Source organism: uncultured Thiohalocapsa sp. (assembly GCF_913062725.1).
In the GTDB taxonomy this organism is placed as follows: Bacteria; Pseudomonadota; Gammaproteobacteria; order Chromatiales; family Chromatiaceae; genus Thiohalocapsa.
Genome location: NZ_CAJXWY010000001.1, coordinates 1 through 56,854, shown reverse-complemented (window position 1 = coordinate 56,854; position 56,854 = coordinate 1). Strand labels below are relative to the sequence as shown.

General features: G+C 67.5%; 50 protein-coding genes, 1 tRNA gene and 1 pseudogene. 21 read left to right on the top strand and 31 right to left on the bottom strand.

The window, feature by feature from the left end; genetic code table 11:
* Window positions 1-4 precede the first annotated feature (4 nt).
* The 6 genes from QZ588_RS00260 to QZ588_RS00235 all read right to left on the bottom strand — a co-directional run bounded on the left by QZ588_RS00260 (window position 5) and on the right by QZ588_RS00235 (window position 8,572).
* Entirely contained in the window at window positions 5-928 is a 924-nt protein-coding gene (locus QZ588_RS00260) for a 5'-nucleotidase (protein ID WP_295538344.1), read from the bottom strand.
* Window positions 929-1,018: 90 nt separating this feature from the next.
* A complete protein-coding gene (locus QZ588_RS00255; protein WP_295538498.1) occupies window positions 1,019-1,444 on the bottom strand; it encodes a hypothetical protein in 426 nt (141 codons plus the stop codon).
* 304 nt (window positions 1,445-1,748) lie between these two features.
* Window positions 1,749-2,381, bottom strand: a complete 633-nt coding sequence (locus tag QZ588_RS00250) for a ParA family protein (protein WP_295538495.1) — start codon at window positions 2,379-2,381, stop codon at window positions 1,749-1,751.
* A gap of 41 nt (window positions 2,382-2,422) precedes the next feature.
* Window positions 2,423-3,235, bottom strand: a complete 813-nt coding sequence (locus QZ588_RS00245) for a hypothetical protein (RefSeq protein ID WP_295538342.1) — start codon at window positions 3,233-3,235, stop codon at window positions 2,423-2,425.
* A gap of 119 nt (window positions 3,236-3,354) precedes the next feature.
* Complete coding sequence (locus QZ588_RS00240; protein WP_295538339.1) at window positions 3,355-7,323, bottom strand: efflux RND transporter permease subunit; 3,969 nt, start codon at window positions 7,321-7,323, stop codon at window positions 3,355-3,357.
* A gap of 139 nt (window positions 7,324-7,462) precedes the next feature.
* Window positions 7,463-8,572 (bottom strand): efflux RND transporter periplasmic adaptor subunit, encoded by a 1,110-nt coding sequence (locus QZ588_RS00235; protein WP_295538492.1) that lies wholly within the window; start codon window positions 8,570-8,572, stop codon window positions 7,463-7,465.
* 752 nt (window positions 8,573-9,324) lie between these two features.
* Between QZ588_RS00235 and QZ588_RS00230 the strand changes: the two genes are divergently transcribed.
* Together QZ588_RS00230 and QZ588_RS00225 are read left to right on the top strand one after the other, a co-directional pair.
* A complete protein-coding gene (locus QZ588_RS00230) occupies window positions 9,325-10,779 on the top strand; it encodes a dynamin family protein (RefSeq protein WP_295538337.1) in 1,455 nt (484 codons plus the stop codon).
* A 21-nt stretch (window positions 10,780-10,800) separates the two neighbouring features.
* Window positions 10,801-11,748, top strand: a complete 948-nt coding sequence (locus tag QZ588_RS00225; RefSeq protein ID WP_295538334.1) for an ROK family protein — start codon at window positions 10,801-10,803, stop codon at window positions 11,746-11,748.
* Window positions 11,749-11,814: 66 nt separating this feature from the next.
* Here QZ588_RS00225 and nagZ read toward each other — a convergent pair whose 3' ends face one another.
* A complete protein-coding gene (gene nagZ, locus QZ588_RS00220) occupies window positions 11,815-12,939 on the bottom strand; it encodes a beta-N-acetylhexosaminidase (RefSeq protein ID WP_295538333.1) in 1,125 nt (374 codons plus the stop codon).
* Window positions 12,940-13,207: 268 nt separating this feature from the next.
* Here nagZ and nadA point away from each other — a divergent pair, with 268 nt between their 5' ends.
* Complete coding sequence (gene nadA / locus QZ588_RS00215; RefSeq protein ID WP_295538330.1) at window positions 13,208-14,296, top strand: quinolinate synthase NadA; 1,089 nt, start codon at window positions 13,208-13,210, stop codon at window positions 14,294-14,296.
* A 133-nt stretch (window positions 14,297-14,429) separates the two neighbouring features.
* Here nadA and QZ588_RS00210 read toward each other — a convergent pair whose 3' ends face one another.
* The gene (locus tag QZ588_RS00210) at window positions 14,430-14,882 is read right to left on the bottom strand and encodes a DUF805 domain-containing protein (protein WP_295538328.1); all 453 of its coding nucleotides are present in this window, start codon (window positions 14,880-14,882) and stop codon (window positions 14,430-14,432) included.
* A gap of 199 nt (window positions 14,883-15,081) precedes the next feature.
* Here QZ588_RS00210 and QZ588_RS00205 point away from each other — a divergent pair, with 199 nt between their 5' ends.
* The 4 genes from QZ588_RS00205 (at window position 15,082) to QZ588_RS00190 (ending at window position 20,677) form a co-directional block, all read left to right on the top strand.
* Window positions 15,082-18,612 (top strand): acyl-[ACP]--phospholipid O-acyltransferase, encoded by a 3,531-nt coding sequence (locus tag QZ588_RS00205; RefSeq protein WP_295538325.1) that lies wholly within the window; start codon window positions 15,082-15,084, stop codon window positions 18,610-18,612.
* A 16-nt stretch (window positions 18,613-18,628) separates the two neighbouring features.
* Window positions 18,629-19,123, top strand: coding sequence for a hypothetical protein (locus QZ588_RS00200; protein WP_295538322.1), 495 nt, complete (start codon window positions 18,629-18,631; stop codon window positions 19,121-19,123).
* A 2-nt stretch (window positions 19,124-19,125) separates the two neighbouring features.
* Window positions 19,126-20,247: a cell division protein ZapE gene (gene zapE / locus QZ588_RS00195; RefSeq protein ID WP_295538319.1), complete on the top strand. Its 1,122-nt coding sequence runs from the start codon at window positions 19,126-19,128 to the stop codon at window positions 20,245-20,247.
* A gap of 223 nt (window positions 20,248-20,470) precedes the next feature.
* On the top strand, window positions 20,471-20,677 hold the full coding sequence (locus QZ588_RS00190) for a Trm112 family protein (RefSeq protein ID WP_295538491.1): 207 nt from the start codon (window positions 20,471-20,473) through the stop codon (window positions 20,675-20,677).
* 27 nt (window positions 20,678-20,704) lie between these two features.
* On the opposite strand, the gene hemN is transcribed toward QZ588_RS00190, so the two are convergent.
* From hemN to QZ588_RS00150, 8 genes are all read right to left on the bottom strand, one after another.
* Window positions 20,705-22,165, bottom strand: a complete 1,461-nt coding sequence (gene hemN, locus QZ588_RS00185) for an oxygen-independent coproporphyrinogen III oxidase (protein ID WP_295538318.1) — start codon at window positions 22,163-22,165, stop codon at window positions 20,705-20,707.
* Window positions 22,166-22,298: 133 nt separating this feature from the next.
* Complete coding sequence (gene prmB, locus QZ588_RS00180; RefSeq protein ID WP_295538316.1) at window positions 22,299-23,234, bottom strand: 50S ribosomal protein L3 N(5)-glutamine methyltransferase; 936 nt, start codon at window positions 23,232-23,234, stop codon at window positions 22,299-22,301.
* Window positions 23,235-23,547: 313 nt separating this feature from the next.
* Window positions 23,548-24,006, bottom strand: a complete 459-nt coding sequence (locus QZ588_RS00175; protein WP_295538313.1) for an Rrf2 family transcriptional regulator — start codon at window positions 24,004-24,006, stop codon at window positions 23,548-23,550.
* A 258-nt stretch (window positions 24,007-24,264) separates the two neighbouring features.
* A complete protein-coding gene (locus QZ588_RS00170; protein WP_295538310.1) occupies window positions 24,265-24,771 on the bottom strand; it encodes a DUF1249 domain-containing protein in 507 nt (168 codons plus the stop codon).
* A gap of 74 nt (window positions 24,772-24,845) precedes the next feature.
* The gene (gene trxA, locus QZ588_RS00165; protein WP_295538307.1) at window positions 24,846-25,217 is read right to left on the bottom strand and encodes a thioredoxin; all 372 of its coding nucleotides are present in this window, start codon (window positions 25,215-25,217) and stop codon (window positions 24,846-24,848) included.
* A 116-nt stretch (window positions 25,218-25,333) separates the two neighbouring features.
* Window positions 25,334-27,088, bottom strand: a complete 1,755-nt coding sequence (locus QZ588_RS00160; RefSeq protein ID WP_295538304.1) for a RyR domain-containing protein — start codon at window positions 27,086-27,088, stop codon at window positions 25,334-25,336.
* Window positions 27,089-27,114: 26 nt separating this feature from the next.
* The gene (locus QZ588_RS00155; protein ID WP_295538301.1) at window positions 27,115-27,576 is read right to left on the bottom strand and encodes an OsmC family protein; all 462 of its coding nucleotides are present in this window, start codon (window positions 27,574-27,576) and stop codon (window positions 27,115-27,117) included.
* Window positions 27,577-27,696: 120 nt separating this feature from the next.
* Window positions 27,697-28,650: an acetyltransferase gene (locus tag QZ588_RS00150; protein WP_295538298.1), complete on the bottom strand. Its 954-nt coding sequence runs from the start codon at window positions 28,648-28,650 to the stop codon at window positions 27,697-27,699.
* 255 nt (window positions 28,651-28,905) lie between these two features.
* On the opposite strand from QZ588_RS00150, the gene rlmN reads away from it, so the two are divergent.
* The 6 genes from rlmN to der all read left to right on the top strand — a co-directional run bounded on the left by rlmN (window position 28,906) and on the right by der (window position 35,706).
* A complete protein-coding gene (gene rlmN / locus QZ588_RS00145; protein WP_295538296.1) occupies window positions 28,906-30,006 on the top strand; it encodes a 23S rRNA (adenine(2503)-C(2))-methyltransferase RlmN in 1,101 nt (366 codons plus the stop codon).
* Entirely contained in the window at window positions 30,003-30,758 is a 756-nt protein-coding gene (pilW, locus tag QZ588_RS00140; RefSeq protein WP_295538294.1) for a type IV pilus biogenesis/stability protein PilW, read from the top strand. The genes rlmN and pilW overlap by 4 nt, the downstream gene beginning before the upstream one ends.
* 83 nt (window positions 30,759-30,841) lie before the next feature.
* Window positions 30,842-32,110 (top strand): histidine--tRNA ligase, encoded by a 1,269-nt coding sequence (gene hisS, locus QZ588_RS00135; RefSeq protein ID WP_295538292.1) that lies wholly within the window; start codon window positions 30,842-30,844, stop codon window positions 32,108-32,110.
* A 151-nt stretch (window positions 32,111-32,261) separates the two neighbouring features.
* Entirely contained in the window at window positions 32,262-32,897 is a 636-nt protein-coding gene (locus QZ588_RS00130) for a tetratricopeptide repeat protein (protein ID WP_295538289.1), read from the top strand.
* Entirely contained in the window at window positions 32,894-34,294 is a 1,401-nt protein-coding gene (bamB, locus tag QZ588_RS00125) for an outer membrane protein assembly factor BamB (RefSeq protein ID WP_295538287.1), read from the top strand. The genes QZ588_RS00130 and bamB overlap by 4 nt, the downstream gene beginning before the upstream one ends.
* 23 nt (window positions 34,295-34,317) lie before the next feature.
* On the top strand, window positions 34,318-35,706 hold the full coding sequence (gene der / locus QZ588_RS00120; RefSeq protein WP_295538284.1) for a ribosome biogenesis GTPase Der: 1,389 nt from the start codon (window positions 34,318-34,320) through the stop codon (window positions 35,704-35,706).
* Between the two features lie 57 nt (window positions 35,707-35,763).
* On the opposite strand, the gene QZ588_RS00115 is transcribed toward der, so the two are convergent.
* Window positions 35,764-36,531: a thiopurine S-methyltransferase gene (locus tag QZ588_RS00115; protein ID WP_295538282.1), complete on the bottom strand. Its 768-nt coding sequence runs from the start codon at window positions 36,529-36,531 to the stop codon at window positions 35,764-35,766.
* 188 nt (window positions 36,532-36,719) lie between these two features.
* On the opposite strand from QZ588_RS00115, the gene QZ588_RS00110 reads away from it, so the two are divergent.
* Window positions 36,720-37,262 carry a hypothetical protein gene (locus QZ588_RS00110; RefSeq protein WP_295538280.1) on the top strand — a complete coding sequence of 181 codons (543 nt, stop codon included), beginning with the start codon at window positions 36,720-36,722 and terminating at the stop codon, window positions 37,260-37,262.
* A gap of 160 nt (window positions 37,263-37,422) precedes the next feature.
* Here QZ588_RS00110 and QZ588_RS00105 read toward each other — a convergent pair whose 3' ends face one another.
* From QZ588_RS00105 to QZ588_RS00095, 3 genes are all read right to left on the bottom strand, one after another.
* A complete protein-coding gene (locus QZ588_RS00105) occupies window positions 37,423-38,079 on the bottom strand; it encodes a c-type cytochrome (RefSeq protein WP_295538278.1) in 657 nt (218 codons plus the stop codon).
* A gap of 240 nt (window positions 38,080-38,319) precedes the next feature.
* Window positions 38,320-38,979, bottom strand: coding sequence for an SCO family protein (locus QZ588_RS00100; protein WP_295538276.1), 660 nt, complete (start codon window positions 38,977-38,979; stop codon window positions 38,320-38,322).
* A gap of 47 nt (window positions 38,980-39,026) precedes the next feature.
* Entirely contained in the window at window positions 39,027-39,566 is a 540-nt protein-coding gene (locus QZ588_RS00095; protein WP_295538274.1) for a gamma carbonic anhydrase family protein, read from the bottom strand.
* A gap of 139 nt (window positions 39,567-39,705) precedes the next feature.
* Between QZ588_RS00095 and QZ588_RS00090 the strand changes: the two genes are divergently transcribed.
* From QZ588_RS00090 to QZ588_RS00080, 3 genes are all read left to right on the top strand, one after another.
* A complete protein-coding gene (locus tag QZ588_RS00090) occupies window positions 39,706-40,329 on the top strand; it encodes a CNP1-like family protein (protein ID WP_295538270.1) in 624 nt (207 codons plus the stop codon).
* Window positions 40,330-40,503: 174 nt separating this feature from the next.
* Entirely contained in the window at window positions 40,504-42,588 is a 2,085-nt protein-coding gene (locus QZ588_RS00085; RefSeq protein WP_295538268.1) for a M3 family metallopeptidase, read from the top strand.
* A gap of 146 nt (window positions 42,589-42,734) precedes the next feature.
* Window positions 42,735-42,824, top strand: a tRNA-Ser gene (locus QZ588_RS00080).
* Between the two features lie 242 nt (window positions 42,825-43,066).
* Here the strand turns inward: QZ588_RS00080 and QZ588_RS00075 are convergent.
* The 7 genes from QZ588_RS00075 to QZ588_RS00045 all read right to left on the bottom strand — a co-directional run bounded on the left by QZ588_RS00075 (window position 43,067) and on the right by QZ588_RS00045 (window position 47,530).
* Window positions 43,067-43,468 (bottom strand): hypothetical protein, encoded by a 402-nt coding sequence (locus QZ588_RS00075; RefSeq protein ID WP_295538266.1) that lies wholly within the window; start codon window positions 43,466-43,468, stop codon window positions 43,067-43,069.
* Window positions 43,469-43,802: 334 nt separating this feature from the next.
* Complete coding sequence (locus QZ588_RS00070; RefSeq protein ID WP_295538265.1) at window positions 43,803-44,132, bottom strand: hypothetical protein; 330 nt, start codon at window positions 44,130-44,132, stop codon at window positions 43,803-43,805.
* A gap of 276 nt (window positions 44,133-44,408) precedes the next feature.
* Window positions 44,409-44,975, bottom strand: coding sequence for a hypothetical protein (locus QZ588_RS00065; protein ID WP_295538263.1), 567 nt, complete (start codon window positions 44,973-44,975; stop codon window positions 44,409-44,411).
* Window positions 44,976-45,067: 92 nt separating this feature from the next.
* A complete protein-coding gene (locus QZ588_RS00060; RefSeq protein ID WP_295538260.1) occupies window positions 45,068-45,364 on the bottom strand; it encodes a helix-turn-helix domain-containing protein in 297 nt (98 codons plus the stop codon).
* Window positions 45,365-45,378: 14 nt separating this feature from the next.
* On the bottom strand, window positions 45,379-45,750 hold the full coding sequence (locus QZ588_RS00055) for an AlpA family transcriptional regulator (RefSeq protein WP_295538257.1): 372 nt from the start codon (window positions 45,748-45,750) through the stop codon (window positions 45,379-45,381).
* Window positions 45,751-46,029: 279 nt separating this feature from the next.
* Window positions 46,030-47,316, bottom strand: a complete 1,287-nt coding sequence (locus QZ588_RS00050; RefSeq protein WP_366929518.1) for an integrase arm-type DNA-binding domain-containing protein — start codon at window positions 47,314-47,316, stop codon at window positions 46,030-46,032.
* Between the two features lie 73 nt (window positions 47,317-47,389).
* Window positions 47,390-47,530: a hypothetical protein gene (locus QZ588_RS00045; RefSeq protein WP_295538255.1), complete on the bottom strand. Its 141-nt coding sequence runs from the start codon at window positions 47,528-47,530 to the stop codon at window positions 47,390-47,392.
* 111 nt (window positions 47,531-47,641) lie between these two features.
* Between QZ588_RS00045 and QZ588_RS00040 the strand changes: the two genes are divergently transcribed.
* The 3 genes and pseudogenes from QZ588_RS00040 to QZ588_RS00030 all read left to right on the top strand — a co-directional run bounded on the left by QZ588_RS00040 (window position 47,642) and on the right by QZ588_RS00030 (window position 50,127).
* A complete protein-coding gene (locus QZ588_RS00040) occupies window positions 47,642-47,878 on the top strand; it encodes a transposase (protein ID WP_295538253.1) in 237 nt (78 codons plus the stop codon).
* A gap of 91 nt (window positions 47,879-47,969) precedes the next feature.
* Window positions 47,970-49,634 (top strand): annotated as a pseudogene (locus QZ588_RS00035) (type I restriction endonuclease subunit R); the annotation flags it as partial.
* Window positions 49,635-49,794: 160 nt separating this feature from the next.
* Window positions 49,795-50,127 (top strand): type I restriction enzyme endonuclease domain-containing protein, encoded by a 333-nt coding sequence (locus QZ588_RS00030; RefSeq protein WP_295538486.1) that lies wholly within the window; start codon window positions 49,795-49,797, stop codon window positions 50,125-50,127.
* A 36-nt stretch (window positions 50,128-50,163) separates the two neighbouring features.
* Here QZ588_RS00030 and QZ588_RS00025 read toward each other — a convergent pair whose 3' ends face one another.
* The 4 genes from QZ588_RS00025 to QZ588_RS00010 all read right to left on the bottom strand — a co-directional run bounded on the left by QZ588_RS00025 (window position 50,164) and on the right by QZ588_RS00010 (window position 54,604).
* Window positions 50,164-50,766: an AraC family transcriptional regulator ligand-binding domain-containing protein gene (locus QZ588_RS00025; protein WP_295538251.1), complete on the bottom strand. Its 603-nt coding sequence runs from the start codon at window positions 50,764-50,766 to the stop codon at window positions 50,164-50,166.
* Window positions 50,767-50,867: 101 nt separating this feature from the next.
* On the bottom strand, window positions 50,868-51,962 hold the full coding sequence (locus tag QZ588_RS00020; RefSeq protein ID WP_295538247.1) for an AraC family transcriptional regulator: 1,095 nt from the start codon (window positions 51,960-51,962) through the stop codon (window positions 50,868-50,870).
* Between the two features lie 278 nt (window positions 51,963-52,240).
* Complete coding sequence (locus tag QZ588_RS00015) at window positions 52,241-53,431, bottom strand: IPTL-CTERM sorting domain-containing protein (protein WP_295538244.1); 1,191 nt, start codon at window positions 53,429-53,431, stop codon at window positions 52,241-52,243.
* Window positions 53,432-53,686: 255 nt separating this feature from the next.
* Window positions 53,687-54,604, bottom strand: coding sequence for a DUF1566 domain-containing protein (locus tag QZ588_RS00010; protein ID WP_295538242.1), 918 nt, complete (start codon window positions 54,602-54,604; stop codon window positions 53,687-53,689).
* A gap of 853 nt (window positions 54,605-55,457) precedes the next feature.
* Between QZ588_RS00010 and QZ588_RS00005 the strand changes: the two genes are divergently transcribed.
* A partial coding sequence (locus QZ588_RS00005; RefSeq protein ID WP_295538483.1) for an ISNCY family transposase occupies window positions 55,458-56,854 on the top strand: 1,397 nt, incomplete at its 3' end.

Here is a 56,854-nt window from a genome sequence, read left to right as displayed (position 1 = left end):
CGTCTCAGCCGGCATTGGCGATGCCGTGCGGCACATGGCCGGTGGCCACCCGCCCGCGGGCATCGGCACAGTGTCCCTCCTGATCATCGAAGTAGATATCCGCGTCGAAGGCCTCCAGGAACGCGCCCTTGGGCAGGCCGCCGAGAAACAGGGCCTCGTCGATGCGGATACCCCAGTCCCTGAGGGTGCGAATCACGCGCTCGTGGGACGGCGCCCCGCGGGCGGTGATGAGCGCCGTGCGCAGCGGGGCATCCCGGGGCGGGAACAGGGCCTGGATGCGGTGCAGCGCCAGCAGGAAGCCCTTGAAGGGTCCGGCGGACAGGGGTACGGCGGCGGCGGCCACCTCACGCGCATTGAACACGGCGAGGCCCTCACTGCGGTAGACGCGCTCGGCCTCGTCCGAAAACAACACGGCATCGCCGTCGAAGGCGATCCGAACCGGGGCGTCGGCGCCGCCGGCGGACTTGGCCGGGGCCGGCATCAGTGTGGCCGCGGCGCAGCCCGCCGCCAGCGCCTGGCGGACGTCGTCCGGGTCCGCCGACAAGAACAGGTGCGCATCGAAGGCGCTCACATAACGGTAGGGGCTGGCGCCATTGGTGAAGGCCGCGCGGGTGATCTCCAGGCCATGATGGCGGATGGAGTTGAACACCCTGAGCCCGGTATCGGAGCTGTTGCGGGACAACAGGATGATCTCGACCCGCCCGGCGTCGCCGATGCGCTCGTTCAGCGCCAGCAGCTTTTGCACCAGGGCGAAGGCCACGCCGGGCGCGAGCACCTCGTTTTCCCGCGCCACCTGATAGGCGTGGTAGGCGTCGACGCCCTCCTGCTCGAAGACGGCGTGGGACTCGTCGAGGTCGAACAGGGCCCGTGATGAGATGGCCACCGTCAAGCGGATGGCCCTGGCGTCGGCGCGGTGCTCGTCGTCCATGTCAGGCCCGTGCGCGCTGATGCGCGGGCGGCGCCCGGCGCTGGCGCGCGCTGCGGCGGGGGTTCTCGGGGCGGCAGCCTGATGCGGGGGTCACCAGGGCATGAAGCTGTTGATGAAGTGCATCGGCCGCCCGATGTTGCGGTTCATGCTGCCGAGATCATCCCGCATGTTGGCGGTCGTATAGGTCATGGACTGCATGGACTGCTCCATGCCCTGGATATTGGTCAACATCGGCTCCAGCACACTCACGTCTCGGGCCATGGAGTCGACGCCCACGGCCATGGTGCGCACATTGGAGCTGATCTGGCCCATATTGTCGGAGATGGACTGCATATTGCTCGCCAGCACCGTCATGTTGGAGTCGACGCTGATGGCGAGGTAGTGGACGTCTTTCGCCAGACTGAACACCAGATAGAAGCCATAGGCTGCGAGGATGATGAAGGCGAACAGCGATGGATAGACGATGAGCTCCCAGCGCCTGGCACTGTTCTCGAAGGCCTGGGACAGCCGGTCCATGGCGAAGGCGTTGGCCTGGGAATCCGTGGCTTCGGCCTGCAGTGCGTCCGGCGCATAACCGGATGCCTGCGGCGCGCCGGGGTCGGAGTCGGGTGTGGGATGCGCCATCGCCTTGGTTGCCTCAGTGCGGGTCTCTTTTGTTCTGCGACGATCACCGGGGGCGCCCCGCTCGAGCGAGGGGCGGCCCCTGCACGCGGGTCGGGGTGCGCGCTGGAGGCGCCGGCGGCGCGCGTCTTCGGGTGTTCGTCAATAGAGACTATCACAAAGCCCGGGAATTCCCACCGCACGACGGGTGTTCCGACGATCAGCTCAGCAGGTGTGGGAAAAGGGCTGCGGCGAGGGCATAGAACTCTTTGGCGCCCTTGCCACGCGGGTCCAGCTCGAACACGGCGAGCCCTTCGCTGAAGGAGCGCCGGAAGACCGTGCGCTGGGACAGGCGCGGCTTGATGTAGCGCACGTCGGGGAGGGATACCAGGGCGGCGGCCGCCTCGTTGGTCTCGCGCACGGCATGATGCGTATCCCCCCGATTGATGAAGCCGATGATCTCGGCGGGCTTGCTGCGCTCCGCCGACCGCACCAGACGCACGAACCGCTGTGTCGACCAGATGTCGGCCTGGGACGGGGGCACGGGCACCACCACCCGATCGCACAGCGTCAGCGCCGTGCGCACCGCATCCATGTCCGCCGTGCCGATGTCGATGATGCTTTCTTCGTGCTCGGCCAGGCCCTCGGGCGTGAGGGCGTCGCGGTCGCGCACCAGCAGCGTCGGCTCGAAGTCCTCTTCGGTGCGTACTTCGGTGACGTCGGTCAGTGTCGCCTGGGGGTCTGCGTCCAGGAGCTGGACGTCGACGTCGGCCATCGCCAGCCACACACCAAGATTGAAGGTCAGCGTGCTTTTGCCAGAGCCTCCCTTCAGGCTCCCTACCACCGTGATCATGCGGGTCTCGATCTCCTGAAGCAGCGACGATTGCGATCGGCTCAAGGACCGCTGCGATAGTAGCGCCGGTAAAAATCCTCCGGCGGACTGCCGACGGATTCCGGGGCATAGCCGAAGGCCGTTGCACCGCCGCCATTACGCCGGCGCTGCGGTGAGCGGTAGCGGCGCTCCGGATAGGGCTCGGCGAGCCAGGCTCCGCCCTCCGCCTCGCGCTGGCGTGCCCGCTCCCTGTCGGTGAGCGGGCGGAAGCGGTAACCGCCCAGGCGCTGCTCGCCCAGGCGCTGCTCCAGGTCCGGATCCTCCCGGAAGCGGTAACGGGGCCGTGCCGGCGGTAGCCGCCAGACATCCTGCCCCGCCGTGTCGTAGCCATCGTCAGCGAGCCAGGGCTGCTGCTCGAAGGTCCAGTCGTCGCGCCATCCCTGCGCAGCACCCGTCTGGCTCCGCGCCCGGGGCAGCGGCTGTTGCGCCCAATCCGGCGCGCCGTAGCCATCGGGCGAGCGCCGTTGCGGTGGTGGGTCGCCCGACACCGGGGGTGTCGCATAGCGCTCGGGCTGCCGGCCATCGCCGTCGCGCCAGCCGCTCGCGAATGCGCCGCCGCCCGGATTCCAGGCGGAGGGCGGTTCATCGCCGCCGTAGCGGAAGCCGCGATCTCTGCCGAAGGCATCGCCGCCATAACCACCGCCCTCGGCGTCACCGACACCGCCTCGCCGGCCCGGGCGCTCGTCGGGTAAGTAACCGCTGCCCTGTTGATACCAGCCCGGGTCCGGCGCACCGCCGAAGTCGGCGGCCAATAGCGGGCTCGCCACGAGCAGGGCCGATGCACAGCACAGGGTTGAAGCCAGAATTCTCAGCATGAGGAGCACCACCAGCGGCCAGGTCCATTCGCATCGACCGCAACGGACGCGGTCGTCGTCTTCAGTCTAGCCGCACTGGCACTGTTCCACTGCACGGCGGTATGGCGAGACGTGAGCGCCTACTCTGCGTCATCGTCCGTCTTGAGGCGAATCCCGCGCCGCGCAGTCTTCTTTTGTACCTTCGCCGTCTTGGGCTTGGCCGCCGTCGCGGGCCGCGAAGACGCCTTTTTCTTGGTGGCGCGCTGCGGCGCCTTGCCCTTGGCCGCGGCCTTCTTCGTGGGCGCAGCCGCCGGCGCCGTATCGGCTGCCCCGGTTGGGGTTGGTGCCGCCGCCGCGGGCGTCCCTGTGTCAGTCGTGCGCAGCGCGTTTTGCACCTCGGCCTCGGCGCTGCGTTGATGATGGGTCACATCGCCGGCGGCAGCATCACCCGCGTGCGGCGTACCGCCGCTGGATGCGGCCGCGCCACCATCGCCGCTCGGCGAGCCCTGCGGCGCGGCACCCGAGCCACCGCCGCCCGGTTTCGGACCCTGGCCCGCGGGGGGCTGTCGCTTGCCCCGCAGCAAGGTCTTCAGCCAGTCGAACAGCAGCAGGAAGAGGCCGCGCACCAGGTAGAACAGCATCATCAGCGCACCACCCAGCTTGCCGAGCAGCGACGATGAGGACTCGGGCCGGGGGGCGGGTGCGCCCTGCGAACGGGTCTCGCTCGTCTCGCGCTCGTCCTCCAGCATTTCTTCGGCGCATGGCACCGTCGTGCCACGGGGCGCACTCGCCACGGCCACCTCACACAGATCCCGGCTCGCGGCGACGCAGCCCAGCGGAATGACGATGAGGGTCAGCAAGGTGGAGACCAGCACCCCCGAGGAGAGGGAAATGGCCATGCCCTGGAAGATCGGGTCGGTGAAGATGACGCTGGAGCCCGCCACCAGCGCCAGGGCGGTGATGACGATGGGCCGCGTGCGGGTCTTGCAGGCGCGGATCACCGCTTCGGCCACCGGCACGCCCTTCTGTACCTCGTGGACGGAAAAGTCCACAAGCAGGATGGAGTTGCGCACGATGATGCCGGCGAGCGCGATCCAGCCGATCATGGAGGTGGCCGTGAACTCGCCACCCAGCCCGAGCTCGAACATCAACCAGTGTGCCGGGATGATGCCGAGCAGGGTGAGCGGAATGGGTGCCATGATGACCAGCGGAATCCGAAAGTTACCGAACTCCCAGACCACCAGGATGTAGATCAGCACCAGGGCGACGGCGAAGGCGGCGCCCATGTCGCGGAAGGTTTCGTAAGTGACCGTCCACTCGCCGGTCCATTCGAACCCGGTGACGCGGTCCGTCGGCGGCGGCCCGAGCCAGTATGCCTTGGGCACCGTGCCGTCGGGTGCGACATAGCCCATGGCGTCGAGGCGATCCTGGACCTGCAGCATGGCGTAGACCGGTGCCGCCAGGTCGCCGCCCACGTCGGCCACGACATATTCGATGGCGCGCAAGTCCTTGCGGTAGATGATCTGCTCTTCGGGCACGCGCTCGAAGCGCCCGAGCTCGCGCAACGGCACCGTGAAGCCCGCGTTGGAGCGGATGGGCAGGTCGCCCAGGCGGTCGATCTGGGAGCGCTCGGCCAGCGGCACCTGGAGCACGATGTTCACCGGCTCGTGGCCCGACTTCATCTTGACATCACCCAGGGTGGCGCCGCCCAGGGCCATGGCCAGGTTCTGGTTGATGGCGTCCACGGAGATGCCGCGGCGGACGGCTTTCTCGGTGTCCACTTCGAAGCGCCAGTAATCGAAGGGCTCGCGGATATAGTTATCCACGTCGCGGGTGCTCTCTGCCTGCGCGAAGATATCCGTCAGCTCGCGGGCGAAGTCCCGACGGACCTCCGGCGAAGGCCCGTGCACCTCCGCCACCACCGATTGCAGCACCGGCGGCCCGGGCGGCATTTCCACGACGGCGATATGTGCGCCGCTCTCGTCCGCCAGGGGCCTGAGCAGGTTACGGGCCTCGACGGCGATCTCGTGGCTGGAGCGCTCGCGTTTTTTCTTGTTCTTGAGCTGGACCTGCAGCTCGCCCTGCCAGGGGTCATCGCGCAGGTAGTAGTGGCGCACCATGCCGTTGAAGTCAAACGGGCGCGCCGTGCCGGCATAGAGCTGCAGCGCCGTCACCTCGGGGATGGTGCGCAGCTTCTCGGCCATGCGATGGGCCAGATTGGCCGTCACCGGCAGGGCCGTGCCCTCGGGCATGTCCAGCACCACCGAGAACTCCGGCTTGTTGTCCAGCGGCAGCATCTTCACCGGCACCCACTGGAAGTAGAAGAACGACAGCGTGAACAGGAAGGTGCCCCACATGATCAGCTTGAACAGGAAGCGTTTGCCCTTGCTCTCGATCAGCGGAACCAGGATGGCCACGTAGAGCTTCTCGAGGCCCTCGGCCTCGCGATGCTCGCGCTTCTCAGCAATCTCGAGATAGCGCATGGATGGCTTGAGCCATTTGGAAATGGCCAGGTACGGCGTGAATACGAAGGCCGCGAACAGGGAGATCAGCATGGCCACCGAGCCGAGGGCCGGAATCGGCTCCATGTACGGGCCCATCATGCCGCTGACGAAGCCCATGGGCAGCAGCGCGGCGATGACCGTGAAGGTGGCGAGAATGGTGGGATTGCCCACCTCGCGCACGGCGTCGACGGCGGTGTGATCGTCGGTGCGCCCCTCTTCCAGCCAGCGCCGATAGATGTTCTCGACCACGACGATGGCATCGTCGACGAGGATACCGATGGAGAAGATGAGCGCGAAGAGGCTGACGCGGTCAATGGTGTAGTTGGTCACCCAAGCCATGAAGATGGTCATCAGGAGCACCACCGGGATCACCAACAGCACGACCATGGCCGGCTTCAGGGCGCGGAAGGCGGCGAGCACCAGCAGGAAGACGAAAAAGGTTGCGATGAAGAGCTTTTTGATGAGGTCCGAGACCTTCTCGTCCGCGGATTCGCCGTAGTTGCGGGTGACGCTCACCTCGACGTTGTTGGGGATGCGCCCGCCCTTGAGCTCCTCCACCTTGTCCATGATGGCGTTGGCGACCGTGACACCATTGGTGAGCTCCTTCTTGGCGATGGCGATGGTCACCGCCGGCACGCCGTCCGCCTTGACCCCGTCCGCTGCCGCCGGCCCGGTGTAGTAGGCCACCAACTGTTTGGCGTCTTCGGGCTCGCGCTGCACCTGGGCCACGTCGTAGACGTAGACGGGGATCTCGTTGTACGTGCCCACCACGAGCCGGGCGATCTCGTCTGCGCTCTTGAGGAAGGAGCCCGTCGTCACCGAGAAATGCGCGCCGCTGGACTCGACGCCGCCGGCCGTCGCCTCCGCATTGGCGGTGTTGATGGTGTTGGCCACATCGCCGAGGCTGATGCGGTAGCCGGACAACCGCTCGGGGAAGGCATCCACGGTGACCTGCTCGCGGCGCCCGCCCACGATGAAGGCATTCCCCGTATCGGGCACTTCTTTGAGCACCTGCAGCACATCCTGTGCGAGCAGCCGAAGCTGGCCGTCATCGACGTCCGGCCGCCCATCACCGTCCACATCCTTCGACCATAGCGTCAGTGTCACGATGGGCACGTCGTCGATGCCCTTGCTCTTCACCAGGGGCGGCATGACCCCGGGCGGGATCTTGTCCCTGTTGGAGGCGAGCTTGTCGTTCACCTTCACCAACGACGGCCCCATCTCCTCACCCACCTCGAACTGCACGGTGACGAGGCCCTGGCCGCGCTCGGCGGCGGAGTAGACGTGGTCCACCCCCGGAATCTCGCTGATCATCCGCTCCAGCGGCTGCATGGCGAGGTTACTCACCTGCTCCGCCGACGCCCCCGGATACTGCACCATGATATCGATCATGGGCACCGAGATTTGCGGATCCTCCTGACGGGGTGTGGCGATGAGCCCGAGCAGGCCCATCATCAGCATCGCGACGTAGAACAGCGGCGACAGTGGCGAGCGGAGGAAGAAGCGCGCCGTGCGGCCGGCAAGACCAAGGTTGTCCTCGTCGTAGGGCGGATCGCTGTTTGGATGGGTCCCGGCGTTGGCCCGGGTGCTGTCGTCCTGGCTCATGACTCGGTATCGGATTCGGTGTGAAGGCGAAGCGGCGCCCGGCGAGGGGGTTGGGCGCCATAATCCACCGCGGCCCGAGTGGAGCGCGGCGGCGATGGTCTAGCGCGCGCTGACTGGCGCGCGACCCCGGGCTGGGGGATCAGCGGCCCCCGTCGCCACTGCGGGACCAATTGCTGGTGATGCCCGCGCCCGGGTTCTGCAGGATGCGCTCGCCGGGACGCAGGCCGCTGAGCACCGTCACCATGGCGTCCGGCCGCGGCTCGCCGAGCCGAATCAGGCGCAGCTCCGGGTTGCCCTGCTCATCCAGCACGTAGACCCCGGGCAGGCTGCCATTGAAGCGCACGGCGGACCGGGGCACGACGGGGTTGACGCGCGCCGGTGCATTGAAGTCGGGCACCAGCACTTTCGCGTACATGCCGGGCTCCGAGACGCCCTGGGGCAGATCGAACTTGACCTTCACCGTATGGCGCTGCGGGTCGGCCATGGGGAAGATCTGAGCCACGCGCACGGGCACACCGTCGCCGCCGGTGCCGGCACGCGCGGGCACATCGAGCTCAGCGCGCAGCATCATGCCCTCGCGCAGGCCGGGACGCAGCCGCGCGGGGATGTCCACTTCCACCTGCAGGTACTCGACATCGGCGTAGTTCAGGAGCGGCTGGCCGGGCTGCACCGTATCGCCGACTTCGATGAATTTCTTGACGATGACCCCGTCGAACGGCGCCACCGCGCGCGCGTCGCGCAGCTTGGAGTCGAGGGCTCGCAGCTCGGCCTGCAGCGCCATCATGGCGTTGCGCGCCTCCTGGATCTGCGTGCCGGATGCGTACAGATCCGCCGACAGCTCGGCGTCTTGGTCGCGGTCGCCGATGAAGTCTTCCATGGGGCGGGTGAAGAACTGATCGAACAGATTCGGCACCCCCATGCCGCCGGGCGATGACCGCGAGCGCGGCGAGTACAGCTCACGGCCGTATTGCACACCGGCGTTTCGCAGCTGGGCATCTGCGGTGGCCAGCTGCGCCACCAATGCCTCGCGCTTGGCCCGGAGCTCACTGTCGTCGAGGGCGACCAGGGTGTCGCTCTCGTCGAAATCGTCGCCCTCGATGCCGGCGATGTACTGGACCCGGCCCGGCAGCTGTGCGGCGAATGTGACTTCTTTGTAGGGGATGACGGTGCCGCCGACCGAGACCGTCGGCAGCCCTTCCGCCTGCTTGACGACGTGGACGCCGTCGGCGCCCTGCGCGGCGGCATCCATGGCAAACAGCGGCAAGAGACAGGCAGCGAGCAGCCGAACAGCGACGAGGGAGGTTTTGCCCATGTGTACGGGTTCCTGAAGGCAGCGGAATGTGTTGTGCGGGTTGCGGCTTTGACCATTTTGCACCCGACGCCCGGACGTGGGCCAGCCGACGCCCGGGCGCAATGATCGCAGCACAGGCCTGCGTATGCCAGTGACCGCTCGGGCGATTGATGCGACAGCCGGTTGGGGGCGGTGGCGGTTGTGCCCGGTCCGGTCGTGTCCTGGCTGATGATGCTGGGCTGATGACGCTGGTCCGATGATGCTGGTCCGGCGATGCTGGGCCGATGACGCTGGGTCCGGTTGGGCTCGGCCCGATGGCCCTCGGCCGGCATCGGCGCCCGCGCCGTTTATCTTTATGTCATCAACGCAGAAGCTGTGGCCACGCTCCGGCGGGTTAGTATCTCGGAATCGGCCTACGACTTCAAGCAAACGAGCCATGAACCCGATCCAAATCAAGCCTTTGCCCTGATGGCACCGGTGCGGATGCGGCCGTGCTGGCGACAAGCGTTTGACTGCATTCGGCAAACCCGGGCTTGCCGGCGCTGGCCGACGATGCCCCGATGCCGCGCATCCCGTCGTATAGTAATGGGTGACACCCGCTCGCGCACCGTTCGTGCGACCGCCCGCCGCCTGCGCTGTCAGCCCCGGGCGCCGGTGCAGCCGTGTCGATGCCGACGGAGAGCCCAGCTTCAACGAAGAGGACACCGCCGATGCCTTCTGCGCTCGGACCGGAAACTGTGCAGCAACGCCTGAGCGACCTCGAGACCCACCTGGAGCAGGAGAATCCGATCCTGCTCAACGCCGTGCAGAGCTTCCGTACCCTCGACCAGGTCGCCTACGACCTGCATCTGCTGCCCCGGAACCAATCCTTCGCGAGCAAGGTCCCCTGGTGGCCGCTGATCTCGGTCCTGGGGACGTTCTCTGCGGGAAAATCGACGTTTATCAATGATTTTCTGGGGCAAAACCTGCAGCGTACGGGCAACCAGGCGGTGGATGACCGTTTCACGGTCATCGTCTACAGTCCCGAGAGCCGCAGCCATGCCCTGCCGGGCATCTCCCTCGACTCCGACCCGCGCTTCCCGTTCTATCAGATGTCGCAGCAGATCGAGCGTGTGGCCGGTGGCGAGGGCAAGCGCATCGACGCCTACCTGCAGCTCAAGACCTGCCGCAGTGACCGGCTCAAGGGCAAGATCGTCATCGACTCCCCCGGGTTCGACGCGGATGCTCAGCGTGATGCCATCCTGAGCATTACCGACCACATGATTGGCCTGTCCGATCTGGTCATCGTCATGTTCGATGCCCGTCACCCCGAGCCCGGTGCGATGCGCGACACGCTGCAGCATCTGGTGGCGGCGACGAAGCACCGCCCCGACTCGAGCAAATTCCTGTTCGTGCTGAACCAACTGGATACCGCGGCGACCGAGGACAACCCCGAGGATGTGGTGGCGGCATGGCTGCGGGCCCTGGGCGAGGTGGGCATGACCACGGGGCGCTTTTTCACATCGTTCAGCCCATCAAAGCCACCCATCGCCGACGATACCCGCCGGCAGCGCTTCGAAGCGAAGCGCGATGCGGACCTGGCGGAGATCTATCAGCGCATCGATCAGGTGGAAGTGGAGCGAGCGTATCGCATCGTGGCATCGCTGCGGGCAATCGCCAATGAGCTCGCCGATGAGACCCTGCCGACACTGACACGCGCCGTGCGCAGGTGGCGCTCCCGTACGCTATGGCTGGACATCGTTGTCCTGCTTGCGGTGGTGGGCTCATTCCTGGGCTGGAGTATCGCCGCCGGGCACTGGGAAGGGCTCAGCTATCAGCCCGACTGGCTCGCCTGGATGCGGGCTCAAGGCATCGATCATGCGCTCCAATATGCCGAGGGCGCGGCCCTGCTGGCGCTCCTGGGACTGCATTTCGGCGTCCGCAGCCTCGCCGCTGCCACGCTACGCCCGTGGCTGCGTCGCGAAGCCAAGAACAAGGCGCTGCCCGGCGACGTGCTGGCCGCCTTCGCCGCCAATACCAAGCGCTGGGGCCGTGAATTCTCCGGGCGTCCCTTCGGCTTCAGTCAACGCTGTGAGCGCCTGATCAGCGACGTGCTGCACGACTGCGAGACCTATGTGCAAAGCCTGAACGAGCGCTTCACCAATCCCAAGGGACTCCAGGACTGAGCCGGCAACGGCACGCCGCGCATGGAGCAGTGCCACCGCAATGCACCGGCGCCGGGGCGCATCGGCATCGATCTCGGCGGCACCAAGATCGAGGGCGCCGTCCTGACGGCGCACGGCGCACTACGACACCGCCGCCGCGTCGCCACCCCCCGGCACGACTACGATGCCACCCTGGCCGCCATCGCCGAGCTGGTGACGACACTGTCGCAGCACGCGCCCTGCGCCGCCGGCGTCGGTGTCGGCACGCCCGGTGCCATCTCGCCGTTCGACGGCCGGCTGCGCAATGCCAATTCCATCTGGCTGAACGGGCGCACGTTGGCGTCGGATCTCGCCGCACGGCTGCACCGGCCCGTGCGCATCGCCAACGATGCGGACTGTTTTGCACTCTCCGAAGCCACCGGCGGCGCCGGCGCCGGTGCGGTGAGCGTCTTCGGCGTCATCATCGGCACCGGCACCGGTGGCGGCATCGTCGTGCACGGGCGCCTGCTGCAGGGGCCGAATGCCATCGCCGGGGAATGGGGCCATAATCCCCTGCCCTGGCCCCAGCCCCACGAATGGCCCGGCCCGCACTGCTACTGCGGCAAGCGCGGCTGCATCGAGACCTTCTGCTCGGGACCGGCGCTGAGCGCCACCTTTGCGCGGGCGACCGGGCGACAACTGGATGCGGCGGCCATCGCCGCGGCGGCAACGACCGGCGACGGCGAGGCCGAGGCCGCGCTCGTGGGTTACGAGCAATGCCTGGGCCGGGCGCTGGCGGCGGTGATCAATCTCTTGGACCCGGAGGTCATCGTGCTGGGGGGCGGCCTCTCCAAACTGTCGCGCTTGTACGACAACCTCCCGGCCGTGATCGAGCGCTACGTCTTCTCCGACGGCCTCGCGACGCGGATCATTCCGCCGCACTTCGGCGACAGCAGCGGCGTGCGTGGCGCGGCCATGCTTTGGCCCGCAGCAGCCGACGGCGCCGGTTAGGCGCGGCGATGAGGCCCCGGCCCCGGCAGCGCGACCGGTCATCCCGCCAGCGCCCGCGGCCATGCATCAGACCAATCCCGCGGCACGCCGCAGCGCCGCCGCCACCGCCTGGTGCGCCGCCGTGCCAATGGCCGCATCCACCGCCGCCGCGTCCAGCCGCGGGCGCCGGCCAATGATGGCGGCCTTGACGCGGCGAATACGCTCCAGTGCCGTCTCCACCGCCGCAGCTGGTATCTCCTTCGCCGCGATCTGCGCCGCCAGTGCTTCCATCAACGCGAACTGGATGTGGGTTTGCGGCCGGCGGCCGTCGAGCCCACCGCCGCCGCCGATGAACAGATCGCAGCCGGCGCCCACCGCGCGACGGGTCAGCTCGGCGGCGGACCAGCGCCCCCAGACGCCGCGCATTTCCATGTTATCGGTGACGATCAGCCCGTCGAACCCCAGCTGCCCGCGCAACAGCCCCGTGAGGATGGGCGGCGACAGCGTCGCCGGCCAGTCGGGGTCGAGCGCCGGGTAAAGCACATGTGCGGTCATGATCGCGCCCACCCCGGCGGCCACCGCCGCGTGGAAGGGGGGCAGCTCGATGTCCTCGAGGGATTCATGCTCCCGCGGCACGATGGGCAGGGTCTGGTGCGAATCCACCGCGGTATCGCCGTGGCCGGGGAAATGCTTGCCACAGGCCAGGAGGCCGTGGGCCTGGTAAACCGCGATGATGGCCGATGCCACGGTCGAGACCAGCGCCGGCGTTGGCCCATAGGCACGGTCGCCGATGATCGGATTCGCCGGATTGCTGTCCACATCCAGCACCGGCGCATAGTTGACATTGATACCAACGCTGGTGAGCTCGGCGGCGGTGACGGCGGCGGCCGCCCGCACCAGCTCCAGGGAGCCCGTGAGCGCATACACCCGTCCCAGCACCCGCGCCGCGGGCAGCTCGGTGAACGGCGCCCGCAGCCGCGCCACCCGGCCACCCTCCTGGTCGACGCTGATCAGCGGCGGCTCATCCGCCGGGTAATGCCGGTGCAAGTCCGCGCACAGCCGCGCCACCTGCCCGGGGGTGGCGATGTTGCGCCGGAACAGGATGAATCCCGCGGGGCGCCAGCGCCGGATGGTTTCGGCGAGGGCCGCGTCCACGGCGACGCCGTCGAAGCCCAGGATGAAGCATCCGCCGGCGAGGTGCTGAGCATGCATGGCGACGAGCCCGGGCGCCCGTGACGGCGCCGGCAGCTGAGACAGGCCCGGCATTATAGCGGCGCGCCGGCGCCGGCGCGCACAGCGCACCCCCCGCAGCCGCGCCCGCGAGCTTCGGCAGTCGGATACACTAAGGTCATGACATGGCGCTGTCACATGGCAACGAGCCATGAGACCGATACCGCCCCACCGAGTCCGGGCGCGTCCGCGATTCTGGGTAAAGCCCCGCACCGCCGCGCCCGCACCGCCGCCAAGACGGAGACCGACCATGACCACCGCCGCCGCCACCGATAACCCGGATCTCAGGACCCTGGCCCGGGACCGTATGCAGGTGCCCCAGCAGCCGCAGTGGCCCGCGCTGGGCAGCGCCGAGAAGGACGCCCTGAAGGCACGCATCAAGGCCTTGCTGCGCGAGCAGCAGGCGGTGCTGGTGGCCCATTACTACGTCGACGGCGACCTGCAAGCACTCGCCGAAGAGACCGGCGGCCATGTGGCGGATTCGCTCGAAATGGCCCGCTTCGGCGCCGAATCCGATGCCAGGACCCTGGTGGTGTGTGGCGTCCGGTTCATGGGCGAGACGGCGAAAATCCTCAATCCAGAGAAGCGCGTGCTGATGCCGACGCTCGAGGCCACCTGCTCCCTCGATGAAGGCTGCCCGCCGGACGCCTTCACCGCGTTTTGTGACGCACACCCGGATCGCACCGTCGTGGTCTACGCCAACACCAGCGCCGAGGTGAAGGCCCGCTCCGACTGGGTGGTCACCTCCAGCATCGCGCTGCCCGTGGTGGAGCACCTGCATGCCCAGGGCGAGAAGATCCTCTGGGCGCCGGACAAGCACCTGGGACACTACGTGCAGCGCATGACCGGCGCCGACATGCTGCTGTGGGACGGCGCCTGCGTGGTGCACGAAGAGTTCAAGGGCTTCGCGCTCGATCGCCTGCGACGCCTGCATCCCGACGCGGCGGTGCTGGTGCACCCCGAATCGCCGGACGAAGTCGTCGACCAGGCGGACGTGGTCGGCTCCACCACACAGCTCATCAAGGCCGTCCAGACAATGGCCAACGACGCGTTCATCGTCGCCACCGACGAGGGCATTTTCTGGAAGATGCACCAGCTGGCGCCGGGTAAGCGCCTCATCGCCGCCCCCACCGCCGGCGCAGGGGCCACCTGCGAGAGCTGCGCCCACTGCCCCTGGATGGCCATGAATGCGCTGCAGAACCTGGAGCAGGTGCTGCGTACCCATGACCAGGAAATCCTTATCGACGAGGCCGTCCGCCAGCGTGCGGTGGTGCCCATCCAGCGTATGCTGGACTTCGCGCGCGAGCGCGGCATCGGCGCGCGACGCGACAGCGACTGAGCCCGCCACGGGCGGCGGCGAGGCCGTCGCCCCTTAACGCGCCCCCCACCCGGCCCGGCGGCGTCGCCCGCGGCCCGTGCCAGCGGGTGGGCGCGGCCCCCCCTGAGCGCGCGCGGACACGCCACACGCAGACTCAGGGGCGTCGCCCACCCCGCTGGTCGCGGGCGAAGGTCGCCGTCGGCACCAGCAGCAACGCCGCCAGCACCAGCAGGCTGAGCAGCCCGCCCACCAGTGGCCCGCCCGCCGAGGACAGGACGCCGGACAACAACAGCCATCCCAGCACGAACAGCCACGCCATGGGCAGGCCCATGTCCCGCACCCGCTTGGCCATGATGTTGAGCTGCCCCAGGAGCAGCAGCGCGAACACGGCGGCGACCACCAGCACGCCCACCGGACCCAGGCTCTCGCCCAGCGCCACCTGGGTCTCCAGCGGCTCGCCGCCCGCCATGCGCTCCGCCGCGCCGATGACCGCACCCAGCACGAAGGCCAGCACCGCCACCAGCAGCACCAGAACCACATACCAGACGAGGAAGGGCAGCCGTTGCAGCCGCCCGTGCTGGATTTCACCCCACAGGGCTGTGAACATACCGCCTCCCGATCGACCGCGCCATTGCCACAGCGGCCCAGCTTACGGGAAAAGCGCAGGTCAGCGCGAGTGGCCCGGGCAGCAGCACGTTACAGCCGCCCCCGTGCGCCGCCCCCCGGGCGCCGACACATAGGCCATCCGCCGCTAGAATGCACGCTGCCGCAGCCACGCCGCGCCGGCGCCAGCAGAGGCCTTCAATGTGACCACAACACTGACGCGTACCCCAGGCTTCCTGCCCTTCGTGGCGGTGGTGTTCCTGAACAGCTTCGTCGATCTGGGCCACAAGATCATCATCCAGAACACGCTGTTCAAGGCCTACGATGGTCCGGAGCAGATCTGGCTGACCGCGCTGGTGAACGCCCTGATTCTGCTCCCGTTCATCCTGTTGTTCACGCCCTCGGGATGGCTCGCCGACCGCTGGCCGAAAAACCGCGTCATGCGCATCGCCGCCTGGGTGGCCGTCGGCATCACCCTCGCCATCACCGCCTGCTATTACCTCGGGCTGTTCTGGCCGGCATTCATCATGACCTTCGTGCTGGCGCTGCAAAGCGCCATCTACTCGCCGTCCAAGTTCGGCTACATCAAGGAGCTCTGCGGCATCGAGGCGCTGACGCCCGCCAACGCCTGGGTGCAGGCCAGCTCCAGCATCGCCATCCTCGCCGGCATCCTGAGCTTTTCGGTGCTGTTCGAGCTGCTGCTGGCCACACCCAACGGCGATATCGGCGGCAGCGGCCTGCCGCCGGACGAGATCATCCGCACCATCGCGCCCGTCGGCTGGTTCCTGGTGCTGGGCTCGCTGGTGGAAGTGGCGCTGGCCTACCGGCTGCCGGACAAGCGCCCGGGCGCGCCCGCCATGCATTTCGACTGGTCGCAGTATGTCAGCGGACGGTATCTGGGACATAACCTGCATGCGGCCTGGGACAACGCCGTCATCTGGCTCTCCATCATTGGTCTCGGCGTCTTCTGGGGCATCTCCCAGGTGCTGCTGGCGGCCTTCCCGGCCTTTGTGGAAGACAGCCTGGGCGAAGCCAATACCGTGGTCATCCAGGGGGTCATGGCCTTCGCCGGCATCGGCATCATCGTCGGTGCCGCCATCGCCGGGCGCATCTCGCGCGATCATGTGGAAACGGGGCTGATTCCCTTCAGCGCGCTCGGCATCGCCGCGACCCTGTTCGTGCTGCCCGCCATCGGCGTCACCTGGCTGCACGGGATCAATTTCCTGGCGCTGGGGCTCGCCGCCGGCATGTTCATCGTCCCGCTCAACGCCCTGATCCAGTTCAACGCCGGCGAGCGTGAGCTGGGCCGGGTGCTGGCGGCGAAGAACTTCATCCTCCACTGGATCATGCTGGCCGGGCTCGTGGTCACGGTCATCTCCGCCCTGGCCGAAACCGGCAGCCGCGCCATCATGCTGGCGCTGGCACTGGTGGGTCTGGGGGGTGCAATCTACACGGTCTGGCAGCTCCCGCAGTCGCTGGTGCGCTTTTTCATCGCCCGCCTCATGGCGACGCGCTACCGCCTCCAGGTCATCGGGCTGGACAACATGCCGGCCCAGGGCGGCGTGCTCATGCTCGGGAACCACATCAGCTGGATCGACTGGGCCATGGTGCAGATGGCAAGCCCCAGGCCCGTGCGCTTCGTCATGGAGCGGGTCATCTACGAGCGCTGGTGGCTGAAGTGGTTTCTCGACTTCTTCGGCGTCGTGCCCATCTCCGGCACCAGCAGCGGTCACGCGCTGCGCCGCGTCACAGGGCTCATCAATCGCGGCGAGGTGGTGTGCATCTTCCCGGAGGGCACCCTCAGCAAGAACGCGCAGCTGGCGGCGTTCAAGCGCGGGTTCGAGCGCGCCGCGCAGGGTGCCGACGGTGTGATCCTGCCGTTCTACCTGCGCGGCCTCTGGGGCAGCCGTTTCTCCAACGCCAGCGAGAAGCTCAAGGCCAGCCGCCGCGGTGGCCGCGCGCGGGATGTGATCGTCGCCTTCGGCCCGACCCTGCCCATCACCAGCGACGCCCAGCAGGTGAAGCAGGCCGTGATCGAGCTGTCGGTGAGCTCCTGGGCCGAGCATGTGCAGACCCTGCCGACGCTGCCCGCCGCCTGGCTCGCAACGGCCAAGCGCAGACTCGGCACGCCCGTGGTGCTCGACGCCGCGAGCGGTGCGACCCTGACCAACCGCCGCCTCATCGCCGCGGTGCTCGTCTTCGCCGGGGCCATCCGCAAGCGTTGTCCCGAGCAGAACCTGGGCATTTTACTGCCGGCCTCCAGCGCCGGTGTCATCGCCAATCTCGCCGCTTGGCTGGCGGGCAAGACGGTGGTCAATCTCAACTACACGGCGACGCCGCAGGCCCTGCGCGCGGCGCTGCAGACCGCCGGTATCCGTCACGTCGTCACCGCCGAGCGCTTCCTGCGCACGCTCGAGCGGCGCGGCATCGATGCGCGGACATTGCTCGCCGGCGCGCAACTGCACGCGATGGAAGACATCCGTGCCGGTGTCGGCAAGGTGAGTGGCCTGATCATGCTCGCCGCCGCCATCGTCCTGCCCGCCTGGCTGCTGCGGGCGCATTACTGTCGCCGGCTGCATCCGCAGGACACCGCAGCCATTCTGTTCTCATCCGGCAGCGAAGGTCACCCTAAGGGCGTGGAGCTCACGCACCGGAACATCCTCGCCAACGTGCGCCAGATCGCCGATGTCCTCAACACCGAGACCGACGACCTGATGCTCTCGAACCTGCCGCTGTTCCATGCCTTCGGTCTCACGGCCACCACGGCGCTGCCCCTGCTGGAGGGCATCCCCATGGTGTGTCACCCCGATCCCACCGATGCCCTGGGCAACGCCAAGGCCATCGCCCGCTACCGGGCGACGGTGTTGTGCAGCACGTCCACCTTCCTGCGCCTCTATGTCAAGCACCATCGGGTGCATCCCCTGATGCTCGATAGCCTGCGCATCGTCGTCGCCGGCGCCGAGCGCCTCGGTCCCGACGTGCGCGATGCCTTCGCCGTGAAGTTCGGCAAGCGCATTTACGAGGGCTACGGCGCCACGGAGACCACACCGGTGGCGAGTGTGAACGTCCCCGACGCCATCGAGCTCAACAACTGGAAAATCCAGACCGGCAGCAAGCCCGGCACCGTCGGCATGCCGCTGCCGGGCACCAGCTTTCGCATCGTCCACCCGGACACCCTGGCGCCGCTGCCCACCGGTGAGGACGGGCTCATCCTCATCGGCGGCGTGCAGGTCATGAAAGGCTATCTGCACGACCCGCAGCGTACCCGGGCCGCGGTGGTTGAGCTGGACGGGCAGCGCTGGTACAAAACCGGCGACAAAGGGCATCTGGACGCCGACGGCTTCCTCACCATCGTCGACCGTTACGCGCGGTTCGCCAAGCTCGGCGGTGAAATGGTCAGCCTCGGCGCCGTGGAGGCGCATGTGCGCCGGGCCCTGGGCCGCCCGGAACTGGCGCTCTGCGCCGTCGCCCTGCCCGACGCGAGAAAAGGCGAACGGGTGGTGCTGCTGCTCGCCGCAGACCTGAGCGCCGATCAGCTGCGCGCCGCGCTGCTCGATGCCGGCGTCAGCCCGCTGCTGCTGCCGTCCGCCGTGGTCAATGTCGACACGGTACCCACGCTGGGCAGCGGCAAGACGGATTTCGCCGCCGCGGTGCGCCTGGCGCAAGCCCGTGTCGGACCTGACGATGCCACCGCGGCGCAGCCCGCCGCCGCCCCAGCCCACGCGCACCGCTGACGTCGACGACCCCAACATGCACACCCACGCCCGCATCCCGCGTCTGTTTCCCCGTCTGCCCCAGGGGGTCTGCCTGCTGGCGGCGCTGGCCCTGCTCGCCGGCTGCGGCGAGGACCCCATGGGACCGGATAACCGCCTGGCCCTGCTCGCACTCAGCAAGTGCCGCCACACGCAAGCGTTGCAGCTCACCGACAACGCCATCGCCCGCGGCAACGCGCACAACGTCCACAGCGCCTGGGCGCTGAAAGCGGCCATCCTGCGCGACATGGGCGAGCGCCAGGACGCCGAAGCACTGTACCCGCGGATCGCCGCGGCCTGGGAGGCGGCCAAAGGGCGCACCCTCACCGCCGCCCGGCGCGAGCGCGATATCGGCCTTTTCCTGGATGCGGCCAAAGCACAGCGTGTCAGCCTGGGCCTCAGCGAGGACTGCGCCGATGCAATCAAGGCGTCCGCCCCGGGGCCGACCGCCGGCCCGGCCCCGAGTCCCCCGCAGGATCCATCCGGAGACTAAGCTTGCGGCACAAGCCCGACGCCATGACCCCGGCCGCCGCCTATCGGGCCGCCATCTACGCCGGCCGCCTGCAAACGGACCCGGCGCAGCAGCATGCCATCGCCGCCCTGGAAGCCGTCCATGGTGCGCTGTGTGGCGCGGCCGCCGCGCCCACACCCATCGGCCGCTGGGGCCGCCGACTGCTCGGGCGCCCGCCTCTGCGCACGCCCATCGCCGGACTCTACCTCTGGGGCGATGTCGGCCGTGGGAAAACGCTGCTCATGGACCTCTTCTACGACGCCCTGCCCCACACCGCGAAGCGCCGGGTGCACTTCCATCGCTTCATGCAGGAGCTGCACGCGCGTCTGCGGCGAATGGCCGGCCGACGCGATCCGCTCACCCACATCGGCGCACAGCTCGCCGCCGAGCACCCGGTGCTGTGTCTGGACGAGATGCAGGTGGAGGACATCACCGACGCCATGCTCATGGCGGGTCTGCTGGATACCCTGTTCCAGCACGGTGTGACCCTGGTGACCACGTCCAACGTGCCGCCCGAGGGGCTGTACCGGGCGGGCTTGCAACGCGAGCGCTTCCTCCCCGCCATCGATCTGCTGCGCCGCCATTGCCGCATCCTGGCGCTGGACGGCCCGACGGATTACCGCCTGCGCCAGCTGGAACAGGCGCCGGTGTATCTCACGCCCACCGGTGCGGCGGCGGATACGGCGCTCGGTCGTCATTTTGCGGCGCTGACGGCGGGCGCCGACGCCCGCACGGACCCGGTCCTGGTGAATGATCGACCCATCCCGACGGTGGCCTGGGCCAGAGGCGTGGTCTGGCTCGATGCCGATGTGGTCTGCAACATTCCGCGCTCGAAAAACGATTATGTCGAGCTGGCGCGCGCCTTCCACACGGTGCTGCTCGCGAATCTGCGCCCCCTGGACGACGAGCAGAGCGATCGCGCCCACCGCCTCGTGACCCTGGTGGACGCCCTGTACGACCGTGCCTGCACGCTGATCTGCAGTGCCGATGTGCCGCCCGCGGAGCTGTATCGGGGCCGGGATATGGGCTTCGCCTTCGCGCGCACCCGCAGCCGGCTGACGGAGATGCAAACCGACGCCTACATCGGCCGGGCCCACCTCGGTTGAGGCGGCGGTGCGCGCCCACGTCGGGTCGGCGGGCGATCGGGCACGGACAGGTGCAGGGTCGCCGGCGTACAATCCGCGCGGTGAGCCGCCGCACCAACCGTGCCCGACCAATCGCACCGGATCAATCGCAACGAGCCAATCGCAACGAGCCGGCGCCATTGCCACCAGGCCCTGGGCGCAGCGGATGCCGGCGCGTCAGAGCCTTACCCGGAGACATGCAATGCTGAACAAAAAGCTCTTGGATATCCTCGTCTGCCCCGTCACCAAGGGGCCCCTCGTCTACGACCGCGAGACGCAGGAGCTCATCTCCGTGGCCGCCCGCCTCGCCTATCCCATCATCGACGACATTCCGGCTCTCATCGAGTCGGACGCGCGCCCTCTCTCGGAAGAAGAAGCGGAGCGCATCCGCAAATCCCAGACACCCCGCTAAAGTCTTCCGGGCCCATGGACGTGCCCGTCAAATGACCTTGGAGAAGCCCACGGGGCCCTGCTTCGCCTCCAGGTAGGCGTCGAAGGCCATGCAGATATTGCGAATCAGCAGCCGCCCCTTGGGCAGCACGCCGATGCCCTCGGCGTCCACCTCGAGCAGCTCGTCCTGCTGCATGCCCTGGAGCTTGCTCAGACTGCGGCCGAAGTAGTCGTGGAAGTCGATGCCCCACCGGCGCTCCACGTCGGCGAAGTCGAGCCGGAAGTGGCAGATGAGCCGGGTGATGACGTCGCGGCGGATCTCGTCGTCGCGGTTCAGCTCGATGCCCCGGAACACCGGCAGGCGGCCGGCGTCGATGTCCTCGTAGTAGGCATCGAGCTCGCGGCGGTTCTGCCCATAGGTGTTGCCCACCTTGCCGATGGAGGTGACGCCGAGACCGATGAGGTCGCAATCGGCGTGGGTGGAATAGCCCTGGAAGTTCCGATACAGCGTGCCATCGCGCTGGGCGCGGGCCAGCTCGTCGTCCGGGCGGGCGAAATGATCCATGCCGATATACAGCCAGCCGGCCTCGGTGAGGCGCTCGGTGGTGGCCTGCAGGATCTGAAGCTTCACCTCCGGTGGCGGCAGATCGTCGTCGCTGATCCGGCGCTGCGGCATGAACCGCTTGGGCAGATGGGCATAGTTGAACACCGACAGCCGATCGGGACCAACGGCGATGATGCGCTCCACGGTGGCCATGAAGCTCTCGGCGGTTTGGTGCGGCAGGCCGTAGATGAGATCGATGCTGATGGAGCGGAAGCCCTCGGCGCGCGCCGCCTCCAGCACCGCCATGGTTTCCGCTTCCGACTGGATGCGATTGACCGCCTGCTGCACCTTCGGATCGAAGTCCTGCACGCCCAGGCTCATGCGGTTGAAGCCGATCTCCCGCAGCAGTTTCACCGTCTCGCCGGTGGCCTCGCGCGGATCGATCTCGATGGAATACTCGCCGTGCTCGTCGTCGGCCAGCCTGAAGTGCTTGCGGGTCTGATCCATCAGCGCGCGCATCTGCCCGTGACTCATGAAAGTCGGCGTGCCGCCGCCCCAGTGCAGTTGCTCGACCACCCGATCGGCATCGAACAACGCCGACTGCAACGCCATCTCTTTGTACACGCGCTCCAGATAGGGCTGCACCAGGGTGCGATCCTTGGTGGCGATCTTGTTGCAGGCGCAGTAAAAACAGACCGTGTCGCAGAACGGAATATGGAAGTACAGCGACAGCGGCCGGGCGCTGGCATTGGTATCGCGGCAGACCTCGGCATAGCGGCTGGCATCGAAGGCCGGATCGAACTCCACCGCGGTGGGATAGGAGGTGTAGCGCGGACCGCTTTGGTCGTAGCGCTTGATCAGGTCAAGATCGAACACCGTGCGCTGATCGTCGCCGGCGGAGGTCGCGGGACGCGTGCCCGTGTCGGCAGGCTGGTCGCCGGCTGTGGGTCGGGTGTGGTCAAGCATCGTCATCCTCCAGCTCGAGCCCGCTGCGGTGGGTCTCGTTACTCTGTGTCTATCGGGTATGAGCCGCCAGCTCAGCGACGCAGCGTACCACGCCACCGATGCACACGGTCGTCGCGCTCGCATCCATCCAGGCTCACAGTGCCGCCACGGCTTTGGCGAATTGGTCGTGATGGGCATCGAGTGTGCTGCTGTCGAGGGTGAAGACCCCCTCCCCGCCGTGCTCGAAGTCGATCCAGGTGAAGGGCACGGCCGGCAGCGCCGCCGCCAGGGCATCGGCGCTGTTGCCCACCTCCACCACCAGGATACCGTCATCGGCCAGGTAGTCCGGGGCGTCGCGCAGGATGCGGAGCACGAGATCGAGCCCGGTCTCCCCGGCGGCCAACGCCAAGGTCGGCTCGTGGGCGTACTCCGGCGGCAGGGTCTCCATCTCGGCGGCGCCCACATAGGGCGGATTCGACACGATGATGTCGTAGCCGTCATCGTCGTCGCCGCCGATGCGCGCGAACAGATCCGACTCCAGCGCCCGCACCCGCCCCTGCAGGCCATGGCGGGCGATGTTTCGCCGCGCCACCGCCAGCGCCGCCGGCGAGATATCCGCCAGATCCACCAGCGCCGACGGCAGATGCATGGCCGTGGCGATGCCGAGACAACCGCTGCCGGTACAGAGATCGAGCACCCGGCGCACGCCATCCGGCGCGGTCCAGGGTGCAAAGCCCTGCTCGATGAGCTCGGCGAGTGGCGAGCGGGGAATCATCACGGCCTCATCCACCTCGAAGTCGAGGCCGGCGAAGCGGGTGCTGCCGGTGAGGTAGGCCGCCGGACGACGCTCGTCCACGCGCCGCCGCAGCAGCGCCAAAACGACCTCGCGCTCGGAGGCTGTCACGTGGCAGCCGCCGTAGACGGCGGCCAGCTCGAAGGGCAGATGCAGTGCATGGGCGACGAGCCAATGGGCCTCATCGCGCGCATTGTCCGTGCCATGCCCGAAGTGCAGCCCCGCCGCCGTCAACCGGCTCGCGCCCCAGCGCACGAGATCGGCAATGGTGGTGAGCGCGTCGGTTTCGGTTGGCATCTGGGCTTGCAAGGGCCTGCTCGCATCGGCCATGGCGGTGGCACTTGCGCGGGGTGCGGGTCACCTGCGTCAGCGCCGTGGGTGGCGAAGGATAGCACCAAAATCGCGCGTGGCCCGGAGAGTGCCATGAGCATTGACGCGGGTCAGCTCGTGGTGCACGCGCACCGGCTGGGTTGACGCGAGCCACACTGGTCGACACGAAGGAGCTGTGCCCGGGGTGTGGTGTGCCCGGGCCGGGAGGGTGGCCCGGGCAGCGGGCCCGGACACGATGCTGGTTGACGTCGGACGGGAGTGACGCCGGGTGGGAGTGGTGTCAGGCGGCGCGTTGTTTACCGCCGACCAGCCCCTTACTGTTCACCGCCGTCTCGCGCTGCCCGCGCTCCACCAAATCGGCGAGGCTGATGTCGCTGAGAAAAGTGAAGATCTCGTCGCTGAGCTGATCCCACAGCGAATGGGTGAGGCAGCGCTGGCCGTCGCGGCAGTTCTCGCGGCCACCGCAGCGGGTGAATTCCACCCACTCGTCTACGGCGCAGATGATATCTGCGATGGAGATGTCGTCCGCGGCCTTACCAAGGTAGTAGCCACCCCCGGGGCCGCGGATGCCGCGCACCAGCTGCTTGCTGCGCAGCGACGCGAATAATTGTTCGAGATAGGAGAGGGAGATGCCCTGGTTGACCGAGATGTCCGAGAGTGTCACCGGCCCCTTGCCCGAGTGCAGGGCCAGATCCAGCATGGCGGTGACCGCGTACCTACCTTTGGTTGAGAGTCTCATGGTGCGATGCCTTGAATGCGTTGGGGCGCTGGGCCGTCGAGTTCTCCAGCGACCACCCCTCGGCCCGGTATGCCGGCACCCGGGGCTGCCGCTCGCCGCGATAGAATATCCTAGGCTGGAACTTGGTTTTGTAACCGCCGTTGTCAACCCATCGTCGGTGAATTTTCCGATGACTTGCCGGGGCGGCTTGGACAAAACCTGTATGTCGGGAGGTTGGGCAGACTCGATACCAGATGGTTCCCCGGCGCCCCCGGTGCCTCATACCACCGATGGCGAAGGCGTGGGGCCGACGTGGTTGAGACGGCCGGGATCGGGGCCGATCCGGTGGCCGTCGCGCCGACACCAGCCGAGCCACTTGGACAAGAACAGGTTGGCCTTCCACTTGGCGCGCAGCGCCGGCGAGTCGTAATGGCTGAAAATGGGCAGTGCCGTCTGCCTCAGGTCCAGCACTTCCACCTGTTCGGCGTCGTGGTAGGCCTTCAGCGTCGCATCCGGCTCCGGCAGCCAGTCCGAGCAACCTCCACCGGAGGGGAACAGATGGGTGAGACGGAACGTGGTGGTGTAGCGGGCCTGCTCGATGATCTCCAGCTGCAGGGAGGGATGCCCGGGCCGCCCGGAGATTTGCACCCCGGAGAGGCTCGGCAGTCGTGGCACGAGCTGCATGAGCGCGCGGTAGTTCTCCTCACACAAGGCCATCAGCACGCCGACGGTGGGCTGCTCGCCGGTGAGGTCCAGCTTGCTGATGATGGTTGTGGGGACTTGCATGCTGCGGACGTGGGCTGTAACGGCACCGCCGCCCACCCGGGGCGGTCGGCGGCCGGCGTTCGACTTGACGAGTGTCAGGCGTTGCTGTCCTGCTGGGCGGCGATGTCGGCGCGCACCTGGTCCATGTCCAGCTCGCCGGCCTTGGTGAGAAGCTCGCGGAACGAGCCCTCGGGCAGCGCACCGGGCTGGGAGAAGATGATCACCTGATCGCGGAAGATCATCAGAGTCGGGATCGAGCGAATCTGGAAATGTGCGGCGATCTGCTGCTCTTCTTCGGTGTTGACCTTGGCGAAGACGATGTCGCCATGGTCCTCCGAGACCTTCTCGAATACCGGTGCGAAGGTGCGGCACGGACCGCACCAGGGCGCCCAGAAGTCCACAACCACGAAGGAATTGTCCGCGACGGTGGATTCGAAATTCTCTTGCGTCAGCTCTACAACGGCCATGGATCAACTCCTAGCGCCTGGTTCACATGGCCGGCGAGAATAACAGATCGATCCGAGCCTCGCAGTTTCCCGCCAACAGGGCGCGGGCTTTGCCGGAGGCCTGCCCCATGTTTGCCTCAATAGGCGAAGTTCCAGGATGCGACCCCTGCGGCGCTGAGGTACACGCGCTTGGCCGGCGGGTCGGAATCGGCCACACCGGCGGCGGCGTCGTCGAGCGCGAGCAGGATCTCGGCGCGATGACCCACCCAGCTTGCGAGCGCCGGCTGATCAGGCAGCTGAATACGACGCTCGGCGATGCTCAGCAGGCGCAACAGGTCCCGCTGATCCGCGGCCGACTGTGCCGCGAGCAGGCGCGGCAGCGGCGCCGCGAACAGCACGAACACCGCCGCACCGTGGTGTGCCGCCGCCTGCGTCGCCACCAGTCTCGCCGCCGCATCCGTCGGGTCCACCGCCAGCGTCAGTCCCCGATCCGGATAACGTGCCACGAGCCCGCGTAGCACCGCTCGCACGCCACGGCGCAAGCCACGGCGATCGGCGTGCACCCCGGCGCTGCGCACACCCACGATCAGCCGGCGCACGACCCCGCGTCCGGAGCGCGCGAGCAACGCCGGCACCAGACGCACGGCGAAGCGGTCCAGATCCTGCATCGCGGCACTGAGCTCGGCGTAGGGAATCAGCTGCGGATGCCGTTTGCGGGCATTGTCGCGCTCCGGCCCGTAGGTCCAGCCGTCGAGCCAGCGCTCCACCGCCCAGCGGCGGTGCTCGATGATCGCCAGCCGCTCCACCTCGGTGGGGGCGAAGGCGAACGACTCCACCATCTCCTCCGGCACGGCACGGCAGTCGGTCACGGCGAGCTTCGCCCACAGGTGGTCCGCCTGGTGGCGGTTCGCGTCTTTGTAAGATCCGGCGAGCTGCGCCCATGGCAGCCCCGAAGGCGCCGCAGCCGGATCCCGCCCTTGCGCGGCGGAGGTGTCTCGGTAGTGCTCGTGGATGACCGCCGCCAGGGCATCATCGCGGCCTTCCAGCAGGACCTCGCGCGAGTAGGCGAGCCGCAGCGGTTGCAGCGGTACGCACTGGCCATCCCAGTCCGCCAGTCGACCCTGGGGCCAGGTGTCTTCGGTGGCCAGGAGCACCAGCGGCGACGCCCCCTGAGCCGCCGCGTGCGCGCGCAGGGCGCGGGCGCGGGTCAGCGTCACAGCGGTGTCGGCATCGCCGATGATCATCATGGTCAGGGGTGGTGCGCCCCGCAGATCCGGCATCGACAGCGCCGTGCAGCGCAGTCGCGCGCAGGCATGCGCCTGCGGATGGCGGCTTGCGATCCACTCCCGCCACGCGGCCGGCGGGTCGGCCGCCAGCGTCACCACCGGCGGGTCCTGCGCGTACTGGCCGATGCGCAACGCATGCAGAAAGCTGGCCCGCGCAAAGGACCCGAAGCCCGCGATCAGCAGGTGCGCCACCTGGCCCGCCGGCGGGTCCATGCCGCGATGCAGTGGCCAGCGCGCGAACATCACCCGCGCCGCGGTGCGCAGCGGGTCCATCCACTCCAGCCGCAGCATCCCGGCGGTGGCGTCGGCGCCGGTGGCGAGGCTCGACGCGTGCTCCGACTCGCCCTGGACCGCATCCGGCTCGTGCAGCACCACCACCCGCAGCGGCCGGCGCCGCGCGGCCAGCGAGGCGCGCACCTGCGCCAGGCGCCGGGGCAGACGTGCATCCGCCGCCAGCAGCAGCAGTTGGGCGTGCCGTGGAATACGCTCGCCGCGCCGGCGCTCACGCACGCGCAGTCCGTCGGCGCGGAGCACGGCGCGGGCCGTCGCCAGCGACGGCCCCTCCCCGTCCAACAGGACGAGTGGCGCGAGGCGCCAGGGCAACATGCCGCGGCCGGTCCGGTGGCGGCGGGTCAGCCGGCGTTGTGCAGCACCTGTCCAGCCTCATCAACCACGGACACGGCGATGGGGATGCCCTCACGAATGCTGGCGGAGACCACGCAGAAGTCCTCGAACAGGTGCTTGCAGCGCTCGAACCGCTTACTGGCCGCCAGCTCGTCGTTGATGATGAGCTTCACGGACAGGCCGCCGATGCGCAGGCGCTGTCGTGCATTGCGCACCAGGGTGCAGGTGGCTTCGGCACGCAGGCTGCTGTCCGGCGGATCCTCCTTGCTGAGGCAGTAGAGCAGGCTCGCCGAGAGACAATTGGCCGCGGCCGCGGCGAGCAGCCGCGAGGCGTTGGGTCCGCCGGTTTCGCCCAGCGGGGGTGGCTCATCGGTCAGCAGATCGGCGGCGTGCTTCCAATCGAAGCGGACATTGATCTGATAACCCTCCTGCTGCTCCAGGTGGATCGTGAAGCGACCTTCTTCTGACATGGGTTGGCTAGCTCCCTTTGCGGGTTCATGAACGAGTGAAGGGCCTGCGCAGCGGCGATGACGGCATCGTTTCGACTTGAGTCGAGCTCAGGGCCCCGGCGCAGCGTGGTCGACGCGCTTTCAAAAGGCGGCGACGAAGGCGGCGATGAAGTCCTCCAGCGCCGCCTCGGGAAGGTGATTGATGCCTGCGGCGGCTTTGCGACCGCCGCCGGTCTCGAACTGACGGCACAGCGCGTCGGCGCCCTCGCGCGTGCTCAGCGGCGCCCGCACACTGACCACATAGCCGCCGTCGACGCCACCGGTGAGCAGGGCATGGGCACGCGCCGGCTCGGCTTGCGCCAGGGCATTCGCATACACGCCGCTGACCCGCCTCGCCCAGGGCGCCGCCGGCAGGACGACATAGCTGTGGCGCGGTCCGGGGTGCACCAGCTCGGCGTCTTCGGCGCGCGCCATGTCATCGCGATAGCCCTCGCGCAGTTGCGCGAAGGCCGCATCCTCGCGCGCGAAGGCAAGCGGGTCTGCATAGGGCGCCAGCTGCCGAAACAAATCCGCGGGATGAAAATGCAGATCCTCCACCGTGGCGCCGTAGCCGTTGTAGTTGATGAGAATCCCCAGCTCGCGCAGCAGCGCCAGATCAGCGTCGGCCAGCGCCAGCGGCTCGGCGGCGCGGGCGGCGGCGGCGTCGAAATTGTCGCCGTAGGTGCCAACCACCGCCCACGCCCGCCGGGCGCCGCCCAGGTAATCGTCCACCAGCAAGCTGGTGCCCTTGTCGGGCAGGGTTTCGATGTGGACGTCCAGCGCCGGATGCGCCGGGATCTCGCCGGCATAGTGGTGATCGAAGTAGGACACGGCGGCACCCTGCGCCAACAGCGCCAGGCAGGCGTCGCGATTTTTGTCGAACGACAGATCCAGCACCGTGACACGGTCGCCGGCCCGGGCGCGCACGCGCTGGACCAGGGCGATATCGCGCTTGACGCCGGTCACCAGCACGGCCTCGCGCGGCTCGCTCAGGTGCAGCTGCTGCAGCGCACAGATGCCGTCGGCATCGCCGTTGAAGACGTCGTGATCAGTCATTGCGATCTCACCCCAGGCGCAGTGTCGATGCAGCGTGAAGGGTAACCCTGAGGTGGCGAAAAGGCGAATGCCCGCGATGGCTGGCGCGCGCACGAGCGTCGGCGCACCCACCAACGCGAGCTGTCCTCATTGGACGGCCTGTGCCCGCACAGCCTATACTTTGCGGTTTACGTAAGCGCGCGAGCGGCCGCGGCCCATGCCGCCCGGCCCGGGCGACGCCGATGCCCCGGTTTTCCCGCACACAAGATCCGGTCGATGATCACTCCTCCGCCAGCCGCGTCAGCCGACGGCCGCCACGATCTGCTCAGCCTCGATCTGCGCGGCTGCGAGACCCTCGCCCAAACCTTCGGCTGCAAGCCGTTTCATGGCCGGAACCTGTTCAAGTGGGTCCACAAGCATGACGTCGACGACTTCGACGCCATGACCGACTTGCCCAAGGCCTTCCGCGCCCGGATCGCCGCCGAGGCCCGGATCGACCGCCTGCCGGTGGCCGCGGAGATGCCGTCGGCGGACGGCACCGTGAAATGGCTGCTGGAGCTCGCGGATGGCCAGCGCGTGGAAACGGTCTTCATCCCCGAGGAGCGACGCACCACGCTGTGCGTCTCATCCCAGGTCGGCTGCGCACTCGACTGTGCCTTCTGCGCCACGGCCCGCCAGGGCTTCAACCGCAACCTCAGCGCCGGCGAGATCATCGCCCAGGTGCGTCATGCGGTGCGGCGTATGGGCCAAGCGCCCACCAACATCGTGCTCATGGGCATGGGCGAGCCGCTGGCCAACTTCGACGCCGTGGTCACGGCCACCAACATCATGCGCGATGACCTGGCGTACATGCTCTCCAAGCACCGCGTGACCCTCTCCACGTCGGGCATCGTGCCCAACATCTATCGCCTGGCCGAAGTCACCGACATCGCCCTGGCGGTGTCCCTGCACGCGCCGGACAACAGCCTGCGCGACGCGTTGGTGCCCATCAATCGCAAGTACCCGCTGGAGATGCTGATCCCGGCCTGCCGCGCCTACCTGCGCGGCGACCCGCGTCGGCGCATCACCTGGGAATACGTCATGCTCGACGGCGTCAACGACAGTCCCGCCCATGCCAAGGCGCTCATCCGCCTGCTGGAAGGCACGCCGTCCAAGGTCAACCTCATCCCGTTCAACCCCTTCTCGGGCAGCGGCTTCGAGACCAGCCCGCCCGAGCGGGTGGACAGCTTCCGCCAGCGGCTGCAGCGCGCCGGGCTGGTGGCCACCACCCGCAAGACCCGCGGCGACGAGATCGCCGCCGCCTGCGGCCAGCTGGTGGGCCGCGTGCAGGATCGGCGCCGGCGGCGCGTGGCGGCGGCTGTCCCGGCACACCCATGACCCGCGACGCCCGCGCGCCCTGCCTGGTGTTGGCGCTGCTCCTGCTTACCGCCTGCGGCGGACGCGCGACACGGGATGCCGCCGTGACGGGGCTGGTGCAGGATGACAGCCCCGCCGACCTGTATGTCAGTATGGCGTCGGCCTACTTCGAGCGCGGCCAGCTCGATGCGGCCCTGGCGGCCGGCCTGCGGGCAGTCCGGGAAGACAAGCACAACGCCGATGCGCAGTATGTGCTGGCGATCATCTATCGCCGGCTCGGCGAGCAGCAAGCGGCCAGCCGTCACTTCGCCGATGCCCTGCGGCTGGAGCCGGACAACCCGGAGCTGCTGAATGCCCACGGCACCCTGCTGTGCGTGGACCGCGACTACGACCAGGCCATCGAGCTGTTTCGCGAGGCGGCGGTGAGCCCGCTCTATCGAACGCCCGAGGTCGCCTTGATGAATGCCTCGGACTGCTCGCGCCGCGCCGGGCGCTCGCAGGCGGCCGAGCGCTATCTGCGCGAAGCCTTGTCGCAGAGTGCCAGCTACCCGCCAGCGCTGCTGGCCATGGCACAGCTCAGCTACCAGCGCGGCGACTATCAGCTCGCCCGCGACTACATGACCCGGTACGGCCGGGTGGGTCGCCCGAGCCCGGCGGCACTGCTGCTGGCCCATCGCATCGAGCTGGCGCTGGGCAACCGCGCCTCGGCCGAGACCCTGGCGGCTCGGCTGCGGCGGCAATTTCCGGACGCCCCCGAAATCATGGCGCTCTGAGGCTCCAGCCGACGCCGATCGTCGGTCGCTGACGCCGCACCGCCCGGCAACGTTTCAACATCCATCACCGAGCCCAGTCACCAATGCCCGAGCGATTGCAAGCCATCCGCGGCATGCACGACGTGCTGCCCGAGCAGGCCCCCATCTGGCAGCACCTGGAGGACCACGCCCGCGCCGTCGTCGAAGGCTACGGCTACCGCGAGATGCGCACGCCGCTGCTCGAGCCCGTGGAGCTGTTCAAGCGCTCCATCGGCGAGGTGACCGATATCGTCGAAAAAGAAATGTATGCCTTCGAGGACCGCGGTGGCGACCGCCTTGCGCTGCGCCCCGAGGGCACCGCCAGCTGCGTGCGCGCCGCCCTGGAGCACGGCCTGCTCGAGCAGCCCCAGCGCATCTGGTACCGCGGCCCCATGTTCCGGCGCGAGCGCCCGCAGCGGGGCCGCTACCGCCAGTTCCACCAGATCGGCGTCGAGGCCTTCGGTCTCGCCGGGCCGGATATCGACCTGGAGATCATCGTCATGACCCGGCGGCTGTGGCAGGCGCTGGGGCTCACGGACCTGCGTCTGGAGCTGAACAGCCTGGGCGATGCCGGGGAGCGCGCCCGCTACCGCGCCGACTTGGTGAACCACCTGCGCGCCCACGAGACGGCCCTGGACGACGACAGCCGCCGGCGCCTCGAGACCAACCCCCTGCGCGTGCTCGACAGCAAGAACCCCGACCTGGCAGCGGTCATCGCCGCCGCACCGAGCCTGCTCGACTACCTGGGCGAGGCGAGCCGCACGCATTTCGACGCCCTTTGCGCCGGATTGGACGACATCGGCATCGGCTACCGCATCAATCCGCGCCTGGTGCGCGGACTCGACTACTATAACCGCACCGTCTTCGAGTGGATCACCGACGCCCTCGGCGCCCAGGGCACGGTCTGCGCCGGCGGGCGCTATGATGGGCTGGTGGCGCAGCTCGGCGGCAGAGAGACGCCCGCCGTGGGCTTCGCCCTGGGCACCGAGCGCCTGCTCGACCTCATCGACACCAGCGCCATCACCACCGGCCCCGACGCCTATCTGGTCGCACTCGGCGAGCGCGCCGCCGCCGCTGCGCCCGGGCTCGCCGAGCGCCTGCGCGACGCCGTTCCCGGTCTCAGGCTGCTCACCCATTGCGGCGGCGGCAGCTTCAAGCGCCAGTTCAAGAAGGCGGACAAAAGCGGCGCCCGCCTGGCGCTGATCCTGGGCGACGACGAAGCCGCCGCCGGCACGGTCTCGTGCAAGCCCCTGCGCGGCGGCGGCGGCGAGCAGCGCACGCTGAGCTTCGATGCGGCGGTCGCCGTCCTGCGTGAAACCTGTAATGCCCGGTAGGCCATGGCGTTGTGGCTCGACAACGGCCGCAGGCGCACAGGCGAGCGGTGTATCGATTCGCATCGAGGCGAACGCCGCCTGACGGCAGTCGTATCGCCGACGAACCTATCAATGGTCGCGCCCCGACCCAAGCAATCACGACGGAGCAGTCATGGCAGAGCTGGACACTGACGAAGAGAAAGTCGAAGCGATCAAGCGCTGGTGGAAGGCCAATGGCGTCGCCGTCATCGGCGGCGTCGTCATTGGTCTCGGCGGCGTCATCGGCTGGCGCACCTGGGTCGACTACCGCACCACCCTGGCCGAGCGCGGCAGCATCGCCTACGAGCAGTTGCTGATGACCGCGGAAGCCGGCGGCGCCACGTCGGCCCAGAGACAGGTGGACGCCATCGTCGAGGATTATGGCTCGACGCCCTATGCCATGTTCGCCGCACTCACCCGCGCCCAGCTGGCACTCGCCGCCGACGACCCCATCGGCGCCGAAACCGCCCTGCGCATGGCCATCGAGCGGGCACCCGATCCGGCGCTCACCACATTGGCGGCGCTGCGCCTGGCCCGGGTACAGCTCGATCGGGGTGCGCTGGCAGCAGCCACCACCACCATCGGGCAGTACGGCGACGACGCCGCCTTCGCCGCAGACTTCGCGGCGCTGCGCGGCGACATCGCCGCCGCCGAGGGGCGGGTCGAGGACGCCCGCGCCGCCTATCAGCGCGCCCTCGAGGGCGGTGTGGCCAACGCGCGGCTCATCGAACTCAAGCTGCAGGATCTGCCTGTGGACACGGCATCATGAGGTCGCTTAACCCGGCCACAAGCAGCCGCGCGGGCTTGCCCGTCGGCTGGACCTGCGCCGCGGCGCTGGCGGTGCTGCTCGGCGGCTGCGCGCAACTGCCGTGGCTCGGGGGCGAGCGCGATCCGACACCGCCGACACCGCTGGACAAAAAAATGACCCAGCGAGCCGTGCCACAGGTGCTCTGGCGCACGCGCATCGGCAAAGGCACGGACGAGCGCCAGCTGCGCCTGCTGCCCGCCGTCGCTGACGGGCGCCTCTATGCCGCCGATGCGCGCGGCGGCGTCGCCGCCCTGTCGCCGGGGGATGGGCGCATCATCTGGGAGCGCAAAACGGATTTTCCGTTCAGCGGTGGACCGGACGTGCAGGGTGACACCCTGGTGCTCGGCTCAACGGATGGCGACCTGGTGGCACTGTCGACGCGCGACGGCGCTCAGCGCTGGCGCGCCCAGCTGGACAGCGAAGTCGTCTCCGTGCCCCGCATCATCGGCGACCTGGTGCTGGTGCACACCGTCGACGACACCCTCTACGCCTTCGACCGGGCGGACGGCGGCGAGCGCTGGCGCTACAGCTTTCCGGCCCCGGTGCTGACCCTGCACGGCACCAGCTCGCCGGTCGCCACCGCCGAAGGCGCCATCATCGGTGTCTCCGGCGGGCGCCTGGTGCACGTGGAGCTGGAGCGCGGCCTGCCCCTGTGGGAGGTCATCATCACGCCGCCCCGCGGCCGCAGCGAGCTGGAGCGCATCGCCGACGTCGACGCCGAGCCGGTGGTGGTCGGCGACACGGCCTATGTGGCCACCTACAACGGCGACCTGGCCGCGGTGGACATCCCCAGCGGCGATGTCCTGTGGCGCCGCGAGCTCTCCGCCCATGCCGGACTCAGCGCGGACGCAACGGCCCTGTATATCACCGACTCCGACGATAACCTGTGGGCAGCCAGCCCGGCCGACGGCGCCGGCCTCTGGCGCCAGGAAGGCTTGCGCCATCGGCGTGTCACCGCCCCCGCCCTGCTCGGCGACGACCTGGTGGTGGCGGACCTGGACGGTTATGTCCACTTGCTCTCGCGCCGCGATGGCGCCCTGCTGGGCTTCGAGCGCGTCGCCAGGGCGCGCATCGGCCATCGGCCGGTGGTGGCCGGCGGCGTCGCCTATGTCTATGCCAACGACGGCACCGTCGCGGCGCTGCGGCCCAGCGCCCGCGCGGCCACCGGCGGCGCGGCGGCGGTGGTGTCACCGGCGCTCGATCGGGATGATCCGCCACCGCTGCCGCCGGGCGTGGCCCCAGAGGCGGCGGCGCCAACCCGGCTGCCGCCGACCGATCCGGCACCATCCAGCGCAGCGGCCCCAGCCGGCGAGGATGGGTCCAGCACAGCGCCGCAGGCGAGCGGCACCACCCCCTGAGCACGCCACAGGACACGACATCGATGCTGCCGGTCATCGCCCTGGTCGGACGGCCGAACGTCGGCAAGTCGACGCTCTTCAACCGTCTCACCCAGACCCGGGATGCCCTGGTGGCGGATTTCCCGGGTCTCACCCGCGATCGTCAATACGGCATCGGCAAGCTGGGTCCAGAGCGCTATGTGGTCGTCGACACCGGCGGCATCAGCGGCGGCGATGGCGTTGAAGCCCTGATGGAGCGGCAGGTGCAGCAGGCCATCGCCGAGGCCGATCACCTGCTGTTTCTGCTCGACGCCCGCGACGGCGTGACCGCCGGCGATCTCGACATCGCCGCCAGTCTGCGCCGCACCGGCAAGCCACTGACACCGGTGGTGAACAAGATCGACCACCTGGCCGAGGTCCTGGCCGCGGCGGAATTCCACAGTCTGGGTCTCGGCGACCCCTGGCTCATCGCGGCCAGCCAGGGCCGCGGCGTCGCCGCCCTCATGCAGCACGTCTGCACCCGGCTGCCGCCCGCCGAGGACGCGGCGGCCGTTGATGATGCACGCGTGCGTGTCGCTGTGGTGGGTCGGCCCAACGCCGGCAAATCCACGCTGATCAACCGCATCCTCGGTGAAGAGCGCGTAGTGGCCTACGACAGCCCGGGCACCACCCGCGACAGCGTCGCCATACCCTTCGATGTGGGTGAGCATCGCTACACGCTCATCGACACCGCCGGGGTGCGGCGCCGGGCCAGAGTTTCTGACGCGGTTGAGAAATTCAGCATCATCAAAACGCTGCAGGCCATCGAGGCCTGCCATGTCGTGATTCTGGTGTTGGATGCCCGGCTCGGCATCGGCGAGCAGGATGCCACGCTGGCGGGCCATATCGTCGAGGCCGGACGCGCCCTGGTGGTGGCCATCAACAAATGGGATGGGCTGGACCCGGAGCAGCGCCAGCGCATCAGGCACGAGTACGAGCGCCGCCTTGGCTTTCTGGATTTTGCGGCGGTACACCGCGTCTCAGCGTTGCACGGCAGCGGCGTCGGACTGCTGCTGGATGCCGCCGACGCGGCTTATGCCAACGCCATGCGCGAACTGCCCACGCCGCTCCTCACCCGGCTACTGGAGGATGCGGTGCAGGCACACCAGCCGCCGCTGGTGCACGGGCGACGCATCAAGCTGCGCTATGCCCACCAGGGCGGCCGCAACCCGCCCATCATCGTGATCCATGGCAATCAAACCGAGGCCCTGCCCGCCGCCTATCGCCGCTATCTGATGAATCGCTTTCGCGGTGCGCTGGCCCTCGCCGGCACGCCCCTGCGCCTGGAACTGCGCTCCGGCGATAATCCCTACGCCGGCCGCCGCAATCGGCTCAGCCCGCGCCAAGCCCGCAAGCGCCAGCGCCTGAAGGACTTCGTCCGTCGCAAGGGATGATGGCACCGGACCTGCGAGCGCGGCCGGGATCCGGGCGAGAGGCGCTCGCCGTCGGCATCAGGCCTGGGGTGCTGCGGCCATGCCGGGTGCATCCGCTTGCGGACGCAACGAGAGTTGATAGACATGCTCCACCAGCCGATCGAGGCCGCGCTCACGGAAGCGAGGATTCTCGGCCAGCGCGTCGAAGGCCGCCAGGGCTTCGATGTGGAAGGCACCGCCGAACAAGCGCCGCACCTCCGCCTCGCTCACGGCGAACGGCGGGCCTTGCATTCGCGCTTGATCGTAGTCGAGTGAAATCAATAAAGACGCTGGGGATACCGCGGCCGATGTGGTCGCGTCCAGCAAGGCCGTCAGATGCGCCGCGTATGCCTCACGCAACGGCGGGGGCAATGCAATGAGCGCGGCACGATCGTAGACGGCGTCGATGCTGGGGCGCGCGGCGTCACCCACCCCGCCCTCCAGGCCGATCTCGGCCTGCACCAGGGCCGGTGTCAGGTCAAAGAAATCCCCCACCAGCAACACCAGTTCGTCCACCGCAAAGCGCTGGAAGGGCGCCGGGCTCAGATCCGTGATCTGCGGCGTCAGGTCATTGTCGCGGAAGAAGGCCTCGGCGGCGATGGTACTGAGCTCGATCCCGAGCACCCGATGGCCCTGACCGGCAAGCCAGAGCAGATCCAGACTCTTGCCACACAGGGGGACCAGCACGCGGCCCGTAACGGGCACGCCGAGTGCGGGCCAGTGCTCGGTGAGATGGCGATTGATAGACGCACTGTGCCAGCCGGTCTCGCCGTGTTGCCAGCGCTGGTGCCAAAACTCGGGTGTCATCTCATGCTCCGGCGTGTCGCCTGTGCGCGCGGCAAGGACGCCGGGCTTGCGAACGCACCGAAAATAGTTGTTGATAGCAGGCTGTCGCCTTTAAGCAGCATTGAAGCGAGCCCCGAATGACGATGATTTCCACAGCGCCCGTCTTGCACACGGGCCGTCTGATACTCACGCCGGAGGACCCATGGCAAATGCTCGCACCAGCGACGCTGGTTGGTGCTCTGCGGGCACTCGGCCTGCTTGGAGCCACGCGGCAGGGCGCCACGCCGGACGCCTTCATCGCCGGGCCGGCGCTGGGCGAGCTCATCGGCTTCACGGGCTGCGCGGTACAGTTCGGCGGCGATGCGTCGTCACAGGTCGCCGCCGGGCCTTGGTTGCGAGTGCCGCCGCCGAGTGCCGCACCCCGCGTGTTGTGGGGTCGCAACACGCGACCGCCGCGCTGTCCGCGCTGTGGCGCACCGCTGCGGGCGTGGCGCATGCAATTGCCCGACCCTGCAACGGCGGCGGGCGGGCCGCCCATGGGTGCCGACGCCACCCTGCCCCTGCACTGTTGTGGCTGCGACGTCCGGACACCCGCCCTCGACTGGCGCTGGGGTCGGCACGCAGGCGTGGGCCGCAGCCTGATCATGGTAGAAGAAGTCTTTCCCGCCGAGGCGTCGCCGCTGCCTGCCCTGACCAGTGCGCTCGCCGACCTGGGGGCCGGGCCCTGGACATTCTTCTACGTGCAGGATTGAGCAAGCCGCATGAGGGTGCGGACAATCCGACAGCCACCCGTTCAAGGTCGCGGTGCCTGCGGCGTTACCGCAGGCACCGCTGGAGGGTATCCGGCCGGGCGGCCGGCTTGGACGGCTGGACTGAACAGCCGAAACAGGGCCGGCCGGCGCGACGGCGGCGTTATCGGCTCAGGCCTTCGATGTATGCCGCCACCGCCTTGATCTCGTCATCGGTCATGTTGCCGGCGACGCCGCGCATCATACCGTTGGGGTCGTTGGCCCGCTCGTGGGAGCGGAAATGCTGGAGGGTTTGCGCCACATACTCGGAGTGCTGGCCGGCGACGCGCGGAAACTTCGCCAGGTTGCTGCCGAGGCCCGCCGGCCCGTGGCAACCGGTGCAGGCGGGGACGCCGGTCTGCGGATTGCCGGCGCGATAGATCTTCTCGCCCTTTTCCACCAGCGCCGCCTCGGCGGTGCCACCGGACTGCTCGAGGGAGGCGTAGTAGACCGCCAGATTCCTGACCTCTTCTTCGGTCAGCGGCATGGCCATCGGCGACATCTGCACGTTGTAGCGGTCGTTATTCTTGAAGTTCATGAGCTGCTTGTAGATGTACTCCGGATGCTGACCGGCGAGCTTGGGCCACACCGGCTGGCCGGGGATACCGTTGCCGTCCATGCCATGACAGGCCTGGCAGATCTGGCTCGCCTTCTCCTTACCCTTGGCCGGATCACCGTCGATACCGAAGCTGGCCCCGGATTCTGACGCTGGGGATGCGAGTGTGGCTCCGGCGGCGAGCAATGCGGTAGCGGCGAGTGCTGAGCTCAGCGAAATCTTCATGGCACCTTCCGAGTCGATGGTCGTTGAATGTTCTTTGCCCTGCGGCCGGCTGTGCCCCGCAACGGACTCAGTACCTAAGCCTCTAAGCCGACTATATATATCAGCAGACAGCAATATAGGTCAATGTCCTGCACACGCCGCAAGCTGCCGGTATGGACGAGCATCGCGCCCGAAAGTTCCTGATTCAGGTGCCCTCGCAGGGCCGCTGTCACCGGGCCCGTGCGGGCGTGGGCGCCCGACTCACGACGGCGCCGACAACAATGCGCGCAGGCGCGCGACGATCACCGCCGCCGGCGTTGCGTGCGGGAGGGTGTCCACCAGCTGCCCATGCTGATCGACGACATAAGTAAACGACGAGTGATCGATCAGGTAACCCATGGCGGAATCGGGCGCTTGCGTGCGCCGATACGCGGCGCCGTAGCGTGCGGCGGCCTCCGCCACCGCCGCTTCGGCGCCCGTGATGCCGAGGATGCCAGGATCGAAATAGGCGGCGTACTCGGCCAGACGCTCAAGATCATCGCGCGCGGGATCGACGCTGACGAACAACACCTGCACCTGCTCACGCTCCGCCGCGGTGAGCTGTTTCAGGGCATAGCCGATGATGGCGAGATTCGTGGGACAGATGTCGGGGCAGGCGGCATAGCCGAAGTACAGCAACACCACCCGACTGCGGAAATCGGACAAGGCCACCGGCCCGTGCACGGACTGCAGGGTAAAATCGCCGCCCTCAGGCGCGCCGGCAAGGTCGAGCTGGCGATGCGCGTCGCCGGGCGGGTGACCCGGCTGCCAAGCCCAGAGCAGCCAGGCCAGCAAGCCGGCGAGTGCCAGCACGGCCAGCAGTGGCGCCAATAGCGGCGCCGGCGGAGTCCACGGCGGGCGCTGGCCACGATTGACGCGCATCGACGATCGTACCGATGTCTGCCTGTGCCCGCTAAGCGCGCGGATTGTCAGCCGGCGGTGGCGCGGTGACGCAGCGCCAGATCCATGTAGTGCACCGCGGCATAGTCCAGATACTCAAGCTCCAGGTCCGTCAGTGCCCGGACACGCTTCGCCGGCGCCCCCACGTAGAGCCAGCCGCCATCGAGCTTCTTGCCGGGCGGCACCAGGGCGCCGGCCGCCAGCATGACGCGCGGCCGCAGCACGGCGCGATCGAGCACCCGGGCACCGATGCCGACCAGACAGTGATCGTGGATCTCGCATCCGTGCAGCGTTGCCTGATGACCAATGGTAACCCGATCGTGCACGATGGTGGGGGCGCCGCCTGGCAGGAAGCGGCTATCGTGGGAGACGTGCAGGACGCTGCCATCCTGGACATTACTGCCAGCACCGATATGAATGCGATGGATATCGCCCCGCAACACTGCCATGGGCCAGATGGATGCCTGTGCCCCCACCTCGACGTCGCCAAGGACGACGGCGCTCTCGTCGATGTAGGCATCAGGCGCAATGCGCGGTTCCAGTCCTTGGAAGCTGCGGACGTTGTTCATGCGGCCCCCGGGCGTATGGCTGAAATAACGGCGATCATGCTAACACGCGCCCGGCGGCGCCGGCGGCCACATCGGTGGCGCCGCGGTCCTTTGTTATCATCATGTATCCCGTTCGCACCAGCTGCAGCAGGCGCTCGCGATGCTTCCCGACCGATCACCGTCGCCGCGGCGGCCCTCGACCAACCTCCGACTCGCCCTGCCCCTGGCCGCCATCTGCCTGCTCGCAGGCTGTCAGGGTCGACTCGGGGGCTACGGCGAAACGCCCTTCAAGCCCGACCCGGAGGCGCCCACGCCGAAGAGCTTCACGCCCGGCCCCAAGTGGACGGAAGGCGACTACAGCCTCCCCGCCTGGCCGCGGGACGACGACCTGGTCGAAGTCAAGCTCGACGGGCCGGCGCAGAGGCTCACACATTACATCGATACCCGCAGCCTGCAGACCGGCAGCGACGGCGTGGTGCGCTACACGCTGGTGACCGAGTCCGCCAGCGGCGCCCGCAACGTCAGCTTCGAAGGCCTGCGCTGCACGCCGAACGGCCGATGGACCAGCTACGCCTATGGCACTGACGGGCGCTTCAGGGCCAGCGGCGAGCAGTCCACCTGGATACGTGTCAGCGAGGGCGGCGACCGACTGCACTACGAACTCTGGCGGCACTATCTGTGCACGCACCTGGCCTTCGAGCCGCGCCCGCGCACCGATCAGCTGCGCATGCTCGCGAGCGGGCGCGTGCCGGGCGTGGATAACGCGGGCTTCCTGCCGGATTGAGCGTGGGCGCGGGCGCTCCGCCTCGCCCGCGGGCGCGGCCGGGCCCCTGCTTGCGGCGGCAGCGGCTGTGCATGATTGAAACCGCCGCATCGGGACCGAGTTCTCGATGCAGCACCGGGCCGCAACGCACCGGGCCCGCCCAAACACTCACACAGCCGACGGAAACCGCCAGCAATGACCAACCCGCTCCTCGAGGATCGCCTCCTCCCCGATTTCCAGCGCATTCAGCCCGAGCACGTCGAGCCCGCCATCGACCAGCTGCTCGCCGACGGCCGCGCGCTGGTGGCCGAGCTCGGCGCCCAGGCGGACACGGCCACCTGGGAGCGCTTCGTCGCGCGCATCGAGCTCGAGGACGACCGCCTGTCGCGGGCCTGGTCGCCGGTGAGCCACCTCAACTCGGTGATGAACTCCGAGGCCCTGCGCGCCGCCTACAATGCCTGCCTGCCCAAGCTGTCCGACTACGCCAGCGAGGTCGGCCAGAACACGGCGCTCTACCGCGGCTACCAAAAGGTGACCGAACAGCCGGGCCTCGACGACGCCCAGCGCAAGATGCTCGCCAACACCCTGCGCGACCTGCACCTCGCCGGCGTCGACCTGCCGGAAGACAAGAAGGCGCGTTTTCGCGCCATCAGCCAACGCCTGAGCCAACTCACCAACCAGTTCGCCGAGAACGTGCTGGATGCCACCAACGGCTGGCACAAGCACTTCACCGACGCGGCGGCGCTCGCCGGCATGCCGGCGGCGGCCCAGGCGCTCGCCAGGCACGAGGCCGAGTCGCGCGGCCTCGACGGCTGGGTGCTGACGCTCGATTTCCCGTCCTTCGAGCCGGTCATGAAGCACGCCCAGGACCGCAATCTGCGTCGGGAGGTCTACGAGGCCTTCAGCACCCGCGCCTCCGACCGTGGCCCGCAGGCCGGCCAGTGGGACAACACGCCCGTGATGGAAGAAATCCTGGCGCTGCGCCACGAGCAGGCGCAGCTGTTGGGCTTTGCCAACTACGCCGAGCTGTCCCTGGCCCCGAAGATGGCCCGTGACACGGACGAAGTCATGGGGTTCCTGCACGACCTGGCCGCCCGCGCCGTGCCCCAGGCCCGCGCCGAACTGCAGGAGCTACGGGACTTCGCCCGCGACAGCGACGGCCTGGAAGACCTCGCCCCCTGGGACCTCATGTATTACGGCGAGAAGCTGCGGGTGGCGCGCTTCGACATCAGCGACGAGGCCCTCAAGCCCTACTTCCCCCTGGAAGGCGTCATCAGCGGCATGTTCCGCGTCGCCGAGAAGCTCTTCGACGTGGCGATCGAGCCGGCCCCGGCGGATAACACCTGGCACCCGGACGTGCGCCGTTACGTCATCCGCGATACCGACGGCAGCCCCCGCGCCGAGTGCTACCTCGACCCCTTCGCGCGGCAGAAAAAGCAGGGTGGCGCCTGGATGAACGGCGCCGTGAGCCGCATGGTCATGGCCGGGCGCACGCAGCTGCCGGTGGCTTATCTGGTCTGCAACTTCACGCCGCCGGTGGCGGGCCACCCGAGCCTGCTCACCCACCGCGAGGTGGAGACCCTGTTCCACGAATTCGGCCACGGCCTGCACCACATGCTCACGCGCGTGGACTACCCACCCGTCGCCGGCATCCACGGCGTGCCCTGGGATGCCGTGGAGCTGCCGAGCCAATTCCTCGAGAACTGGTGCTGGGAGCGAGAATCCCTGGATTTGTTTGCGCGTCACCACGAAACCGGCGCCCCCATCCCCCAGGATCTGTTCCAGCGCCTGCTCGACGCCAAGCACTTCCAATCGGCCATGCAGATGGTGCGCCAGCTCGAGTTCTCCCTGTTCGACTTCCGCCTGCACCTGGAATACGACCCGGCCCGGGGTGCACGCGTCTACGACATCCTGGATCAGGTTCGCGACCAGGTCGCCGTGCTCAAGCCGCCGGCCTGGAACCGCTTCGCCCACGGCTTCTCGCACATCTTCGCCGGCGGCTACGCCGCGGGCTATTTCAGCTACAAATGGGCCGAGGTGCTGTCGGCGGACGCCTTCTCGCTGTTCGAAGCGCGCGGCGTCTTCGACCCCGACACGGGCCGCGCCTTCCGCGAGCTGATCCTCGAGCGCGGCGGCTCGGCGGACGCCATGGATCTTTTCACCGCCTTCCGCGGCCGCGAGCCCAGGGTCGATGCCCTACTCCGCCACAGCGGCATCGGCACCGCCGTGCAAGCGGCCGGCGGCGCTGCCGATAGGCAGCAAGCGGACGATGCGCTATAGTATTGGACTGGTTGCAGCGCCGCCTCGCGCCCGCCGCGATCGCGGGTCGGACACCCACGTCCCGGCCCGTTGCAACAACCAGTCCACCGGGGGCCAACCACGCCCCGCACGCGCCCCGCGGGGCGCGCACCAGCACAGGTTCAGCGGGAGAGGTGCCGGAGTGGCCGAACGGGCCTGACTCGAAATCAGGTGTACGCGCGAGCGTACCGTGGGTTCGAATCCCACCCTCTCCGCCAAACTGCCAGGGAAATCCGCCTAGATTCAGCGGCTTAGAATCTCGGGAAAATCTCAGTCCACCTTTCAGTCCACCTTTGCGACAACGCTAGGCCCGTTTTCGCGGTCCGACGAACGGTGCCGATGGCGACGAAGATGGCCAGGACTTCTCGCCGAAGATGACCAGGACTTCTCGCCGAAGATGACCAGGAACTGCTGGTCGAAGATGGCCTCGACCTAGACCTGCAGGTGGTGGTCCTGGTGCTCAGTCGCCGCCAGCCGCCGCACCAGCGCCGAAGCGACCGCCGCGGGACGTGCCACGTTGTGCTCGACCGACGCCTGCCATCTGCAGGAGCGCCGTCGCGGCTCGGAGCCTGATGCCAGGGTCGTGGCGGTAAGTCAGCAATTGCTCAAGCTCTCCGAGCGCCGCGCCTGCCAGCTCGGTGAGCGCACCTTCCAGCTCGCCGCGGACCTCTGCCACGACGGCCTCGTGCGCCGCCTGCCACGCCGGGAGCTTTCGCCATCGCGAAACAGTCTCGGGTCGCACATTCAGCTCGCTGGCAATGTCGACGCCGGCCCATCCCGCCGCCGCAAGCTCTGCGCCGCGCCGTTGCTGGTCGGTCAAACCATCCTCGATGGCGACCGGGTGATTGTGTTCTTCGTCCATCAATAATCCTCAAGCCGCAACCGCGCCGGGAAATGCTTTGACTAGGGAAACACGGCCCAGTGAATGGCCCGCTCTGCAGGGTGATTCAAGGGACCCAAGCCATTGTCCTGCATAGCATTTTCGCCGGAGCACTTCGGAAAGATTAGGTACAGCTCTCGCAGTCCCTATCGAGCGCGCACGCGCGTGCGTGCGTGCGCGTGTCTGGTCCTGCAGCGCCTGAGCGCCTGAGCGGCTCAGAGAGCCGATGGCGACCATGACCTAGGCCATCGGGTTAGGCCATGACCGCCAGCGCCGTGAGCGGCCTTCTACGCCGTCGCCTTCTGCCGATGCCGCTTCACGATGCCGCGGATGATGCAGGTGGGTCTTCATCATCGCCGTTACGCCGTAACGCAAGCTCGCCTGCGTAGTATCGCCGCCGCTCGCCAGCGTCGAGCGCATCGAGCAACCGAATCTCCATCTGGTCCAGCGCCTGCTCCAGTGCTTCACGGAGCGTTACGCCGTAACAGGTGGCCAGCCGCTGCAGCACGACCTTCGCGTGAGCGTCGATTGCAAGATTCAGTCGACCGCCGTTGCTCTGGTGTCGTTGTCGGTATCGCCGTTGTCGCTCTGCGCCGCTCATGCCCATGATGCCCTCGGTGGTGCTGTTACGCCGTAACGGGAGCATAGGCCGTTACGCAGTAACATACAAGGCGATGGCGATGTGCTCGGTGGTGATGTGCTCGGTGGCGGACTCGACCGCTTTCTGGCCATCGGCCTGCAGGTGCGGCACGCGGGAGCGTGCCCTCTCTCTGTGACTGTCTCTTGAGAGTCTCTATGAGAGTATCTGCGGCAGAATTTGCCGCACGTTCCTGCAAAAGTTGCCGCACCTTCTGCAAAATTTGCCGCACCTTCTGCAAAATTTGCCGCACGTTCAAAGGTGCGGCAGAACTTGCCGCACGTTTCACCATGTTCCGGATTTCGGTGGCCATTCACGATGACGAAGCGCCACGCGGTCATGCTCGATGGCATCGTTGACGCAAGCCCGCTGGTCCTCAGGTGCCAGCCGCATCAGCTTGCTTGCCGCCTGATATTCCGCGTCTTCGCTCATCGGTCTGCCGAGACCTGCGCGGTGGTCGACATACATGGCCCATGCCTGCGGGTCGATACTCCAGTGCCGAAACCTCTCAGGGACCGCGGTGGCCTCGGGAGCGGTTTCGACCTCGTCAGGACCATCTTCCCAGCCGGCATCTTCTCGGAACTCCGCTCGTGCGCGCAGACGGTTTTCCTCGACCTGCTGTAGCCATGGGTCGGTGTCGGGACTGCGGCCATGCGGCCATGTGAGCTTGTACTCAGTGCGCCGCCAGCCTTGACCGCGGTCGGTGCCGAGCTTCTGCCGACTAATCCAGCCGCCAGCCTCCAGCGCCTGGACATGGTCTCGAACGGTGCGCACGCTGGTGCCGACCTTCTCAGCGATGGTGTCCTCTGCAGGAAACGCTTTGCCGCTGGTCATGACGAAGTCGAATAGCACTTGCAGAATGGCTCGTTGCACTACGGCCGGTGGCCCATCCCTGGACCACACCAGCCATATCCAGCGCCGCGCCGGTAGGTTGTCGTCCGCGCTCATCCTTCTGCCTGGTCGACCATCAGGTGATACCGAGCACAACGCTGGCGGCGGTCCCGCCTGGTGAGGATGTGCTCGCCGCGGTCGCGCAGCTCCTTCACCCTCGATGCTGGTGACATGATGTGATGCTGCAGCCGCGCCTCGATGGTGCTGATGCTGCCGTGCCGACGAAGATGGTCTAGGAGTATCTGGCGTTGCGTTGCTCGGGTCTCGGTCGGACAATAGGCGGTGCCAGCCTCAATACCCTCGGAGCCGTGAGCGGTGCCAGCCGCCGCGGCTTCTCTTTTTCCAGTCATGGTTGCACCTCCGCCTACGCCGCTGCAGCGCCGCCGTGAGCGGCCTCTGAGCGCGCCTCGTGAAGCTCTGCCACGAGCTTGCGGACAGCATCATCGTCTGCGCCAGCCAGCCGAGCGGCCTGGATAGCTTGAACCTCATGTTCCGGCCACCCGACGGCGCGCGCGCCGAGCGGAACCGGCTTCGGGAAGGTGCCATCAGCGATGGCCTGGTAGATTGCCGAACGCTTGCGGCCTGTGCGGGCCTCGACGGTCGGTCGACGAAGGAAGGTGATAGGTGATGTGGTCACGGTAAAAGCTCCATTTGAGCCTGAACGCGCGTGACCAGAAAACAGACAGCCGCACGCGAACAGGCAAGACAAGTTGCCTACGTCGTGCGGTTGGTCCATTTCACTACCGCCGGGTCTTCTGACTTTGGTCCTTGTCTGCCCGATGCCGCCGTCTATAGCGATACCGTAATTCCGAACTATTGAATGGCTTATGGTCCGTTACTACCGCGCGTCTCCGTAACAAAAAGGTCCGTTTACACTTCTCATCCTGACATGGACACCATGACGCGCAGCATCTATCCGTAGTGGTCCAGCTACTCCAAGCCTAACGCGGAATCTACCGGAACGCAACATCTAGCGCCAGCCGCACCAGCCGAGCACAAGATGCTGCGCCGACGGTTATCCGCTCGCCTGCTGATGCAGCTCCACCACGTTGTCGGCTTCGCCGCGGTCGCACCATTCGGCCCAGTCCTCCATCAGCCGACGCCGCTTCACGAATAAGTCGCCTCTGGCGTAGGCGGCTTCGGTCTGATCGGTGATGACGTGTGCCAGCGCCGCCTCTGCGACATTCGGCGGAAAGGTGGCGACCTCTCCGCACCAGTCGCGGAAGCTCGACCGGAACCCATGCGGGACCGCTTCGCCACGCTCGCCGCCAGCGCCGTAGCCCATGTGCCGCATGACCGACAACAACGCCATGTTACTGAGCGGCCTGCCGTGGCGAGCGCCGGGAAAGATGTACTCATTGCCTGCGATACGCGGGACACGCGCTAGGACCGCCAGTGCGGCCTTGCTGAGCGGAACCCTATGCTCTCGCCTTGCCTTCATCCGCTGCGCCGGTACGGTCCATACGGCGGCTTCCTGGTCGACCTCAGTCCATGTGGCGAGCAACACCTCACTGGTGCGAGCGGCGGTCAAGATGGCGAACTCCAGCGCCATGGCGCTGATGCTGCCGAGCGTGCGCAGCTGCGCCACGAAGACCGGAACCTGGTGGTACGGGAGCGCCGGATGGTGGCGAGCGGTGCCGCCGTTGCGCTGTTTCTTCACCTTCGCCGGTGATGGCAGCAACCGCTGCAGGTGGCCACGCCAACGCGCCGGATTGCTGGCGTCTCGCCATTGCAGGACCGCGGCATAGTCGAGAATGGCCTCGATGCGGCCCTGGACCCTCGATGCGGTCTCGGTCTTCGTCTGCCAGATGGGAGTCATGACCGCCAGCACGTCCTCGGTGGTGATGGCGTCGACCGGCTTCGAGCCGATGATGGGACAGGCATGGGTCTTCAGCGACCGCGGCCATTGCCGAGCATGTTTGCGGTTGTGCCAGGACCGACGATGCGACCGGATGTAGCTCGCCGCCGCCTGCGTGAACGTCGGCACCTTCGCCTCGACCTGCCGCCGCGCCGCAACCGGGTCGATACCCTGTGCGGCCTGTGAGCGTGCTTCATCGGCCTTGTGCCGAGCGTCCTTCAGGCTGGTGGTCTTCAGGTTGCCGAGACCCAGCTCCCGCCGCTTGCCGTCGATGGTGAGCCGCAAGACCCACTTCCTGCTGCCGGCCTGCGTGACCACGAGCCATAGGCCGTTGCCGTCGTTGTGCTTGCCAGGTGGCAGGCTGCTACACTGCCGTGCTGTCAGTTTCGCCATGTCGTTGTCCTCGGTGACGGTGGCCTGCAGGTGGTCTGTCTGCCAGTCCACCTTTCGGTCCACCTCTGCGACACGGCTTAAACTAGACTATGGCGGACAGTAACGGAACACTTTGCTAGATATATCAGGCTACTTGCGGAACTGTGTGGTCCACCTTGAACACTATAAAACCGGACACCCTCTCCGCCACTTTTTGACATTCGCAGTCGACCACCGACGCCACCGCGTTGATCTGGTCGGGCTGGGCCTTGAACTTGAGCTTCATGAACCGGTGCGTGTCAGATCAGGCCGCATGCGACAGCACCTTGTTCAGCTCATGCCAGAAGACTGTCCTGGACATGGGGTCCACTTTAATGCCCACGAGGAGTAACAGCGTATGCCGTATGTGACCACCGTTGAACGTGCGGGCATTGAGAAGGGGAAGATTCTGGGCATGCAGCAGGGTGAAGCAACGATCTTGATGCTGCTGCTGGAAGAAAAATTCGGCTCAGCGGCGCTTGAAGCGCACCGCGAGCGCATCGCGGCAGCACAGCCTGAAGAATTGCTGCAATGGTCCAAACGCATCCTCAGCGCCGAGACTCCTGAGACGATTTTCCACTCACCGACGCGCTGATCGGGCTGTCATACTCGACAGCATTCTCAAAACCCTGAACCTGCACAAGTGAGAGAAGGCGAGGATCACCGTATACGGGATCGCACGATGGATGACCTCGGCCAGCCGGCCGAGACGCTTGCGGGCCTTCAGGTCGGCCTGCAGCAGCGTGATCTCGCGCGAGTTCACCGTCTTCGGGCGCAAGGACGACGGGCTGATCAAGATCCTCGCCGGCTACCACCAATACCACGCGGTCTTGCGCGCCGTCGCCTCAACCCTGCGCGCGCTGGCCCTCACCGATCGCGACCGCCTCCCGAGCTGGCCGCCCACCGCGCAGGCCAATCTCCGCGAAGACCCGGAAGCCTACGGCCTGCCCGGCGTCAAGGACTACCAACGCGGCGATCGCCGCATCGGCGTCATCTGGCACACCCAGGGCTCCGGCAAGAGCCTGCTGATGGCCTTCTACGTCGGCCAACTGGTGCGCCACCCGGCGATGGCCAACCCGACCATCGTCGTCATCACCGACCGCAACGACCTCGACGATCAACTGTTCGGCACCTTCGCGATGTGCCAGGACCTGATCCGCCAGAGCCCGCAACAGGCCGACAGCCGCGCCGATCTGCGCGCCGCGCTGCAGCGCGCCTCCGGCGGCGTGATCTTCACCACCATCCAGAAGTTCGCGCCTGAGGCGGGGCCCGATGGGACGCAGGGTCAAATCCAGGCGCTCAGCGACCGGCGCAACATCGTGGTCATCGCCGACGAGGCCCACCGCAGCCAATACGGGCTCCAGGCCAAGGTCGACAGCAAGACCGGCGCGGCCGGCTACGGCTTCGCCAAGCATCTGCGCGACGCCCTGCCCAACGCCTCCTTCATCGGCTTCACCGGCACGCCAATCGAGGCCGCAGACGTCAACACCCCGGCGCTGTTCGGCCACTACATCGATATCTACGACATCAGCCGCGCGGTCGAGGACGGCGCCACGGTGCCGATCTTCTACGAGAGCCGCCTCGCGCGCATCGAGCTGCCCGAGGACCAAAAGCCGGTCATCGACGCCGAGCTCGGCGAGTTGACCGACGACGCCGACGACGACCGGATCGAAGAGAATCTCAAGCGCAAGTGGTCGCGCATCGAGGCCCTCATCGGCGCCGAGGACCGCATCAACCACGTCGCTGCCGACATCGTCGAGCACTTCGAGCGCCGTCTCGAGGCCCTCGACGGCAAGGCCATGATCGTCTGCATGAGCCGGCGCATCTGCGTGGCCCTATACCAGGCCATCGTTGCGCTGCGCGAGGACTGGCACAGCGACGACGAGGACGCGGGCGCGATCAAGGTGGTGATGACCGGCTCCGCCTCCGACCCCGAGCACTGGCAGCCGCACATCGGCAACAAGCCCAAGCGCGAGCGCCTGGCCCTTCGCGCCAAAGACCCGAACGACCCGCTCAAGCTGGTGATCGTGCGCGATATGTGGCTCACCGGCTTCGACGCCCCCTCGCTGCACACCCTCTATGTCGACAAGCCCATGCGCGGCCACGGGCTCATGCAGGCCATCGCCCGCGTCAACCGCGTCTTCCGCGACAAGCCCGCCGGGCTGGTGGTCGACTACATCGGCATCGCCCAACGCCTCAAAGAGGCCCTCGGCCAATACTCGCCCTCCGACCGCGAGCGCACCGGCGTCGACACCGCCGAAGCCGTCGCCGTGATGCGCGAGAAGTTCGAAATCGTCCAAGCGGTGTTCCACGGCTTCGACTACCAGGCCGCTCTCACCGGCACCGCGAACGAACGCCTGGCCCTGATGGGCCAGGCCATCGAGTGGATTCTGACCAAGCAGCACGAAGCCGCCGCGCGCGAAAGCGACGACACCGCCAAGAAACGCGCCCATCGCCCGCTACCACACCAACGCCATCAGCACCGTCGAAGTCCTGCAAGAACTGATCGACATGGCCAAGGACCTGCGCGCCGCCCAGGCCCGCGGCGAAGCCGAAGGACTCAGCCAAGACGAGCTCGCCTTCTACGACGCCCTCGCCGAGAACGAAAGCGCCGTCGAGGTCATGGGCAGCGACGAACTCAAGGTCATCGCCCACGAACCGCTGGTGAAGCTCCAAGGCAACGTCACCGTCGACTGGGCCCACCGCGAGAGCGCCCGCGCCAAGATGCGCGTCCTGGTCAAGCGTATCCTCAAGAAATACGGCTACCCGCCCGACCTGCAGGCCGCCGCCGTGCAGACCGTGTTGGCGCAGGCCGAGGTGTGGTCAAAAAGCTGGGTGGCGTGAGTCATTTTTCCAGTTGCTGTCCCATACGGCCTGACCCTACTCGGAACGGAAGCCAGCGCGCCAGGCTGCGCCAATTCGGCCGATTATCGGCGATGTCAACGGCGTCGCCCCCAGCGCGGCATGCGTGTATTTGATGCTGTTCGTGTCGGCGAGATCGATGCGGCAGCCCAGATGCTGCTCGTACAGCGGCATTTCCGGCACCGGTGCTGTGAGCGTCACCACCACAGGTGCTGCAGGGTTGCGGTAGGTGATGCGCTGCATTTCCACCAGCCACGAAAACGTCACCACGGCGCTCCAGCTTTCCATGTCCGGCCGCGGGCCGGCGTAGTACAGCGAAAAATAGCGCTCATCGCTGCTGCTGCTGAGTGTGTTGGGGGAGGCATCACCCTTGTATTGGACCAGCAGCCTGAGGACGGCGCCAAAATTGGCGGCGGCATGAAAGCCGTAATAGGTGACGCCGCAGGGCACGCGCGTATAGGCCAGCGCCAGGCGCAGACCAAAGTCGGGCTTGCCATCCACTTGCGCCGCCGCGGCGAACAGACGATAGAGCGCGTCCTCGCCACCGGTTGCGGCGTCAATAAACTGCAGCGCCGGGTCCAATTCGGCATCCAGCAGGATTTGGGACAGGTCCAGCCGCATCAGTCTGAATGCATGCAGCGGGGCCCATAGGGGATACGCTTTTTGTCGCATGAGTGCCTGCCCTGAACAGTCGATCAGCCAACGCCACCACCGCGGCGATGTCAGGGCCATAGGCGATCTGCGCCATTGGCAACTTGATGGCGCGCGAGGCGATATTGTGCCGGGGTGGTGCCGTACCAGGTCTTGAACGCCTTGAAGAAGGTGCTCGGATCCCCGTAGCCCAGTCGCTGGGCAATCTCGCTGACGGTGGTGCTTTCCCGCCGCAACAGGCCCAATACAAGCTCGCGGCGAACATCATTCTGCAGGGCTTTCAGTGAAACGCCTTCCTCTGCGAGCCGGCGCTGCAACGTGCGCGGGCTTGTGCAGAGCGAGACGGCGATATCCGTCGTTTTGATCTCGCCGGTGTCGATATTGCATTGGATGCAGGCTTTGACGAGGGCGGCGAAGCCCGGGTCCTCTTCGGCCGTGTCGGCCGCCAGCTTACGGGCGTCGACATGATTCCGGAACGCTTGCAGGGTCGGCGATGTCGACCGCGTCGCCCGCAGCGCGGCATGCGTGTATTTGATGCTGTTCGTGCTGGCGAGATCGATGCGGCAGCCCAGATGCCGCTCGTACAGCGGCATGTTCGGCACCGGCGCTGTGAGCGTCACCAGCGCAGGCGCTGCGGGGTGGCGGTAGATGACGCGCTGCATTTCCACCAGCCACGAAAATGTCAGCAGGGCGTCCACGCTGTCCATGTCCGGCCGCGGGCCGGCGTGGTACAGCGAAACATATCGGCTATCGCGGGTACGGGTGAGTATGTTGGGGGAGGCATCGCCCTTGTATTTGACCAGCAGCCTGAGGGCGGCGCCAAAATTGGCGGCGGCATGAAAGCCGTAATAGGCGACGCCGCAGGGCACGCGCGTATAGGCCACGGCCAGGCGCAGACCAAAGTCGGGCCTGCCATCCACTCGCGCCGCCGCGGCGAACAGACGATAGATCGCGTCCTCGCCACCGGTTGCGGTGTCAATAAACTGCAGCGCCGGGTCCAATGCGGCATACAGCAGGATTTGGGAGAGGTCCAGCCGCATCAGTCTGAATGCGTGCAGGGGGGCCCATAAAGGATAAGCTTTTTGTTGCATGGTATCTGTCCTGAACGATCGATCAGGCAACGCTACCACCGCGACCATGCCGTTGCTACAGGCGATTCGCGCCATTAGCCAATTTGGCGCACTTTGCCCTCAAATTGGCGCGTTTTACCAATGACTGCCCCGTCATTGCCCCGTTTTGCCGGGAATGCCGGGGATGCCGGGAACGCGCCGGGCGGTTATTACGCTCGGCCGAGCCGCACTGAAACCGGATTGATCCGCTCGGCGGGGGTCTTGCCGCAGCGGTGGCACGCCGCCGCCGCTGATGCGAGGATCGGCGCACGCACCAATGCCGCCCGCGCGCCTGTAGCCCGCGGGCGCGCCAGGGCGGCGCCGGCGCGGGTGCCTCAGCGCCGCCGCCGTTGCCGCCAGGCACCGAACAGGCCCAGCAGGCCGGCGCTGGCGAGCAGGCCCCACACCGAGAGGGTGGGAATGGGCTCGGGTGGGGCGGCGGGGCCGCTGGGGTCGTCGATGCTGCCCTTGCTGTCGTCGGCGTCAAAGGGGCCGTTGTCGGCGATGGTGAGGGTGGCGGTGTTGCCGGCGAGCGTGACGCCGTCGGTCATCGGCGTCCAGGCGTCGTCGATGTATTTCCAGTACGTCAGGCCCGCCACCGGGCCGGAGAAGGTCAGCTCCACGGTGGCGCTGTCTGCGCTGCAACCGCTCAGGCTGAAGTCCACCACGCCGTAGGGCATGACGAGGCCCGCCGGGCCATTCCGCGGCGGGCTGATGACCTGCGCCTCCTCGACCGTGCAGCCGCCGGCGCTGGCGACGAAGGTGACGGTGCCGTCGCCACCGCCACCACCGCCACCGCCGCCATCGCTGCCGCCGGAGGCGCTGCATTGGGCATCGGCGCCGCCGCTGATCCCGGCACAGGTCCAGCGGTGGACGCCGTTAGCCGAGGTCACGGTGCCGGGGAAGCCGCCGGCGCAGAGTTCGCTGCTCGGCGGCTGTAGGGTGGCGACGTCGGCGGCGTCGCCGCAGGCGCCGGCCTCCTGCGCCAGCCCGACGCCGTAGGGGGTGCTGGTGGCGTCCTGCACCGTGCCGCTGAGGCTGATCCAGCCGACGTTCTGACTCCAGACGGCGCCGCTGAAGGCACCGCTGCTGCGCTCGACGCTGGCGTTGCCATCGGTGGCGCCGAAGTTGAGCCAGCCGGCGTTCTCGCTCCAGGCGTAGCCGGACAGGGCGCCGGTGCTGGTGTTGCGGTTGACGCCGTAGTTGGTTTCACTGGTGTTGGTGTAGCGGTGGCTGCCGCCGTCGGTGTAGGTGCCCAGGCGAATCCAGCCCAGGTTTTGGTGCCAGATGTACCCCTCCAGATGGTCGGCGTAGACTTGGACATTGCCGTTCTCGGCCTTGAAGTTGAGCCAGCCGGCGTTTTCGCTCCAGGCGTATGGGTCGTTGTCGGCGATGACGGCGGCCGTGGCCGGGCCGATGAGGCCGCCGGCGCCGATGGCCAGGGTGGCCGCGGCGAGTGCGCGGTGGTGGCGATGGCGATGGGGATGGCAATGGGCGCGCTCGCGCGCGGGATGCGTGACGGTCATGGGTCGGCGTCCTCCAATCAATCGGGTCAGGCTGTGGCGGGCGCCGCGGCGGGCGCCGCCGCGGGCCGGTGTGGCGTGTCGGTTCGGTGTGGCGTGTCGGTGTCCTGGGTCAGCGCCCGAGCACATGCGCGCTCCGCTTGTCGGCCATGACCATTGACAAAAGCAATCAATGAACAAGACATGATCGAATGCGCAGCAGGGGGGGCCCCCCCCTGCACCCCCCAAAGGGCCAAAGCGCACGAAGGGTCAAAGCGTCTATTGTCCGCCTCGCACCGGCCAGACATAGAAGAATTGCGCCTTATCGATGTTGCCCGTGCGGCCGTTGTTGAGGTTCAGGAACCAGGCGTCGCTGGCGCGGCCCGGGACGGACGTAGACGACCAGTAGAAGTTCTGCTGCACGTCGGTGAACGGACCAGGCGAGCCACTCAAGATCTTTTCAGGATCCGCTGTCAGCACCTGGAGCTCATTCAGGGTCGGCAAACGCCAGTCGCCCACCACCGAGCCGTCACTCAATCCGGCGCCGTCGGTATCGGCGGACAGGATGCCGGCGCGCGTGTTGGCTCCATCGTCGTTGTTGCCATCGATCCACAACTTTTGCCCGCCCCAGTCCGCTTTTTTCAGCCAGACCAGGCAGCGGCCCTTGGTCTTGCCGTCCGCCATCAGGCCCAGCAGGTCCGTGACGGTGCCGTCGCCGTTGTCGCACCAGCGGGTGCCTTCCTGCTGGTCATTTTTCCAGATGCTGGCGCCGTCGCCGTCGCAGTTGCAGGGGGCTGTCTCGGGGTTCAGGGTGCCGGTCTGCTGGCCCCACTCACCATCGGTCAGTCCCCAGAAGGTTTTGTCCTTGGTGACATCTTCCGCCTTGGCGCCGTCGGTGTCGTCCTTTTCGGGCATCTTGTCCATGATGGCATCGAGGTCGTGCATGGTCCCCGCGGTGGGACCGCTGGTGGGCTCGGCGAAGCCAGCGCCGCGCTTGGCTCCCTCCTCGCCGGTGTCGAGGCGGTTGTAGAGGTCTTGCAGGGTGTAGAGGGCGCTGGCTTCGCTGCCCGGCCCCCCGGGCGGGTCCAGCTCGCCGGCAACCACCGCCCCAGTGCTCAGCAGCAGCACGACGGCGCTCGCGCCGCTGAGGGCGCGCAGATAAGGGTGGTAGGCGGTGGGGGTTGGGCTCCAGGGCATGACAAGTCTCCTGTTGGCATCGGTGGGTCTGGACGTCGAGGGCGCGGTGCGTGCCACACCCGGCTGGATCTGGCGGGGCCGGGCCAGCCGGGGCGGGGCCGGGCGGGGCAGCACCCCGACCGTCGACGGGGGCTAGGGATCGATGGCTGAATAGCTTAATGCAACAGATGGGTACAGGCGATTGGTGGAACGCGCCAATTGCATGGCTGCAGTTGCTCGGTTTTCGGGGGCCTGCGTGGGCAGGTAGTGGGGAGTTTTGAGGGGGGCGTGCCGCATCACGCGTAAACTCCGCCGAACATCCTGCGGTCCAGGCCGCGCTGTGTCTGCCGGCGTCAGACCCCGGAAACTTCGGCGGTCCACTTTACCCCTTCACTGTTACGAGTTGTCTGCTCCAATCGTAGACACGACGCTACTCACCGGTCACTCCACACCCATCGGCGCTAAACACGCGCTGATTACACACCCCTTCGAAGGGGACACCTCGTCCCCTGGCACTCACCCTCGCCTTTTACGAGCCGTTGTGCCGGTCAGGGGGACATTTGCCGCTTCGGCGCCACCGAGGATGCCCTGCTTGTCAACTTGCCTGGGTTCTTCTCCGGGCTGCGCGTACCACGTGATTTCCCGCCCGCCTTCCGCGCGCGATCGTCATACCTAGTGCCTGAACGAGAAGCCCGTTTTACTTTTGGAACAGTGGCTTGCGATCTGTCCCCATGATCGAAGATCGAGCTTTCTCAGGGAAGGTGCGCTGCGGTCGCCGCGGGCGGCTGGCGCTAAGGCACTGATTTCTCTCGGCAACAGGTTCCGCGCGGCAAGAAGACCGGCATCGCGCTACGATAGGCGGCCTACGGGCTTCATCAACTTCGTCATTCCAATCCCCATGCGCCAAGTCATCGACCCGCAGCTGAAGCTCGGCGAGCAAGACATCGCCCGCATCGACATCGACGCGCGTTCGCGCGATGACATTCCCCGCATTCTGCGGGGATTGCAATACATCTACGTCACGCCGGAGGTGCGCGAACAGGTGTTCGCCGTGCTCGCCGAGGTATTACCGCGCGCCGCCGATGGCGAGGGAGCGGTCGACCGCGAGCGCGGTCGTCCCGGCATGGTTCAATGGAAGATCCTGGTGCTCGGGAGTCTGCGCCTGGCGCTGAATGCCGACTATGACCGGATTCAGGAATTGGCCAACCAGCATGGCACGATCCGCCAGATGCTCGGCCACGGCGATTGGGCGGACGACACCCGCTACAGCCTGCAGACGCTGCGGGACAATCTGCGCCTGTTCACGCCGGAGGTGCTCGATCGTATCAATCGCATCGTGGTCGATGCCGGTCACGCCCTGGTAAAAAAAAGTCCGGACGACGGGCTCGCCGTGCGCTGTGACTCCTTCGTCGTCGAGACCGATGTGCATTTCCCGACCGATACTAACCTGTTACTGGATGCGGTACGCAAGGTCATTGCGACCTGCGCGCAGCTCTGTGACGAGCAGGACTTGAGCGATTGGCGCCAAGCGGCCTACAACCAACGCTGCTTGAAGAAGGCCTATCGGCACACCCAGCGCCTGAAGCGTTCGCGCGCCAAGGATGGCGACAAGCGCGCCGCGCGTGAGGCCGAGATTCTGGCTGGCTACAACGACTACCTGGACTTGGCCGAGCGCTTCTTGACGCGGGCCGCCGAGACCCGCGCCAAGCTCTTGATCGGCTGTCGGATGCCGGCGGCGCAGCTGGAGCCGCTCGATGGCTGGATCGCCCACGGCGAACGCCAGATCGAGCAGATTCGCCGCCGCATCTTCCGCGGCGAGCGCATTCCTCACCACGAGAAGGTGTTCTCCATCTTCCAGCCCCACACGGAATGGATCAGCAAGGGCAAAGCCGGCGTCCCGGTCGAGTTGGGGCTGCGTGTTGCCGTCAGTGAAGACCAGTACGGCTTTATTCTCCACCATCACGTCATGGAGAAGATCACCGATGACCAGGTCGCGATCGACCTGGTCGAGGGCACCCGCGCGCGCTTCTGCGGCGTGCACAGCCTCAGCATGGACAAGGGCTTTCACAGCAAAGACAACCAGGCACACTTGGCCGATGTCGTCGCCATGGCGGTGATGCCGAAAAAGGGCAAGCGCAGTCAAGCCGAATTGGCGCACGAGCGCGATCCCGAATTCATCCGCCTGCGTCATCGCCACTCCGCCATCGAGTCAGCCATCAATGCTTTGGAGGCTCACGGTTTGGACCTCTGTCGCGATCACGGCATCGACGG

Excerpts from the sequence above, each read along its gene's own strand:
- QZ588_RS00260 (WP_295538344.1), bottom strand. The coding sequence starts at position 928 with ATGGACGACGAGCACCGCGCCGACGCCAGGGCCATCCGCTTGACGGTG.
- QZ588_RS00255 (WP_295538498.1), bottom strand. The coding sequence starts at position 1,444 with ATGGACCGGCTGTCCCAGGCCTTCGAGAACAGTGCCAGGCGCTGGGAG.
- QZ588_RS00250 (WP_295538495.1), bottom strand. The coding sequence starts at position 2,381 with ATGATCACGGTGGTAGGGAGCCTGAAGGGAGGCTCTGGCAAAAGCACG.
- QZ588_RS00245 (WP_295538342.1), bottom strand. The coding sequence starts at position 3,235 with ATGCTGAGAATTCTGGCTTCAACCCTGTGCTGTGCATCGGCCCTGCTC.
- QZ588_RS00240 (WP_295538339.1), bottom strand. The coding sequence starts at position 7,323 with ATGAGCCAGGACGACAGCACCCGGGCCAACGCCGGGACCCATCCAAAC.
- QZ588_RS00235 (WP_295538492.1), bottom strand. The coding sequence starts at position 8,572 with ATGGATGCCGCCGCGCAGGGCGCCGACGGCGTCCACGTCGTCAAGCAG.
- QZ588_RS00230 (WP_295538337.1), top strand. The coding sequence starts at position 9,325 with ATGCCTTCTGCGCTCGGACCGGAAACTGTGCAGCAACGCCTGAGCGAC.
- QZ588_RS00225 (WP_295538334.1), top strand. The coding sequence starts at position 10,801 with ATGGAGCAGTGCCACCGCAATGCACCGGCGCCGGGGCGCATCGGCATC.
- nagZ (WP_295538333.1), bottom strand. The coding sequence starts at position 12,939 with ATGCATGCTCAGCACCTCGCCGGCGGATGCTTCATCCTGGGCTTCGAC.
- nadA (WP_295538330.1), top strand. The coding sequence starts at position 13,208 with ATGACCACCGCCGCCGCCACCGATAACCCGGATCTCAGGACCCTGGCC.
- QZ588_RS00210 (WP_295538328.1), bottom strand. The coding sequence starts at position 14,882 with ATGTTCACAGCCCTGTGGGGTGAAATCCAGCACGGGCGGCTGCAACGG.
- QZ588_RS00200 (WP_295538322.1), top strand. The coding sequence starts at position 18,629 with ATGCACACCCACGCCCGCATCCCGCGTCTGTTTCCCCGTCTGCCCCAG.
- hemN (WP_295538318.1), bottom strand. The coding sequence starts at position 22,165 with ATGCTTGACCACACCCGACCCACAGCCGGCGACCAGCCTGCCGACACG.
- prmB (WP_295538316.1), bottom strand. The coding sequence starts at position 23,234 with ATGCCAACCGAAACCGACGCGCTCACCACCATTGCCGATCTCGTGCGC.
- QZ588_RS00175 (WP_295538313.1), bottom strand. The coding sequence starts at position 24,006 with ATGAGACTCTCAACCAAAGGTAGGTACGCGGTCACCGCCATGCTGGAT.
- QZ588_RS00170 (WP_295538310.1), bottom strand. The coding sequence starts at position 24,771 with ATGCAAGTCCCCACAACCATCATCAGCAAGCTGGACCTCACCGGCGAG.
- trxA (WP_295538307.1), bottom strand. The coding sequence starts at position 25,217 with ATGGCCGTTGTAGAGCTGACGCAAGAGAATTTCGAATCCACCGTCGCG.
- QZ588_RS00160 (WP_295538304.1), bottom strand. The coding sequence starts at position 27,088 with ATGTTGCCCTGGCGCCTCGCGCCACTCGTCCTGTTGGACGGGGAGGGG.
- QZ588_RS00155 (WP_295538301.1), bottom strand. The coding sequence starts at position 27,576 with ATGTCAGAAGAAGGTCGCTTCACGATCCACCTGGAGCAGCAGGAGGGT.
- QZ588_RS00150 (WP_295538298.1), bottom strand. The coding sequence starts at position 28,650 with ATGACTGATCACGACGTCTTCAACGGCGATGCCGACGGCATCTGTGCG.
- rlmN (WP_295538296.1), top strand. The coding sequence starts at position 28,906 with ATGATCACTCCTCCGCCAGCCGCGTCAGCCGACGGCCGCCACGATCTG.
- pilW (WP_295538294.1), top strand. The coding sequence starts at position 30,003 with ATGACCCGCGACGCCCGCGCGCCCTGCCTGGTGTTGGCGCTGCTCCTG.
- hisS (WP_295538292.1), top strand. The coding sequence starts at position 30,842 with ATGCCCGAGCGATTGCAAGCCATCCGCGGCATGCACGACGTGCTGCCC.
- QZ588_RS00130 (WP_295538289.1), top strand. The coding sequence starts at position 32,262 with ATGGCAGAGCTGGACACTGACGAAGAGAAAGTCGAAGCGATCAAGCGC.
- bamB (WP_295538287.1), top strand. The coding sequence starts at position 32,894 with ATGAGGTCGCTTAACCCGGCCACAAGCAGCCGCGCGGGCTTGCCCGTC.
- der (WP_295538284.1), top strand. The coding sequence starts at position 34,318 with ATGCTGCCGGTCATCGCCCTGGTCGGACGGCCGAACGTCGGCAAGTCG.
- QZ588_RS00115 (WP_295538282.1), bottom strand. The coding sequence starts at position 36,531 with ATGACACCCGAGTTTTGGCACCAGCGCTGGCAACACGGCGAGACCGGC.
- QZ588_RS00110 (WP_295538280.1), top strand. The coding sequence starts at position 36,720 with ATGCTCGCACCAGCGACGCTGGTTGGTGCTCTGCGGGCACTCGGCCTG.
- QZ588_RS00105 (WP_295538278.1), bottom strand. The coding sequence starts at position 38,079 with ATGAAGATTTCGCTGAGCTCAGCACTCGCCGCTACCGCATTGCTCGCC.
- QZ588_RS00100 (WP_295538276.1), bottom strand. The coding sequence starts at position 38,979 with ATGCGCGTCAATCGTGGCCAGCGCCCGCCGTGGACTCCGCCGGCGCCG.
- QZ588_RS00095 (WP_295538274.1), bottom strand. The coding sequence starts at position 39,566 with ATGAACAACGTCCGCAGCTTCCAAGGACTGGAACCGCGCATTGCGCCT.
- QZ588_RS00090 (WP_295538270.1), top strand. The coding sequence starts at position 39,706 with ATGCTTCCCGACCGATCACCGTCGCCGCGGCGGCCCTCGACCAACCTC.
- QZ588_RS00085 (WP_295538268.1), top strand. The coding sequence starts at position 40,504 with ATGACCAACCCGCTCCTCGAGGATCGCCTCCTCCCCGATTTCCAGCGC.
- QZ588_RS00075 (WP_295538266.1), bottom strand. The coding sequence starts at position 43,468 with ATGGACGAAGAACACAATCACCCGGTCGCCATCGAGGATGGTTTGACC.
- QZ588_RS00070 (WP_295538265.1), bottom strand. The coding sequence starts at position 44,132 with ATGCTCCCGTTACGGCGTAACAGCACCACCGAGGGCATCATGGGCATG.
- QZ588_RS00060 (WP_295538260.1), bottom strand. The coding sequence starts at position 45,364 with ATGACTGGAAAAAGAGAAGCCGCGGCGGCTGGCACCGCTCACGGCTCC.
- QZ588_RS00055 (WP_295538257.1), bottom strand. The coding sequence starts at position 45,750 with ATGGACCAACCGCACGACGTAGGCAACTTGTCTTGCCTGTTCGCGTGC.
- QZ588_RS00045 (WP_295538255.1), bottom strand. The coding sequence starts at position 47,530 with ATGAAGCTCAAGTTCAAGGCCCAGCCCGACCAGATCAACGCGGTGGCG.
- QZ588_RS00040 (WP_295538253.1), top strand. The coding sequence starts at position 47,642 with ATGCCGTATGTGACCACCGTTGAACGTGCGGGCATTGAGAAGGGGAAG.
- QZ588_RS00030 (WP_295538486.1), top strand. The coding sequence starts at position 49,795 with ATGGCCAAGGACCTGCGCGCCGCCCAGGCCCGCGGCGAAGCCGAAGGA.
- QZ588_RS00025 (WP_295538251.1), bottom strand. The coding sequence starts at position 50,766 with ATGCGGCTGGACCTGTCCCAAATCCTGCTGGATGCCGAATTGGACCCG.
- QZ588_RS00020 (WP_295538247.1), bottom strand. The coding sequence starts at position 51,962 with ATGGCGCGAATCGCCTGTAGCAACGGCATGGTCGCGGTGGTAGCGTTG.
- QZ588_RS00015 (WP_295538244.1), bottom strand. The coding sequence starts at position 53,431 with ATGACCGTCACGCATCCCGCGCGCGAGCGCGCCCATTGCCATCCCCAT.
- QZ588_RS00010 (WP_295538242.1), bottom strand. The coding sequence starts at position 54,604 with ATGCCCTGGAGCCCAACCCCCACCGCCTACCACCCTTATCTGCGCGCC.